This is a genomic window from Acidovorax sp. BL-A-41-H1, from assembly GCF_051942715.1.
In genome coordinates this window covers 1,237,430-1,293,214 of the sequence record NZ_JBPVJQ010000006.1, presented here as the reverse complement: position 1 = coordinate 1,293,214, position 55,785 = coordinate 1,237,430, and the positions used below count along the sequence as shown (strand labels likewise).

Sequence of the window (55,785 nt, the reverse complement as noted above, 5' to 3'; positions counted from 1 at the left end):
GGCAACCATGCGCTGACGGGGTAGAAAAACTTCACCTGCTCGTACAGCTTGGACTCCACGCCGCTGGCGCTGGAGGTAAGGAAGTTCTGCACCGTGTTGGTCGCAAGCGCCTGGCCCAGTTCAGACAGCTGGATCGTCACAGGCTGGGCTTTCAGAAGCTGCGCAATGCGTGTGGTGGCCGGGTTGTAGGCGCGCATCTTGGTGCCTGCAAAGTCGGCTGGCGTGCTGACTGGCTTGAGCGAGTACAGCGACTGGCCTGGCCAGGGCACGGAAAAGAGCACCTTCACGCCCTGCGACGCCAGCAGTTTCTCCTGTGCGGGCTTGGCCGCCTGGTAGAGCTTTCGGGACTCTGCATAAGTGGTGGCCAGGAAGGGGATGGAATCCACCCCGAACAGTGCGTTTTCGTTGGTTGCACCGGAGACGATGAACTCTGCCGAAGGCACCTGCCCGGTCTGAACTGCCCGCTTGATCTCATTGGCCTTGTAGAGCGAGCCGGCCGGATGCAGAGTGATCTTGAGCTTGCCACCCGTGAGCTTGTCGACTTCGTCGGCAAACTGCTGCACATTTTGTGTCTGAAAGCTGTTGGCGCTGTAGCCCGTGGGCAAGTCCCACTTGACCTGGGCATGTGCCGCACACGCGACAAGTGCAGCCGTCAAGGAGAGGGCAAATTTCTTCATGATGAACTCCTGGTGAAAAGCCGCTTAAAAGCTGGCGAGCTGGTGGTTGAAGAGATCGGTGATCAACATGCAGCCCGGCGCGTGCGTGATGCAGAACGCAGGCTGTGCATTGAGGATGGCGGACTGCGGCGTGACGCCGCATGCCCAGAAGACAGGGATTTCATCGGGCAGCAGCTCCACCGCGTCGCCGTAGTCCGGCGCGGCAAGGTCTGCAATGCCTATGAGGGATGGGTCGCCAATGTGTACGGGCGCGCCATGCACATCCGGAAAGCGCGACGTGACCTGCACCGCGCGGATCACATCGGCAGCAAGCATGGGCCGCATCGATACGACCATGGCACCGCCGAAGGGCCCGGCTTTTTCGGTCTGGATGCTGGTGCGGTACATCGCCACGTTCTTGCCCTCATTGATGTGGCGCAGGCTGATGCCGGCCTCCTGCAAGGCGGCCTCGAACGAGAACGAGCAACCCAGGACAAACGTCACCAGGTCGGGCCGCCACAGGTCGCTCACGTCCGCAACTTCCTGCGCCAGTTCGCCATGGCGCCATACGCGGTACATGGGCAGGTCGCTGCGGATGTCGATGCCCATACCGAGCGATGGCAGCGCGGTCTGGCCGGGTTCGCTCACGGCGAGGACCGGGCAAGGCTTCGGGTTGCGCTGGCAGAACCGCAGGAAGTCACCGGCCAGCACTTCGGGCAGGATGACCACATTGCCCTGCACGCGGTTGCGCGCCAGACCGCTGGTGTGGGCTGTCCATTGGCCCTGGCGAATGACACCGCGCACATGCCGGGGGTCGTCCAGCGCCTGTGCTCCAAAGACCGTGACTGCGTTTTGCTGATTTGCCTGCACCGTGTTCTCCACTGTTCTGCGATGTCACTTGTGTGACGTTGGGGCGGATTGTGTTGGTGGGCAACAGCTTGTGGCAAATTCAAAAAATTTCGCTTATGTCATCGATTTTTTCGATGCACCACAGAGGGGAAAGCGAGACTTGCAGGCGCCACATTGGTGCTAGTGGTTAACCCTTAAATGCACCATTCGGGTTATCCCTGAGCAGCCACTCAAGGACTGGCGTGGTCCGAAGTGGCGCCCACTCCACATGTTTTGCAGTGCAACGCTTTGAAGGCTGCAATGAGAGCCAGCGGGGCGACGGACGTTGTTGCGGAATGCCCAGCGAAACAGGGCACTTTGGGCGTGACAGCCGCTATGCCGCGGGCGCAGCCTGCCTCACATCCTGCGCTTCCATGAACGCCATGGCCGACGCCACGAGCCCTTCCATCGCAGGGGATGACGGGTCTTCGCGGTAGCTCACATGGATGGGAAGCGGCCGCAGTGCGATATCGCTGTCCAGAGCGCGCAGGTGCGGAAACGCCAGCATCCGCTGCACTGCCAGCCGCGGCAGCGTGGCAATGCCGAACCCGCCCTGCACCAGCTGCACCATGGCCGAGATCGACGAGATCGTGTGAACGCAGCGCGGCTCAGCCTGGGCTTGCCGCAACGCATCCAGCAAGTACACATGCGGCTGCGACCCACGCTGGAAGGTGAGGATGTCTGCGCCCGCGAAGTCGGACGCCAGGTAGTGGCGCTTGCGGTGGATCTTGCGGTTGCCCACGAACACCATCTCCATCGTCGTCAGGGCTTGGTTGCGGATCCCATCACCTGAAGCCGGCAACGCCGCAAACACGGCATCCAGCGTGCCGCGCCGGATCTGGTCGATCAGCACCGGCGTGGATTCCACCGTCAGCTCCAGCTCCAGCAGCGGGTTGTCCTTGCGCAGCTGCTCCACCCAGGGGATCAGCCACGAGTGCAGCACCGACTCGATGGCTCCCAGGCGCATGGAGACCTCCACCGGCCCGCCCGAGCCCATCTCGGACTTGAGCTGGCGCTGCAGCTCCAGCATGCGCTTGGCGTAGGTAAGAAATCGCGTGCCGGCCACCGTGAGCCGAAAGTGCTTGTCGCGCCGGTCCAGCAACAGTACGCCCAGCTCATCTTCGAGCGCCGCAATGCGGCTGGACATGGCCGACTGCGTCAGGAACAGTTTTTCCGCAGCGCGGGTGACACTCTTGAGAGACGCCACCCAGTAGAAGGCCTCGACAAAACGCAAGTTCATGAGAATTCCTGGACGCGATAGGGGCAGCGATGCAGGCTGGCGACACCACCATCCCCGCGCCCGCATTTTGCCGCCCGGTGCGTGTGCGTCCAAGAACTCGCACCAGCCAGCGCGCACTGCCTGGCCGCGGCCAGTGAACGCTGGCCAAAGCAATTCGCGTGGCGACGCTCCCATTTGGCGATGTGCGACGAGCGTGGCGCACCCGCTCTTAGAATCGCACCACCACTGGAGCACCCCCCCGATGAGATACCTCCTGTGGCTGCTCAAGGCAGCCATTTTTTTTACCCTGTTCGCCTTTGCGCTGAACAACCAGCAAGATGCCACCGTGCACTTCTTTTTTGGCACGCAGTGGCGCGCACCGCTGGTGCTGGTGGTGCTGACCGCCTTTGCGGCAGGCGTCATCGTGGGCGTGCTGGGCATGGTGCCGCGCTGGTGGCGCCACCGCACCGCCGCGCGGCGTGCCGAGGCCGCAAGCCCGGCAGCCGCTACCCCGGCCAGCCCGGCTTCGACCGCAGCTTCTGGCACCTCCACCCCTCCTCCTCCTGACCTGCCCTCGATCCATGGAATTTGACCTGACCTGGATCCTGCTGGGGCTGCCGCTGGCGTTTGTGCTGGGCTGGGTTGCATCGCGGTTCGACCTGCGGCAACTGCGGGCCGAGAACCGCCGGGCGCCAAAGGCGTATTTCAAAGGCCTGAATTTTCTGCTCAATGAACAGCAGGACCAGGCGATTGACGCTTTCATCGAAGCGGTGCAAAACGACCCAGACACCTCGGAGCTGCACTTTGCGCTGGGCAACCTGTTTCGCCGCCGCGGCGAGTACGACCGCGCCGTGCGCGTACACGAGCACCTGCTATCGCGCGGCGACTTGAGCCGTGTGGACCGCGAGCGGGCCCAGCATGCGCTGGCACTGGACTTCCTCAAGGCCGGCCTGCTGGACCGCGCCGAAGATGCGCTGCAGCGGCTGGAGGGCACGCCGTTTGAGGCTCAGGCACGCATGGCGCTGCTGGCCATTTACGAGCGCTCGCGCGACTGGTCCCACGCGGCCACCATTGCCCACAAGATGCACATGGCCGACCAGGGCGACTTCAGCACGCGGCAGGCGCACTACCTGTGCGAGCAGGCCCAGGCCCTGACCACGCAGGGCGACCTGCCCGCCGCGCAGGACTTGCTGGAGCAGGCCATTGCCGCCGCACCGCAGGCGGCACGCGCCCGCATCGAGCTGGCCCGCCTGCAGCACCTGATGGGCAGGCCCGCAGCGGTGCTCGATACCCTGCAGGTGCTTGCAGAACAGAACCCGGCTGCGCTGCCGCTGGCGGCCCCTCTGCTGCTGGAAGCCGCCACAGCCACAGGCCGCGTGTCGCAGGCGCAGGCGCTGCTGTCGGCCCACTATGCGCAGGCGCCGTCGCTGGACGTGCTGGAAGCCCTCGTGTCCATCGACGCCAACGATGCCGCCACCCGGCCTGCGGCCCGGCAGCGTTACGTGCAGCACCTCGAAAAGGAGCGGTCGCTCGTTGCAGCCTCGAAATGGCTGGCTGGCGAGAAGCTGGAACACGAAGAGTTCCATCCCCAGATCCAGCGGGCGCTGGAGCATGCCGTCAAGCCCCTTACGCGCTACCGCTGCGCGGCCTGCGGCTTCGAGGCGCGCCAGCACTTCTGGCAATGCCCCGGCTGTCAGACCTGGGACAGCTACCCGGCCCGCCGCGTCGAGGAACTCTGACCCCGTAGGTCCAGCGCCCCATCCCTTCCCAACACCCCCCGGAGTCCGCCCCCATGCTCAAGCGTTTCTTGTTCGCCGTTCTCTGCCTGCTGTCTTTCGCGTCGTTCGCCGCCGTGGATGTGAACCAGGCCACCGCCGCCGATCTCGATGGCATCAAGGGCATTGGCCCCGGCTTGTCCGGCCGCATCCTCCAGGAGCGGGACGCGGCTCCGTTCAAGGACTGGGCTGATTTTGTGGGCCGCGTCAGTGGCGTGGGCGAAAAGACCGCGGCGCGGCTGTCCAGCGAAGGCCTGCGGGTGAACGGAAAGAAGTTCAGCGCAGCCGCGTTTGCCAGGGCCGAGGCGCGCCAGAAGAAGGCGGATGCCAAGGCAGAGGCCAAGGATGCCGGCAAGCCCGCAACAGCCAATCCTGCTGCAAACCCCGCCGCCACCGCCGCCCCCTCCACCGCGAGCCCTGGCGCTGCACCCGCAGCACAGCCACAGCCCAGCGCCAGCCAGGCCAGGTAACCCCGCCAGCCCGCGCCACCCACCGGCGCGTGCCTGCCCCCAGCCCTGTGCGTCGTCGAGCCTGGGCCGAGTGCAGGCGGTGCGCTCGCACCCCTCGTCGGTGCCTTGCTGCCCACACGCCAAACCGTTCGCCTCTCCTGCAGTGACACCGGCGGCCAAGCCTTTCGTCCCCACTGCCACCCAACGGCCGCACGGGTGCAAGGCCATTGGGAACGCCCCCTAGAATCGACCGGGCATGCCCCTGGTCACCCTCCTCCTCCTTCCCTTCATCGGCAGCCTGCTTGCAGCAGTGCTACCCGCCAATGCGCGCAACACCGAGTCGACGCTGGCAGGGCTGATCGCGGTGTTCTGCACCATCCAGACGGCCCTGTACTTTCCGGACATCGTGGACGGCGGCGTGCTGCGGGCAGAGATCGCCTGGATACCAGCACTGGGCCTGAACTTCGTGCTGCGCATGGACGGCTTTGCCTGGATGTTCTGCATGCTGGTGCTGGGCGTGGGCAGCCTGGTGGTGCTGTATGCGCGCTACTACATGTCGGCAGCCGACCCGGTGCCGCGGTTTTTTGCGTTCTTTCTGGCGTTCATGGGCGCCATGGTGGGCGTGGTGCTCTCGGGCAACATCATCCAGATCGCGTTCTTCTGGGAACTGACCAGCCTCTTTTCCTTCCTGCTGATCGGCTACTGGCACCACCGCAAGGATGCCCGGCGCGGCGCGCGCATGGCGCTCACCGTCACCGGCACGGGTGGCTTGTGCATGCTGGCAGGGATGCTGGTGCTGGGCCATATTGTGGGCAGCTACGACCTTGACCACGTGCTGGCCGCGGGCGACCGGATCAAGGCGCACCCGCTGTACCTGACGGCGCTGGTACTCATCCTGCTGGGTGCGCTGACCAAGAGCGCGCAGTTTCCGTTCCATTTCTGGCTGCCGCACGCCATGGCTGCGCCCACGCCGGTGTCGGCGTACCTGCACTCGGCCACCATGGTCAAGGCGGGCGTGTTTTTGCTGGCGCGCATGTGGCCTGCGCTGGCGGGCACCGAGCAGTGGTTCTGGCTGGTGGGTGGCGCGGGCCTGTGCACGCTGCTGGTGGGCGGCTACGCGGCCATGTTCCAGAACGACCTCAAGGGGCTGCTCGCGTACTCGACCATTTCGCACCTGGGGCTCATCACGCTTCTGCTGGGGCTTAACAGCCCGCTGGCCGCTGTGGCCGCCGTGTTCCACATCATGAACCACGCCACCTTCAAGGCGTCGCTGTTCATGGCGGTGGGCATCGTGGACCATGAAACCGGCACGCGCGACATACGCCGCCTGTCGGGGCTGCGGCGCATGATGCCTATCACGTCCACGCTGGCCATGGTAGCCAGTGCGGCCATGGCGGGCGTGCCGCTGCTCAACGGTTTCCTGTCGAAGGAAATGTTCTTTGCCGAGACCGTGTACGTGAACACCACACCCATGCTCGAATGGCTGCTGCCCGTGGCGGCTACGGTGGCGGGCATGTTCAGCGTGGCGTATTCGCTGCGGTTCACCGTGGATGTGTTCTGGGGCCCGCCGGCCGGCGACCTGCCCCGCACGCCGCACGAACCACCGCACTGGATGCGTGTGCCGGTCGAGCTGCTGGTGCTGGCCTGCCTGGTGGTGGGCACATTGCCGGCGTGGTCGGTGGGGGCATACCTGGCTGCTGCCGCGCGGCCGGTGGTGGGCGGCGAGCTGCCAGAGTACAGCCTGGCCGTGTGGCACGGGTTCAACACCCCGTTCGTGATGAGCCTGGTGGCCCTGGCGGGGGGCGTACTGCTGTATGCCGTGCTACGCCAGCAGCGGGCCCGCGGCCACCTGCTGGTGCCGCCCGCCATGCACCGCCTCGACGGGCAGCGCGTGTTTGAAGGCACGCTGGCGCTGGTGAGCCTGCTGGGGCGCAACGCGCGCCGCCTGATGGGCACCTGCCGGCTGCAGTGGCAGATGCTGTGGCTGGTGGGCGCAGCGCTGCTGGCAGCCACGGTGCCGCTGTGGGTGCGGGGCCTGCAGATTGGCGAGCGCGCACCGCTACCCGTGGCGCCGGCGTTTGCCGTCATGTGGGTCGTGGGCGCCATCTGCGCCGTGGCGGCGGCATGGCAGGCCAAGTACCACCGGCTGGCGGCGCTCACACTGCTGGGCGGCACGGGCCTGTGCATGTGCCTGACCTTTCTGTGGTTTTCGGCGCCCGACCTGGCGCTCACGCAGATCGTGGTCGAGGTGGTCACCACCATCCTCATCCTGCTGGGCTTGCGCTGGCTGCCCCGGCGCGACGAAAGCCTCAAGGTGCCCACGCTGGACGAAGCGCGCCGCACCCTGCTGCGCCGCTGGCGCGACCTGGCGCTGGCGCTGGCGGCCGGTGGCGGCATGGCCTGGCTGTCGTTGGCCATGATGAGCCGGCCTTTCCCGGACAGCACGTCCACCTTCTTCCTCGAACGCGCACTGGTCGAAGGCGGCGGCACCAACGTGGTCAACGTGATGCTGGTGGACTTCCGCGGGTTTGACACCTTTGGCGAGATCGTGGTGCTGGGCATCGTGGCGCTGACCGTGTACGCGCTGCTGCGGCGCTTCAGGCCCGCGCGCGAGGTAATGGACCTCCCGCCCCAGCAGCGCGCCGTGCCGGCCGATGTGGACACCGACCTGAGCAACCCGCGCCAGACCACCGACACCGCCATCGGCTACCTGATGGTGCCTGCCGTGCTGGTGCGGCTGATGCTGCCCTTTGCCACGCTGGTGGCCGTGTACCTGTTCATGCGCGGGCACAACGAGCCCGGTGGCGGCTTTGTGGCCGGGCTGGTGTTCTCGGTGGCGCTGCTGCTGCAGTACATCGTTTCGGGCACCTCGTGGGTCGAGGCCCACATGCCGCTGTACCCGCGCCGCTGGATCGGCCTGGGCCTGCTGATTGCGCTGGCGACCGGGTTGGGCGCCCTGTTCTGGGGCTACCCGTTTCTGACCAGCCACACGGCGCACCTGACACTGCCCGTGGTGGGCGAGATCCATGTGGCCAGCGCCCTGTTCTTTGACATTGGCGTGTTCACCCTGGTGGTGGGATCCACCATGCTCATCTTGACCGGCATTGCCCACCAGTCGGTGCGCAGCCACCGCTACAACAACGCACGCGCGGCCGAAGAGGTGCAACCCGCTGTCGCCACCGAAGGAGAAGGCCCATGGAACTGATACTGGCCCTGGCCATCGGGGTGCTGACCGGCTCAGGCGTGTGGCTGCTGCTGCGCCCCCGTACCTTCCAGGTCATCATGGGGCTGTCACTGCTGTCGTACGCGGTCAACCTTTTTATCTTCAGCATGGGACGGCTGGGCCTGGCGATCGACAAGGAGCCCGTGCTGCAGCCGGGCATCCCGCAGGACTTGGCCCACTACGCCGACCCCATGCCCCAGGCGCTCACACTCACGGCCATCGTGATCGGGTTTGCAATGACAGCGCTGTTCCTGGTCGTGCTGCTGGCATCGCGCGGCATGTCGGGCACCGACCATGTGGACGGAGCGACCGCCAAGGATGTGCAGGAGATGCCTTGACTAGAGAACACACCCCTGTGGCGCTTCGCGCCTTCCCCCCGCTCTCGCAGCGCTGTGCGCTGCGGGCAGGGGGACGCACCCCTTGCTGCGGGACGGCCCTTGCTGGGCTGCCCTGGCTTGGGGCGCGCCAGTTTCATGCGCTGCGCCCTGGACTTCTGGAGCGCTGCTCGCTGGAGGCAGAGGGAAGCAGCTCGCGTTGCGAGGCCGTCCTTGCCTGGCTGCGCTCGCCAGATCGTGCCTTTTGCATGGGCCGCGCGAGGCAATGGTCATGACAACCACGGCATACCTTCTGGAGCGGCTCATGCCGCACCTCATCCTGGCGCCCATTGCGCTGCCGCTGGTCACGGCCGGGCTGATGCTGCTGTTGCGCGAGGAGCGCCAGCGCACCAAGGTGGCGATGAACATCGCCTCGACGCTGCTGGGGCTGGTGGTCGCGGTGCTGCTGCTGTTGCAGGCCAAGCAGCCGGGCGGGCAGGCCAGCATGGGCGTGTACCTGCCGGGCAACTGGCCCGCACCGTTTGGCATCGTGCTGGCCATCGACCGGCTCTCGGCCATGATGCTGGTGCTGACCAGCACGGTGGCGCTGGCCAGTGTGCTGTTTGCCGTGGCGCGCTGGCACCGGGCGGGCGTGCATTTTCATCCGCTGTTCCAGTTCCAGCTGATGGGGCTGGCCGGGGCCTTCCTCACGGCCGACCTGTTCAACCTGTTCGTGTTTTTCGAGATCATGCTGGCAGCGTCGTACGGGCTGCTGCTGCATGGCTCGGGGCGACCGCGGGTGTCTGCCGGGCTGCACTACATCGCCATCAACCTTGCTGCGTCGTCGCTGTTCCTGATCGGCGTGTCGATGCTCTACGGCATCACCGGTACGCTGAACATGGCCGACCTGGCGCAGAGCATTGCCGGCGTGGCCCCGGCCGACCGCGGGCTGCTGCATACCGCGGCAGCCATCCTGGCGCTGGCGTTTCTCATCAAGGCGGCCGTGTGGCCGCTGAACTTCTGGCTGGTGCCCGCGTACAGCGCCGCCACGGCACCGGTGGGCGCGCTGTTTGCATTGATGACCAAGGTGGGCGTGTACAGCGTGCTGCGGCTGTGGACGCTGCTGTTCGGCGCCGAGGCGGGCGAATCTGCCCTTTTCGGCAGCCACTGGCTGGTGGGCGGCGGCATGGTGACGCTGGTGTTTGGCGCCGTTGGCATGCTGGCATCGCAGCGGCTGGGGCACCTCGCGGGGTATGCCGCCATCCTGTCGTCGGGCACGTTGCTGGCGGCCATGGGGTTTGGCCACAGCGGACTCACGGCGGGGATGCTGTACTACCTGCTCGGCTCTACCATGGCCATCAGCGCGCTGTTCCTGCTCAGCGATTTGATTGACCGCTGGCGCAACGACGGCTCCAACCTGGCCCCGTACGAGCAGACGGACGATGCGCCGTTTCTTTCGGCCGACCTGCAGCCCACCCAGGCCATCAACCTGGACGACAAGGAGCAGGCGCTGATCGGCAAGGTGATCCCGGCGGCCACGGCGTTTCTGGGCTTGGCCTTCATGGGCTGCACGCTGGTCATTGCCGGGCTGCCGCCGCTGCCGGGCTTTGTGGGCAAGTTCGCCATGGTGCATGCGCTGCTCAACCCGCTGGGCCTGGGGGCCTCGCAAGGCCTGCAGCCCGGCCCGGCCGGGTGGACGCTGATTGCGCTGCTGGTGGGCTCGGGCCTGCTGGCGCTGCTGGCGCTCACGCGGGTGGGCATCCGCCACTTCTGGGCAGCGCAGGGCCGATCGGCGCCGCAGCTGCTGGTACTCGAGGGACTGCCCATTGCGCTGTTGCTGACCGCCTGCGGCGTGCTGGTATGGCAGGCCGGCGCCGTGATGCGCTACACCCAGGCCACGGCCGATGCGCTGCACACGCCCTCGATCTACGTGCAGTCGGTGATGACGGCGCGCCCGGTACCCAACCCGGTGCCCAACCCGATGCCCAACCCCGCTCTACAGCCCGACAAGCCAGACGCCGGAGGCACGCGATGAGCGCGCAGCGCAAAGCCACCGCACCGCGCCGCAGCCTGCTGCGCCGGCTCGTGCCAGCGCCGCTACTGTCGCTCGCGCTGCTGGGCCTGTGGCTGCTGCTCAACCGCAGCCTGAGCGCCGGGCACATCGTGCTGGGCAGCGTGCTGGCCCTGGCGGTGCCGCTGGTCACGGCCGGGCTGCGGCCGCTGCCGGTGCGCATCCGCAAGCCGGGCGCCATGCTTCGCCTGGCCATTACTGTCATGGCCGACACGGTGCAGTCCAACCTGGCGGTGGCGCGCCTGCTGCTCATGCCGGGCAGCCGTCAGCATCCACCGGGTTTCGTTCATATTCCACTCGACATGCGCGACCCCAACGCCCTGGCCGTGCTGGCCATGATTGTCTGCATCACCCCCGGCACTGCGTGGGCAGAGCTGTCGCTGGACCGCAGCATGCTCTTGCTGCATGTGCTGGAGGTGGACGACCCCGAGGCCATAGCGGCCGACATCAAGCGCCGCTACGAGGCGCCGCTGATCGAAATCTTTGAATCGGCTGCCGCCCGCGATGCGCGTGATGCCCGCGATGCCTGAGCCGGAGGACTGAACCATGACCCCGATCCTCGACTGGGCCCTGCCCGCTGCCCTCTTCCTGTTGGCCCTGGCCATGGTCTGTGCGCTGGTGCGGGTGCTGCGCGGGCCCACGGCGCAAGACCGGGTGCTCGCGCTCGACTGCATGTACCTGTGCGGCATGCTCGTCATGCTGGTGCTGGGGCTGCTGTATGGCAGCAAGAACTACTTCGAGGCGGCGCTGCTGCTGGCGCTGTTCAGCTTCGTAGGCTCAATGGCCATGGCCAAATTTTTGCTGCGTGGTGAGGTGATCGAATGACCCCCGTGCTGCCGCTGTGGCTGGAGATTATCGTGGCGGCCCTGGTACTGGGTGGTGCGCTCCTGGCACTGCTGGGCGCCGTGGGGTTGTTGCGCCTGCGCACCTTTTTCGAACGTGTACACGCGCCCTCGGTCATTGCAACCCTCGGTTGCTGGCTGATCGTGCACGCCACGGTGCTGTACTTTTCGGTGGCCGACCAGGGGCTGGCGCTGCACGCCCTGCTGATCGCCGTGTTCGTGGCCATCACGGTGCCGGTGATGTCGATCTTCCTGATGCGGGCCGGGCTGTTTCGCGCACGCCTGGCTGGCGAGGCGGTACCGCCGAGCCTGAGCCAGCCACGCAGCGGCCCCGCCGCCAAAGACTCCTGATTTGATAGCAGCAGGTGCATATAAAACCTCGACTCCCGGCCAATTTGGCTTGAATTTTGCCAAAAACGGCCTTTCGGAGGCCTTGCGTGCGCTCGCCCACAGGCAGGTGCCGTCGTGGTGCCGGTCAGGGGCCGCGCAGCAAGGGCTTTCTTGCACCTTCACCCCCACGCCCGTCCTGACTACTGCGAAGGCGCTCGAAACCCGCCGCCCCCGGGCGTGTGGATTTCAAACACGTCGCCCGGCTGCATCTCGGCCTGGCCAATGTGGTCCAGCAGTTCCACCCGTCCATCGCTGCGCACCACCCGGTTGATGCCCACGGCACCCGGCTGGCCACCCGCCATGCCAAAGGCCCCATGGTGGCGGCCGTTGGACAGGATGCTGGCGGTCATCGGCTCCAGAAAGCGCACACGGCGCACACCGCCGTCGCCGCCCCTGTACTGCCCCGCGCCACCCGATCCCTTGCGGATCTCGTAGCCCTCCAGCCGCACCGGAAAGCGGAACTCCAGCACCTCGGGGTCCGTCAGCCGCGAGTTGGTCATGTGGCACTGCACGACGCTGGTACCAGCGAACCCGCCCGCCAACTGCCCATTGGCATCCCACACACCGCCCGCACCACTGCCGCCCGAGATGGTCTCGTAGTACTGGTAACGCGTGCTGCCAAACGTGAAGTTGTTCATGGTGCACTGCCCCGCCGCCATCAGGCCTAAAGCACCGTACAGCGCATTGGTGATGCAGGTAGACGTTTCCACATTGCCCGCCACCACCGAGGCCGGCGGGTTGGGGTTGAGCATGCTGCCGGGCGGGATGATGACGTTGATGGGTTTCAGGCAGCCCGCATTAAGCGGAATATCGTCATCCACCAGCGTGCGGAACACATACAGCACCGCCGCCATGCACACCGCCGTGGGCGCGTTGAAGTTGTTGGTCTGCTGCGGGCTGGTGCCGGTGAAGTCGATGGTGGCGCTGCGGTTGGCCGCATCCACCTTCACGCTCACGCTGATCTGCGCGCCGTTATCGAGCGGCAGGGTGAACGTACCGTCCTTCAGGCGCGTGATGACGCGGCGCACGGACTCTTCGGCGTTGTCCTGCACATGGCGCATGTAGGCCTGCACCACATCGAGGCCAAACTCGGCCACCATGCGGCGCAGCTCCTGCTGGCCCTTCTCATTCGCCGCGATCTGCGCACGCAAATCCGCCATGTTCTGCTGCGGGTTGCGGCTGGGGTATTCGCCGCTTTCCAGCAACGCAATCATCTCTGCCTCGCGCAGTACCCCGCGCTCCACCAGCTTCACGTTGTTGATCTGCACGCCCTCTTCCTCGATGCGCGTGGAGAACGGTGGCATGGAACCCGGCGTGGTGCCGCCCACATCGGCGTGGTGGCCACGGCTGCCCACGTAGAAGGTGGGCTCGGCCTGGTCGTCGGCCAGGTACACAGGCGTGATGACGGTGATGTCTGGCAGGTGCGTGCCGCCGTTGTACGGGTCGTTGAGCACATACACATCGCCCGGCTGCATCTTGCCCCGGTTCTCGCGGATCACCGTCTTGATGCTCTCGCCCATGGAGCCCAGGTGCACGGGCATGTGGGGCGCGTTGGCAATCAGGTTGCCCGCGGTGTCAAACAGCGCGCAGCTGAAGTCCAGGCGCTCCTTGATATTCACCGAGTACGCTGTGTTCTGCAGCTGCAGGCCCATCTGCTCGGCGATGTTCATGAACAGGTTGTTGAACACTTCCAGCAGCACCGGGTCTACCGTGGTGCCCACGGCATGCTGCACCGCGCGGGGTACACGGCGGTTGAGCAGCAGGTGGTCCAGGTCGGTCAGTGCGGCCTCCCAGCCGGGCTCCACTATGGTTGTCGCGTTCTTCTCGGCAATGATGGCCGGGCCGGGGATCACGTCGCCGGGGCGCAAATCTTCGCGCACCACCAGCGCGGCGTCGTGCCAGGCCGCGATCCCATCCACGCCACCGGTGTACATGCGTACCGTGCTCCGGCGCGGTACCTCGCGCGCGGGGTGCAGCGCGTGGCGGGGCTCCACGGGCGCATCGCCGGGCACTACAGCTTCGACCGACACTGCCTCCACCACCAGGCCCTTGCCCTGCATCAAAAAGGCAAAGCGCTGGCGGTAGGCCTGTTCAAACGCGGCCGTGATCTCGGCCACCGAGCCCAGCGGCACGATGAGTGCCGAATCGCTGCCCTCATACCGCACATGCACCCGCCGGTGCACCACGGCCGTGCCGCTGCCCGACTGCTGGCGCTCCAGCTCGGTGCGTGCGGTGGTGGCCAGCTGCTCCAGCGTGGCTTCGATGCCCGCCAGCGCCTCGGGCCCCAGCTTCGTTTCCACCGCCTGCTCGCGGATCACGTTCTGGTCAGCCAGGCCCATCCCGTAGGCGCTGAGCACCCCAGCCAGCGGGTGCACAAACACGCGCGTCATGCCCAGCGCATCTGCCACCAGGCATGCGTGCTGGCCGCCCGCGCCGCCAAAGCATTGCAGCGTGTAGCGCGTTACGTCATACCCGCGCGCCACGCTGATCTTCTTGATGGCGTTGGCCATCTGCTGCACAGCAATCTGGATGAAGCCATGGGCGACGTCCTCGGCCTTGCGGCCTGTCTGGGTAGCGAGGTCGCCAAACTTCTGCGCCACCGCATCGCCATCCAGTGCCTCGTTGGCGGCATGCCCAAACACCTGGGGGAAATGCGCGGGCTGGATCTTGCCCACCATCACGTTCGCGTCCGTCACGGCCAGCGGGCCGCCGCGGCGGTAGCTGGCCGGGCCGGGGTTGGCGCCCGCGCTCTCGGGGCCCACGCGGAAACGCGCGCCATCAAAACCCAGTATGGAGCCGCCACCGGCCGCCACGGTGTGGATGCTCATCATCGGCGCGCGCATGCGCACACCCGCCACCTGGGTCTCGAACTCGCGCTCAAACTCGCCGGCGTAGTGGCTCACATCGGTGCTGGTGCCGCCCATGTCAAAGCCGATGACCTTGTCGTGCCCCGCCAGGCCTGCTGTGCGCGCCATGCCGACGATGCCACCCGCGGGGCCGCTCAGAATCGCGTCCTTGCCCTGGAACACCTGCGCATCGGTGAGGCCGCCCGACGACTGCATGAAGAACAGCTTCACACCCGGCATCTCGCTCGCCACCTGGTCCACATAGCGGCGCAGGATGGGCGACAGGTACGCATCCACCACCGTGGTGTCACCCCGGCTCACCAGCTTCATCATGGGGCTGGTGGCGTGCGATGCGCTCACCTGCGTGAAGCCAATCTGCCGCGCAATGCGGGCGGCAGCCTCTTCATGGGTGGTGTAGCGGTAGCCGTGCATGAACACGATGGCCGCGCTGCGCAGGCCCGCGTCATACGCGGCCCACAGGCGCTCCTTCAGGTGCTCTTCGTCCAGCGGCTCAATCACGTCGCCGTGTGCGCCCACGCGTTCCTGTGCCTCCACCACCCGCTCATACAGCAGCTCGGGCAGCACGATGTGGCGGTCAAACAGGCGCGGGCGGTTCTGGTACGCGATGCGCAGCGCATCCCTGAAGCCCTTGGTAGTGATGAGCAGCGTGGGCTCGCCCTTGCGCTCCAGCAGCGCATTGGTGGCCACGGTGGTGCCCATCTTCACGCACTCCACCAGTTCAGGCGTCACAGGCTCGCCGGGCTTGAGGCCCAGCAGGTGGCGGATGCCCGCCACGGCAGCGTCCTTGTACTGCTCGGGGTTCTCCGACAGCAGCTTGTGCGTGACCAGACTGCCGTCCGGGCGTTTGCCCACCACATCCGTGAAAGTGCCTCCACGGTCAATCCAGAACTGCCAGCGCAGTGCATGGGTCTCAGTCATCGTTTGCTCTTTATTTGATAGCATCGAGTGCAATTGGAACGTGCGCTACAGGCTGCTTTCCCATCAAACCTGTGCATATGAAGGCGTTAGGCAGTGCCGCTGCTACAGCGACGCCGCCGAGCGCGCCGCCTGGTCGTACATGCCCGACAGTACACGCAGCAATCGCGCCAGCTCGCCGATGTCCTTGTTCAGCGCGTCGTCGGCCTTTAGCGCATCGATCAGGCAGCTCTCGCGGATTTCGCGGTAGCGCTGCACGTAGCTGCGGCCCAGGTCGGTGGCCGAATAGGTGACTTCCTTGCCGTTCTTGCTGGAAGCCACCACGCCCAGGTTCTGCAGCTTCTTGAGCGAGTAGTTCACCAGGTGCGTATCTTCCACGTTCATGATGAAGCAGATGTCGGCCAGGCGCTTGTCGCGAGCGCGGTGCGTGACGTGGTGCAGCACCAGCACATCCAGCGGCATAAGGTCCTTGAGCCCGGCGGCGGCCATGCAGTGCACCACCCAGCGGTGGAACGCGTTGCCCGCCACGATAAGGCCGAACTCGAACTCGCTCATTTCGGCGCTGCGGGCCGAGACCAGATGGGCAGAAGACACGATGGATACGGCGTCGGCAGATTTCTTGGCAGCAGGCTTCATCGCGATCCTGAAGAGGGGCCCTGGCACGGGATGTGCATATTGGCGCGTTGTAGGCATGTTGATAATAAATCGTCGGTAATTTGTCGACGTTCAGGCAAACACCTATGCCGCCCCAGGTTGGCCTCCGATACATTGCGTGCACACCTTTTTACTCAACCACCGTGGAGTTCCCCATGAAGCGTCGCATCTTCCCCCTCACTGCGCTGGGCGTGGCATTGACTTTGGGCCTGTCGGCCGGCACGGCTTTTGCCCAGACCAAGTGGGACCTGGCCGCGGCCTACCCCGCCACCAACTTCCACACGGAAAACATGGTGCAGCTGGCCAGTGATGTGGACAAGGCGACTGCAGGCAAGCTCAAGATCACGGTGCACGCCAACGCGGCGCTCTTCAAGGCGCCCGAGATCAAGCGCGCCGTGCAGGGCGGCCAGGCGCAGATGGGCGAGATCCTGCTGGCCAACTTCCAGAACGAGTGGCAGCTGTTTGGCGTGGACGGGCTCCCCTTCCTGGCTGACAGCTACGACGCCTCAAAGAAGCTCTATGCCGCGCAAAAGCCCTTCCTGGAAAAGAAGCTGGCCGAGCAGGGCATGGTCCTGCTGTACTCGGTGGCCTGGCCCCCACAGGGCATCTATACCAAAAAGCCACTGGCTTCGGCCGCTGACCTCAAGGGTATCAAGTGGCGCGCCTACAGCCCTGCCACCGCCCGCATCGCCGAGCTGGTGGGCGCACAGCCCGTCACCGTACAGGCCGCAGAGTTCTCGCAGGCGCTAGCCACGGGCGTGGTCGAGTCCACGATGACCTCGGGCGCCACGGGTGTGGACAGCAAACTGTTCGAGCACCTGAAGTTCTACTACGACACCCAGGCCTGGCTGCCCAAGAATGCTGTGCTGGTGAACAAGAAGGCGTTTGATGCGCTGGACAAGGCCAGCCAGGATGCCCTGCTCAAGGCCGGTGCCGACGCCGAAGCCCGCGGCTGGGCCAACAGCGCCAAGGTCAACACCGACACCATCGCCAAGCTCAAGGCCAACGGCATGGACGTGGTCGCACCGCCCGCAGCGCTCAAGGCCGACATGGCCAAGGTGGGTGACACCATGCTCAAGGAATGGCTGGACAAGGCCGGCCCCGAGGGCAAGGCCCTGATCGACGCCTACCGCAAGTAAGCATCGTCCATGCGTCGCCTGCTAGATTTTGTGTACGACAGCGCCGCCGCATTGGCGGCCCTTTTCATGGTCGGACTGCTGGGGATGGTGCTGCTGTCCATCGTCAGCCGACAGTTCCACTTTCATGTGCCCGGCACGGATGCCTATGCGGGCTACCTGATGGCGGCAGCAGGCTTCCTGGCGCTGGCGCACACCCTGAAGCGCGGCGAGCACATCCGCGTGACGCTGCTGCTGAGCGTGCTCAAAGGCGGGGCGCGCAAGGTGTTCGAGCTGTGGTCCCTGGCCATTGCAACCTTGCTGGCGGTGCTGTTTGCTTTCTATAGCTGCAAGCTGGCATGGCAGTCGCACGAGTTTCACGATATTTCCACCAGCAGCGACGCTACCCCGCTGTGGATACCGCAGATTGCCATGGCCCTGGGCACCGTGATCCTCGCCATCGCCTTTGTGGACGAGCTGGTGCTGGAACTGCTGAACAAGCGCCAGGACGCCCACCACAGCGAGGCACTGCGCAATGAATGACCTGACACAACCTGGGCTCTCCCATGAGTGACTTAGCCATTACCGGCCTGCTGGTGCTGTCGCTGTTCCTGATCCTGGGCAGCGGCGTCTGGATCGGGCTTACGTTGTCGGGCGTGGCCTGGATCGGGATGCAGCTTTTTTCGGCCCGCCCCGCCGGCGACGCGATGGCCGTGACCATCTGGGGCTCGGCCTCCAGCTGGACGCTTACGGCCCTGCCCCTGTTCATCTGGATGGGCGAGATCCTGTTTCGCACCCGCCTGTCGCAGGACATGTTCAAGGGCCTGGCGCCATGGGTGCAGGCGCTGCCCGGCCGCTTGCTGCACACCAACGTGATCGGCTGCACCATCTTCGCGGCCGTATCGGGCTCGAGCGCAGCCACCTGCGCCACCATCGGCAAGATGACGCTGCCCGAACTGACGCGGCGCGGCTACCCTGAGAGCATGGTGGTGGGCACCCTGGCCGGGGCCAGCACGCTGGGGCTGCTGATCCCGCCGTCGATCATCATGATCGTGTACGGCGTCACCGCTGAAGTGTCCATTTCGCAGCTTTTCATTGCTGGCGTCATGCCCGGCATTTTGCTGGGCGTGCTGTTCTCGGGCTACATCGTGCTGTGGGCGCTGCGCAACCCATCGCAGGTGCCCGCGGCTGACGAGCGCATGACATTCATGCAGAAGCTCTCGGCGTCGCGCAGCCTGATCCCCGTGGTGCTGCTCATCACGGCCGTGCTGGGCTCCATCTACACCGGCTTTGCCACCGCCACCGAGGCCGCGGCGGTAGGCGTGGTGGGCTCGCTGGTGCTGTCGGTCGTGCAAGGCTCGATGAGCTGGGAGACCTTCAAGGCATCGCTCATGGGCGCCACGCGCCTGTACTGCATGATCGCGCTGATCCTGGCTGGCGCGGCCTTCCTCACGTTGGCGATGGGCTACATCGGCCTGCCGCGTCATCTGGCTGAATGGATCGGCTCGCTGGGCCTGAACAAGGCGCAACTGATTGCAGCACTGGCCGTGTTCTTCATCATCCTGGGGTGTTTCCTGGACGGTATCTCGATGGTGGTGCTGACCATGGGCGTGATCATGCCCACGGTGCAGGCTGCAGGCATCGACCCCATCTGGTTTGGCATCTTCGTCGTGCTGGTCGTCGAGATGGCGCAGATCACGCCGCCCGTGGGCTTCAACCTGTTTGTGCTTCAGGGCATGACGGGCAAGCAGCTGCCCTGGATCGCCAAGGTCTCCATGCCCATGTTCTTCCTGATGTGCGGCGCCGTGGCGCTCATCTACCTCTTCCCGGGCATCGTCACCTGGCTGCCGCAGCAGATGGCGGGGCGCTGATCACCTCGGCCGGGCGGGGACAGGCCGCGCCGGGTTTTTTCTCGGCGACAATCGCCTGATGCTGAACGTGCTTGCCATCTGCATCGGGGCGTCAGCCGGCGCGTTGATGCGCTGGCGCCTGGGCCTGTGGCTCAACACCGGTGGCATCCTGCCCTGGGGCACGCTGGCGGCCAACCTGCTCGGGGGGTACCTGGTGGGCGTATGCATTGCCGTGTTTCAGGCCCTGCCTCAGCTCGACCCGGTGTGGCGCCTGGCGCTCGTGACCGGGCTGCTGGGCGGGCTTACCACGTTCTCCAGCTTTTCAGCAGAGGTCTCACAGATGCTGCTGGCCCAGCGCTATGCGCTGGCCCTGGGCAATGCGGCGCTGCACGTGGCCGGGTCGCTGGTGCTGACCGTGCTGGGCATCCATTCGGTCGCTTGGCTTGCAGCGCTGCGTGCTTGACTTGCCGAGCCTCGCACCCATCTTCTGCCCTGCAGCAGTGCTCACCCAGCCCGATCCTGGCGCATGAGGCAGCCCCTGCGGCCGCCACCGTGCACCACCCTGTTCATTCAACCTTTTACCCGCTCTGCTCACCGGCTCCCATGGAATCCAACACGCAACTGAACGACAGCCGCCTGGCCAACGCCTGGGCCGAACTGCAAAACCACGCGGCCGAGGGCAACCCGCTGCATGAAGACGCCTACCGCCTGGCGTTTGCCGACCCTGAATTTCTGCTGCGCCGTGAGACACGCGGCATCCGCTTTCAGCTGGAGCTGCTCAAGCCCGACCTGGGGCAGGCTGCGCAAGGCATTGAAAACACCATCGTGGTGTACGGCAGCGCCCGCTTTGTGGCGCCCGACGAGGCCGAAGCCCAGCTGGCCGACGCCGAGGCCAGCGGCGACGAAGTGCGCCTGCAACGCGCCCGCCTGGCCGTGCGCAACGCGCGCTACTACGATCTGGCCCGCCAGTTCGCCCGCCTGGTGGCCCAGCACAGCGAGCGCCAGCCTGCGGCCGACCGCATCTACATCTGCACCGGCGGCGGCCCCGGCATCATGGAGGCTGCCAACCGCGGCGCGCACGACGTGGGCGCGCTCAACGTGGGCCTGAACATCGCCCTGCCCCACGAGCAAAGCGGCAACCGCTTCATCTCGCCCACGCTGAGCTACAAGTTCCACTACTTCGCGCTGCGCAAGATGCACTTCATGATGCGCGCCAAGGCCCTGGTGGCGTTCCCCGGCGGCTTTGGCACGCTGGACGAGCTGTTTGAAGTGCTGACGCTGGTGCAGACCAAGAAGGCCAAGCCCGTGCCCATCGTGCTGTTTGGCACCGACTACTGGAAGCGCCTGATCAACTTCGAGGTGCTGGTGGAAGAAGGCACGATTTCGGCGCAGGACCTTGCGCTCTTTCACTTCACCGACGACCCGCAGGAAGCCTGGGAGCTGATCCGCTCGTTCTACCAGCTCTGATCGGCCAAGGACCCGCGCGGCCAGCGGTTAGCCAACCGGCTTGGCCGCCCCTGGTGCGCCGCTTGCAGCCGTGGCGTTGCGGCCGCGCGTCAGGTGGCGTCGCGCTCGTCCATGCGCCACGCCATGCGCGCGCCAGCCCCCACGGCGGCGCCCACCACCCAGAACACGCCGCCCACGCCAATCACCACGCCTGCCGTGCCAAACAGCATGGGCATGACCACGCTGGAGGCATTGATGGCCATGAGCCGCAGCCCCAGCGCCTCACCGTGGCGGCTGACCGGCGTGATCTGGTGCAGCAGGCTCATCACCATGGGCTGCACCGAGCCCAGCGCCAGGCCCAGCAGCACCGAGCACAGACCCATGGCCAAGGCGCTGCCCAGCAGCGGGTACACGCCAAACAGCACCGCGGTGATGACCATGGCACCGGCCACCACCACGCGCTCGCGCAGGCGTTCGGCCACCAGGGGCATCAGCACGCGGATGGCCGCGGCCGCAACGGCAAACGCACCCAGGATGGACCCGATGACCGATGCGGACAGCCCCCGTTCGTGCCCCAGCAGCGGCACCACAAAGGTGTGCACATCCCAGCATGAGGCGAGCGCCCAGTTCACCAGGATGAGGCGGCGAAACGGCGGGTCGTTGAGGAGATCCCACGCACGCTGCGGCGGGCCGCCAGCAGGCGCAATCACCGATGGCAGCTCCACCGTGTCACGCACCCAGAACCACGTCAGCAGCGACAGGATGGCCATCAGCGCAAAAGCCGCGCGGTAGCCCTCGGTGCTACCCGCAGCGCTGCCAGCGTGGTCGATCATCAACCCGGCGCAAAACGGGCCGATGAAGTTGGACACCGCCGGCCCGATGGCCAGCCAGCTGAACACCTGCCGCAGCTGGGTGGAGTCGTGCGCTGCGCGGCCCACATGGCGCTGCAAGGCAATGGTGGCCGCGCCGGTGGCGCCCCCCGTCAACAGCGCGGCCAGGCACAGCACAGGGAAGATGGGGAAGGCCAGCGCCAGCGCAGCGCCCGCCGCCGCGGCCGCCACGGCATAGCCTACGGGGCGCTTGAGGCCGTGCCGGTCTGCAAACCGGCCGGCCGGCAAGGCCAGAAACACCTGCGTGAGCGCAAACAGCGCCAGCAGCACGCCCACGGCGGCCGGGCTGTAGCCCTCGCGCAGCGCAAGCAGCGGCGACGCCATGCGCATGCCCGCCATGCAGGCGTGCACGCAGATCTGGCCGGCAATCAGGCGGGCCAGCGCGCGGTTCACGGAAGGTCGTCCTCGGGGTCCAGGCCGGGCAGCGTGGCAGATCCACCGCCAGGCAGCGGCACCGTGGCACCCGGCGCGGGCAGGTCCTGCACATCGCGCAGCTTGCGCTGGATGGCGCGGGTGCGCACGCCCACCTCGTCAAACTTCTTGGCGGCAGCGTCGATGGATTTCTTGGTGGCCTCCACCACATCGCCAAACTTGGCGAATTCGGTCTTCACCATGCCCAGCAGGCTCCACACCTCGGACGAGCGCTTTTCAATCGCCAGCGTCTTGAACCCCATCTGCAGGCTGTTGAGCATGGCTGCCAGGTTGGCCGGGCCGGTGATCATCACGCGGCAGTCGTTTTGCACGGCCTCCACCAAGCCGGGGCGGCGCATCACCTCGGCAAACAGGCCTTCGGTGGGCAGGTACAGCACGGCGAAGTCGGTGGTGTGCGGGGGCGACACGTACTTCGCAAAGATTTTTTTCGCCTCAAGCCGGATCGACGTTTCAAAAGCGTTGCCCGCCGACAGCATGGCCGCCTTGTCGGCCGCGTCCTGCGCGTCCATGAGGCGCTGGTATTGCTCCACGGGATACTTGGAGTCAATCGGCAGCCAGACGGGGTGCTCGTCGTTTCGGCCAGGCAGGCGGATGGCAAATTCCACCAGCTCGTCGCTGCCCGGCACGGTCTTGACGTTGCGCGCAAACTGGTCGGGCGTGAGCACGTTGTCGATGATGGCGCCCAGCTGCATTTCGCCCCAGGTGCCGCGCGATTTCACGTTGGTCATCACGCGCTTGAGGTCGCCCACGCTGCCCGCAAGGGTCTGCATCTCGCCCAGGCCCTTGTGCACCTGTTCGAGCCGGTCGCTGACCTGCTTGAAGGACTCGCCCAGGCGCTGCTCCAGCGTGGCGTGGAGCTTTTCGTCCACGGTGCGGCGCATTTCTTCGAGCTTGGTGGCGTTGTCAGCCTGGATGGCGGCCAGCCGCTCGTTGAGCGCGTTGCGCAGCTGCTCAGCGTTGTGCTGGCTGCCCTGCACCAGCCCCGTCAGCTGCTGCGATACGGCATCCTGCAGCACCGAGAACTGGTTCTTGATCTGGAAGCCGTTGGCTTCGAGCTGGTCCTTGAGCGCGGTGGACATCGCGCCCAGCTGGGCCTGGATGTCGCCCTTGAGCGAATCGAGCGTGCCGCGCGTGGCGGCCTGCAGCGCCTCAAAACGCTCCTGGATGCGCTTTTCAAACAGCGCCGTGCTCTCGGCCATGGCCTCGCGCGACTTGACGCTCTCGGCCGCGAGAGCGCCCGTGGTGGTGGTGAGCTCGGTACGAAAGCCCACGAGCGTCGCCGACAGCTCGGCGCGCGCCGCGGCTGCATCGGCCTGCCCTTGCGCCAGGTGCGCCAGCAGCGCCTTGCTGCTCTCTTCCAGTCGGCCTGCCACGGCCTGCTGCAGCGCGTCAAAGCGCTGGGCCAGGGCGGCATCCTGCGCCGCCTGGCGTTGCGCCAGCGCGGTGTCGAAGGCCGTCAGGCGCTGTTCCAGCTTGCCCTCGAACACGCCGAACGCCGCCAGCAGCTCAGCCCGGCCGTTGCGGGACTCGGCCACGGCCTGGGCCAGCCGTTCGTCCACCGCGTGGCGCAACCCCTCCAGCGTGGTCTGTGTGGTCTGCGTGAAGCCGCGCAGCTGCTGACCCATGCCGTCCAGCGCGCCATCGTTCTTGGCCACCGCCAGCTGGGTGGACTGGGCCGTGTGCTCCAGCGCCTGCAGGCGGGCCAGCCACTCGGGCGGCAGGTCTACCCGCGGTCGGCGCAGCACCAGCAGGGCCACAAGGATCAGGATGACGGCCAGAAAGGCCAGCAGAACAAGGGTTTCAGTAGTCAAAACAGTTAGCTATACTTTTAATAGCAACCAGTGCAATCAACGCGTGCACCGGAGGCCGAAAACACTCAATTTTCTTCAAAAACGGCCCTGGGAGCCCTCTTCACGCGCGAGTGCGCCCTCGGGTCCGTGCGCACTGCCCCCAAAAGCAGATGCTCACCACAACTAGAGCCATGGCTGCGCTCGGTGCCGTGCACCATGCGACTCCTACCGGCCCGCAGCGCACCCCGCGACTCGATTGCGCGCCGAAGGTCCTTAGCGGATCCCGCTGGCAGGCTGGTTGACCGGCGTGAGCGGGCCCCGGCCATCGAAGAACGCGACGAGGTTATCAGCTGCCAGATTGGCCATGGCGCGCCGGGTAGGCACGGTGGCGCTGGCGATATGGGGCGTGAGCACCACATTGGGTACGGTCAGCAGATCAGGGTGCACGGCGGGCTCGCCCTCGAACACATCAAGACCTGCAGCAGCAATGCGCCGCTCGCGCAGGGCCACGGCCAGCGCAGCGTCGTCCACAATGCCACCGCGCGCAATGTTGACCAGCGTGGCCGTGGGCTTCATCAGCGCCAGTTCGGCCGCGCCAATGGTGTGGTGCGCGGCGGGGGTGTAGGGCAGCACCAGCACCACATGGTCTGCCGTGCACAGGAGCTCTTCCTTGCCGACGTAGGTGGCCTTGCATTCGGCCTCCAGCGCGGGCGTGAGGCGCGAGCGGTTGTGATAGATCACGTTCATGCCAAAGCCATGCGCTCCGCGGCGGGCAATGCCCTGCCCGATGCGGCCCATGCCGATGATGCCCAGCGTGCTGCCATGGATGTCGCTGCCGGCAAACATGTCGTAGCTCCACTTTGTCCAGAGGCCGGCGCGCAGGTAATGCTCGCTCTCGGCCATGCGGCGCGCCGTGGCCATCAGCAGCGCAAAGCCGAAGTCGGCGGTGGTCTCGGTCAGCACGTCGGGGGTGTTGGTGCCCTGCACGCCCGCGGCCGTCATCGCATCCACGTCAAAGTTGTTGTAGCCCACGGCCATGTTGGCCACGATGCGCAGGCGCGGCGCAGCAGAGAGCACCGCAGCATCGATGCGCTGGCTGCCGGTGGTAAAGGCGCCGTCCTTGTTGGCCAAGCGTTTTGCCAGTTCGTCGGCGCTCCAGATCACGTCTTCCGGGTTGTCCTCCACATCGAAATGCGCGCGCAGCCGTTCCACGATGTCAGGAAAGATCGCGCGGGCGACCAGGATGCGGGGTTTGGTGCTCATGGTGTGTCTCCGGAATGTTTTACGAATCAGATGCAATGCACGGGTACAGCGCCAGGGCACGCCGGGCAAGGGCTGCCGTTGAGCGATGGCGCTGCGCCCTGGGGGCAGGTCAGTACCTGAACCAGATGAAGCTCATCACGATGAAGAGAGGCACCAGTATCCCGCCCGACCACAGCATGTAGCCGAAAAAGCTGGGCATCTTCACACCGCGGTCTTCGGCGATGGCCTTCACCATCAGATTGGGCGCGTTGCCAATATAGGTATTGGCGCCCATGAAGACCGCGCCTGCCGAGATGGCGGCCAGCGTGGGGGCCAGCGTGGTCATCAGCACAGCGGGGTCGCCGCCGGCGGTGTTGAAGAACACCAGGTACGTGGGCGCGTTGTCGAGGAACGAGCTGAGCACACCCGTGGCCCAGAAATACATCAGTGGGTCGGGCGAGCCGTCGGCACGCGTCACAGCCGAGACCACGGCGCCAAAGGGGCCGTTGAGACCTGCCTTGAGCATGGCGATGACGGGGATGATGGTCAGGAAAATGCCTGCAAAGAGCTTGGCGACCTCCTGCATGGGCGCCCAGCCGAACTGGTTGTCCTCGTGCACCTTTTTGGGAGTGAGCCACAGGGAGACAAACGTCACGATGATCAGGCCCACGTCGCGCACGATGCCGGGCAGGCCGACCTCGGTGCCCGCCACGTCAAACACCACGCCTGGCTTCCACATGCCGCTGAGCAGCACCAGTGCGACCACCACACCCAGCAGGGCGAAGTTGACCTTGCCATCAAACCCGATGGCGCGGCTGTCAGGCGTGGGGTCGGTGCGCAGCACTTCGCCGCTGCGGCGGTAGTACCACGAGTCCAGCACGTAAAAAATGGCCAGCAGGGAGCCGATCAGGAACAGTGTCTCGGGGAAGATGTAGCGCACTGTCCAAAAGAAATCAACGCCCTTGAGGAAGCCCAGGAACAGCGGCGGATCACCCAGCGGGGTGAGAGAGCCGCCAGCGTTGGACACGATGAAGATGAAGAACACCACCACATGCGCGACATGCGTGCGGTTGTCGTTGGCCCGGATCAGCGGGCGGATCAGCAGCATCGATGCCCCGGTGGTGCCCATGAAGCTGGCCAGGACCGCACCGATGGCCAGGATGGACGTGTTGAGCCCCGGGCTGCCATGCAGGTTGCCGCGAATGAAAATGCCGCCAGCCACGGTGAACAGCGCGGTGAGCAAGATCACAAACGGAATGTATTCGGCCACCAGGGCATGCACCAGGCTGGCACCTGCCACCCCGGGCCCGAAGGTGATGGCAAACGGCACCAGAAATGCCAGCGCCCAGGCTGCCGCGACCTTGCCGAAGTGGTGGTGCCAGAAAATGGGCGTGAGCAGCGGCATGAGCGCGATCGACAGCAGGATGCCCGCAAACGGCACTCCCCACAGCACTGACAGCGCGCTGCCGTCGATATCTGCTGCCACGGCCAGGCCGGGCAGCACCCCCAGGAGACCGGCCAGGGCCAGTCGGTGCACATTCTTCATTTTTTCGTCTCCTTGATTTTTGTCGATTCTTTGGTCGAGCCGCCGAGGGGGCGCGGGTGCTCAGGGCGCAGCCGGTATGTCGAATACCTGGCGCAGGTAGGCCAGGTACTTTTCGTCATCGCACATGCCTTTGCCCGGGGTGTCCGAGAGCTTGGCCACCGGCTGGCCGTTGCAGCGCGTCATCTTGATGACCACCTGCAAGGGCTCATGCGCAGGCGGGCTACCGAGGTCGTTGGTCAGGTTGGTGCCAATGCCGAAGGCCAGCTGGCAGCGGCCGCGGAACTGCTGGTACAGCTCGATGGTGCGCGGTACCGTGAGCGCGTCGCTGAAGATAAGGGTCTTGGTCAGCGGGTCGACGCGGTTCTTGCGGTAGTGCTCCAGCAGGCGTTCGCCCCAGGCAAAAGGGTCGCCGCTGTCATGGCGAGCACCGTCGAACAGCTTGCAGAAATACAGGTCGAAGTCACGCAGGAAGGCGCTCATGCCATAGACATCCGACAGCGCAATTCCCAGGTCGCCCCGGTATTCCTTGGCCCAGATCTCGAAACCGAAAACCTGGCTGTCACGCAGCCGCGGGCCCAGCGCCTGGCAGGCCTGCAGGTATTCGTGCGCCATGGTGCCCAGCGGGGTCACCCCCAGTTTCATGGCGTACAGCACGTTGCTGGTGCCGGCAAACTGCCCCGGCCCTGCAGGTGCCCCCGGCCTGCGGTCGCCGGTGCCCAGCCGGGCTACCAGCACGCGCAGCACCTCCTCGTGCCAGGCGCGACTGAACCGGCGCCGGGTCCCGTAGTCGGCGATCTTGAGCTCGCCCAGCCCATCGGCCTGCAACTGAGCAATCTTGGTGTCGAGCCTGCGCCGGCCTTCGGGAAAGTCGGGAACCTTCTGCGTGTTGCGAAAGTACACCTCGTTCACGATGGCCAGCACCGGTATCTCGAACAGGATGGTGTGCAGCCAAGGCCCCTGGATCGAGATATCAATCTCGCCGCTGGGCAGCGGGGTGACGGTGATGTACTTCTCGTTGAGCTTGAACAGCCCGAGGAAGTCCACAAAGTCGCTCTTGATGAAGCGCAGCGACCGCAGATAGGCCAGCTCGGCGTCCTGAAAGTGGAGGCTGCACAGCGAGCGGATCTCATCGCGGATCTCGGACACGAACGGCGCCAGTTGCACACCGGGGTTGCGGCACTTGAATCGGTACTCCACCTGCGCACCCGGGAACTGGTGCAGCACGACCTGCATCATGGTGAACTTGTACAGGTCAGTGTCGAGCAGGCTGGTGATGATCATGGACTGGGCGGCTGGCGTTCCGCGGGCCGTTCGGCGAAGCGTGAAAGTGTAGACGAGCCCTGTGCCCGGGACATACCCCGGAGAACCCCCGGCCGGCTGCCGGAAGGGGCGCAAAAAACAGCACAGCTCGGCGGAGAACGCGTCCTGGTGCGGCTTTGGCCAGACGTTGACGGATCACTGACAACCGGCGCGCCGCAAATGCCTCGCGGTGCGGGTGCGCAACTGCCGCAGCAAACGGCAGCGCGGACGATCAGGGCATGACCAATGCCTGCAGCACCTCGCGCAGCGCCGCAGGCACCGGCACGGGGCGCCGCGTGGCGCGGTCTACATAAACATGGATGAAGTGGCCAGCCGCCGCGGAAAGCGGCTCGCCCTGCGCAAACAGCCCCACTTCGTAACGCACGCTGGAACCACCCAGCCGCGCCACGCGGATCCCGGCCTCCACCGTCTGCGGGAAAGCCAGCGGGGCAAAGTAGTTGCACTGCGTTTCGATGACCAGGCCGATGGTCTCGCCCGCATGGATGTCGAGAACGCCCTGGTCGATCAGGTGCGCGTTGACCGCGGTATCGAACCAGCTGTAGTAGACGACGTTGTTGACATGGCCGTAAACGTCGTTGTCGGCCCAGCGCGTGGTGATGGGGCGGAAGACCGCGTAAGCGTCACGCGGCTGGGGGGCCGGGCGCGCGGCCGCGGGCGTTGAAGTGCTGGCAGAAGTCATGGCCGCCCATTCTGCCAGCGCCGGTAGTACTGCATGGCCACCTGCCAGGTCGTCGTCTGCGCGCGCAGCGTGTCCTCCAGATCGCGGCCGTAGCCGCCTGCCATGGCCAGCACCAGCGGCACGCGCCGGTGCCAGGCCCAGTCGAACACGCGGCGGTCCCGCGCCTCCAGGCCGTCGTGCGTCAGCGCAAGGCGGCCCAGCCGGTCGCCCTCGTGCGGATCGGCGCCTGCGAGATAGAACACCAGCTGCGGTGCAAACCGCTGCTCTAATGTGCCCAGCGCCTGCTCCAGCGCGAGCAGGTATTCGTCATCGCCGCAGCCATCAGGCAGCTCCACGTCCAGATCGCTGGGCTCCTTGCGGAACGGGAAGTTACGAGCCCCGTGCAGCGACAGCGTGAACACCGAGTCGTCGCCGTGGAAGATATGGGCGGTACCGTTGCCCTGGTGTACGTCGAGGTCGATCACGGCGACCTGCAGTGGCTGTGCGCCCGCACCGCGGCGCGGCTGCTCGGCCTGCATCAGCCGCGCAGCCACGGCCACGTCATTGAACACGCAAAAGCCGCCGCCCTTGTGGGCGTACGAGTGGTGGGTACCCCCCGCCAGATTGCCCGCAATGCCATCGCGCAAGGCAGCCCGACTAGCATGGACGGTCGCGCCGACCGACCGCCGCGCGCGTTCTGCCATGGCGGGAGACCATGGGAAACCAATCTCGCGTTGGGCGGCGGCGGGCAATGTGCCGTGCTCGATGTGGTCGATGTAGGCCGGGTTGTGCACCAGTGCCAGCTCAGCATCGGATGCCGGAGGAGCTACCTGCATGGCCACACCGGGCAGGTGCGCCGCCAGCCGGTCGCGCAACATACGGTACTTGGCCATGGGAAAACGGTGGCCCTCGGGAAGTGGCAGGACAAACTGGTCAGCGTAGTAGGCATGCATGGCCGCTCGATTCTGCCGGGGCCCCTTTAACTGAGGGGAGCGCTCTAATTTGCTGCAGCGCAACATAAAAGGGTTGCAATACGCCGCGAGCTCCGTAGAATCGCACCTATGCTGCACTGCAACATGACTGCAAGGTCGAGGCAAGCGCAGTTGTCTGTAACCACCCCGGGCCCCGTGCCCTGCATTTCTGGAGATATCACATGACGCTGACCGCTGAACAGATCCTGGCCTCGCACAAAGCCAACATCGAAACCCTTTTTGGTCTGACCACCAAGGCCTTCGAAGGCGTGGAAAAGCTGGTTGAACTCAACGTGACCGCATCGCGCGCTGCGCTGTCGGAAGCCGCTACCCACACCCAGGCTGTCCTGGGCGTGAAGGACGCACAAGAACTGCTGGCCCTGCAAGCCGGCCTGTTCCAGCCTCTGGCTGAAAAGACTGCTGCCTACAGCCGTCACCTGTATGACATCGCTTCGGGCACTGGCGCCGAGTTCGGCAAGGCATTCGAGTCGCAGACTACCGATGCTCAGCGCGCATTCACCAACCTGGTGGACAGCGCCGCCAAGAACGCCCCCGCCGGTTCCGAAACCGCCGTGGCCGTGATGAAGAGCGCCGTGTCGGCTGCCAATAACGCTTTCGAATCGGTCCAGAAGGCTGTCAAGCAAGCGTCTGACGTGGCTGAAGCCAACTTCAACGCAGTGGCCAGCACCGCTGCCAATGCAGCCAAGACCGCTGCTCCACGCAAGCGCTGATTTGCTGGGACGGGCCCGCGGTCTGGAGCGCACACTCTAGACCGTCTTCAGGGATTACCCTCATAATGGCTCGACTGCTGCGACGACGTTGCAGCAACCAGTTGTCTCCTTGGATCCTCTCGAAACCCCCGTTTCAGGGATCCTTTCAAAGCCCGGCTCTCGCCGGGCTTTTTTTTGGCTGCTCGGTGGATACCGTGGCATCCATGGGTCGGCCGCCAAGAGCAACTGGCGAGGTCGCGATCCCCCTCCCGCGGGTTGCGCAATGTCAACAATCCCCTCACAACATGGGGTTGGACCAACGAATCGTATTACGAATAATTCGTGTTTGCCTTATTATTAGAGGATCCCAACCGAAAGTCGTATCCATGTCGAACACCGTGAAAGCCTTGTTGACCGCTTGTGCCCTGGCCGCTTCTGCCGGCGCTGTTTCTGCGCAGGAGCAGGTCGTCAACCTCTACTCGGCCCGTCACTATTCCACCGATGAAGCCCTCTACACCGGCTTCACCAAAGCCACGGGCATCAAGATCAACCGCGTGGACGCAGACGACGCAGGCATCCTCGCCCGACTCAAGGCGGAAGGCAGCGCCTCTCCGGCCGATGTGATCCTGCTGGTGGATGCCGCACGCCTCTACAAGGGTGAGGTAGACGGTTTGTTCCAGCCTGTGCAGTCAAAGGTGTTGAATGACGCCATCCCTGCGCACCTGCGCAGCACACCCGGGGCCGACGGAGGTGTCGCATGGTTCGGGCTGTCGACCCGCGCACGCGTCATCGTGTACGACAAGGTCAAGGTCCAAAAAGCCGACGTTGACACCTACGAGGAACTTGGCGACCCCAAGAACAAGGGCAAGATTTGCATCCGTTCCGGCTCGCACCCCTACAACCTGAGCCTGTTCGGTGCGGTGACAGAGCACATGGGCGAGCAAAAGGCCGAGGCGTGGCTCAAGGGACTGGTGGCCAACCTGGCCCGCGCGCCCAAGGGCGGAGACACCGATCAGATCAAGGGCGTTGCCGCTGGCGAGTGCGAAATCGCCGTGACCAACACGTACTACCTTGCGCGCCTGATGCGCTCGACCAAGCCCGAGGACGTGGCCATCGTCAACAAAATCGGCGTCGTCTTCCCCAACCAGGATTCGTGGGGCACGCATGTGAACATTGCAGGCGGTGCCGTGGCACGCCATGCCAAGAATCCAGCGAACGCGATCAAGTTCCTGGAATACCTCGCCAGCCCTGAAGCACAGAATTACTTCGCAAATGGCAACAACGAGTGGCCTTCGGCCAAGGGCGTCAACATCGACAACCCGGCGCTCAGGGCCATGACCGGCGGCAAGCCCTTCAAGAGCGAGACCATCCCGATCAGTGCCGTGGGGGCCAACACCACCAAGGTACAGCAGATGTTGGATCGCGTCGGCTTCCAGTGAGCTGATTTCAACCTCTGGCCTGTATGCAGCGGCCACAGCAAGCCCGGCAAGCCCGGGCTTTTTTGCGTCCATCGCGGGCCTATTCAGTACGCCATAATTGACGTTTACGTCAACGTCATTCAAAGGAGAAACTCATGGACATCAACGGCAAGGTATTCATCGTTACCGGCGGCGCATCGGGTCTGGGTGAAGGCACGGCACGCATGCTTGCCGCGCAGGGAGGCACTGTGGTCATTGCCGACATGCAGGCAGAAAAGGGCGAGGCTGTGGCCCGCGAGATCGGTGGCGCCTTTGTGGCGTGCGATGTCAGCAAGGAAGACGATGGCCGGGCAGCCGTGGAGAAAGCCGTGTCCCTGGGCAAGCTGATGGGATTGGTGAACTGTGCCGGCATTGCGCCCGCCGAAAAAACAGTGGGCAAAAACGGTGCGCATGCCCTTGGCCTTTTCAGCAAGACCATCACCGTGAACCTCATTGGCAGTTTCAACATGATCCGGCTGGCTGCAGAGGCGATGTCGAAAAACGAGCCCGAGGCCACCGGCGAGCGCGGCGTGCTGATCTCGACCGCCAGCGTGGCAGCTTATGACGGACAGATCGGGCAGGCTGCATATGCCGCCTCGAAAGGCGGTGTGGTGGGGATGACGCTTCCCATCGCACGCGACCTGGCGCGCAACGGGATTCGCAACATGACCATCGCTCCCGGCATCTTCGGCACGCCGATGCTGTTTGGCATGCCCCAAGAAGTGCAGGACGCACTGGCAGCGGGTGTTCCGTTTCCCAGCCGGCTTGGCACACCGCTGGACTACGCCAAGCTGGTGAAGCACATTTTCGAGAACGACATGCTCAACGGGGAAGTCATTCGGCTCGATGGCGCAATTCGCCTCGCCCCCCGCTAAGGCACTACTAAAAAGATAGCTGCTAGTGCTTATTCAACAAGCGCTAGCGGCCATTTGGAGCAAAAAAATGGGGCAAGTATGCCCGGTGTGCCCGCCAGGAAACGCGCAGGCGATGCTGCTTGCGGACAGGCCACCCACTCTAACGATTCGCCAGGATCGGCAAAAAAAAACCGCTGCAGCCTTGCGACTGCAGCGGTTTGCATCTGGCGGAGTGGACGGGACTCGAACCCGCGACCCCCGGCGTGACAGGCCGGTATTCTAACCAACTGAACTACCACTCCTGGCAGGCAGCTTTTGCTTGTGTTTCTTGAACACAAGCCAAGCGCTACAACTTGGCGACCCCACGGGGATTCGAACCCCGGTACTCACCGTGAAAGGGTGATGTCCTAGGCCTCTAGACGATGGGGTCAAAACCTTGGAACTAACCGAACTGACTTCTCAAACTCTGTGGTGGAGGTAAACGGGATCGAACCGATGACCTCTTGCATGCCATGCAAGCGCTCTCCCAGCTGAGCTATACCCCCACGGCCTTTGGCTTACACCAAAGAAAAACCCTTGCACATCAAAGACCTGCAAGGGCTTTTGACTGGCGGAGTGGACGGGACTCGAACCCGCGACCCCCGGCGTGACAGGCCGGTATTCTAACCAACTGAACTACCACTCCTGGCAGGCAGCTTTTGCTTGTGTTTCTTGAACACAAGCCAAGCGCTACAACTTGGCGACCCCACGGGGATTCGAACCCCGGTACTCACCGTGAAAGGGTGATGTCCTAGGCCTCTAGACGATGGGGTCAAAACCTTGGAACTAACCGAACTGACTTCTCAAACTCTGTGGTGGAGGTAAACGGGATCGAACCGATGACCTCTTGCATGCCATGCAAGCGCTCTCCCAGCTGAGCTATACCCCCACTGAATGACGCCGTTCACACTGTGTTTGTCGTCACTACCTGAGCCTTGAATTATAGACAGATTTTTAGCGGTTTCGCAAACGCGCTACAACTTTTTCGCGACCCACCAGCTCCAGCACGGCATCCACCGACGGGGTGTGGGCGGTACCTGCTGTGAGGACCCGCGCGGGCATGGCCAACTGGGGCATCTTGAGGCCCTGTGCGGTTAGCACCTGCTTGAACGCGGCACTGATCGAGACCTTGTCCCAGGCACACGCCGACAGGGCATCGGCCAGCGCGTCCAGCGCTGGTGCAATGGCCGCAGTGACATGCTGGGCGCGTTCGGCTGGGTCCGCACTGACGTCGCCATAGAAAACATGGGCCCAGTCGGCCAAGGCCACTGTTGTGTCGCAGCGGTCCTTGAACAGCGCGCAGATGCGAGCCAAGCGGCCATCGTCGATCTCGTGCTGCGACACACCGCGCTGCAGCAACCGTGGGGCCACCAGCGCCGCCAGGGCGTCGTCCGCCATTGCCTTCAGATGCTGCGCGTTGACCCAGCGCAGCTTCGCCTCGTCAAACTGCGCTGCGCTGCGCCCCAGGTGGTCCAGGTTGAACCACTGCAGGAACTGCTCGCGGCTGAAGATCTCGTCATCGCCGTGGCTCCAGCCCAGTCGGGCCAGGTAGTTCAGCATCGCGTCGGCCAGATACCCCTCGTCACGGTATTGCGTGACAGGCTTGGCGCCATTGCGCTTGCTCATCTTCTCGCCCTGCTCGTTCAGCACCGTGGGCAAGTGGGCATACACCGGCGGCTCCTTGCCAAGGGCACGGAAGATGTTGATCTGGCGCGGCGTGTTGTTCACATGGTCGTCGCCCCGGATCACATGGGTGATCGCCATGTCGATATCGTCCACCACCACGCAGAAGTTATAGGTGGGCGTACCGTCAGGCCGCGCAATGACGAGGTCGTCGAGCTCGTCATTGCTGATCTCGATGCGTCCCTTGACCTTGTCATCCCATGCCACGACGCCGCCTTGCGGATTCTTGAAGCGCAGCACGGGCTGTACACCCTCTGGCACGGCGGGGAGCTGCTTGCCAGCCTCGGGCCGCCAGGTTCCGTCATAGCGGGGTTTTTCTTTGGCAGCCATTTGCCGCTCGCGCAACGCATCCAGCTCGGCCACGCTGGTGTAGCAGGGATACACGTACCCAGCAGCCTGGAGTTCCGCCAGCACCTCCTTGTAACGGTCCATGCGCTGCATCTGGTAGAACGGGCCCTCATCGGGATCCATGCCCAGCCACGACATGCCTTCCAGGATCACGTCGACGGCAGCCTGGCTCGAACGCTCGAGATCAGTATCTTCAATGCGAAGGATGAAGTCGCCGCCGGTTGCCCTTGCGAAGGCCCAGGGGTAAAGCGCCGAACGGATATTGCCCAGATGGATGAAACCCGTGGGCGAAGGGGCAAAACGGGTGCGAACGCGACCCGTGTTGGATGAGGTTTGGTCAGTCATAAAAATCGCCATGCGCCTGTGCGCCAGCCCCTGATCGGGACGATTGAAAACAGTGATACCGGGACATCCTTGGAACTGCCCGGGGTGTGGCGCCGGTCCGCGCTCTTCGCGGCCCGGCCAGCCAGATCAGGCCGTCTGTGCGTTGGGCAGCGCAAGGCGCGATGTGTCCTCTTCGCCCTCTTCCGCGCCGCCGCGCCCTTCGTTCAGGCTCGCAATGCCCTCAGCCGTGATGTCGCCGGTGACATACACACCGTCGAAACACGACGCATCAAAACCGGCAATCGCAGCATTGAGCGAGCCCACAGCCCTCTTCATGCCATCGACGTCCTGATAGATGAGTGCGTCACAGCCAATGGCCTGTCGGATCTCTTCGACCGTGCGGCCATGGGCTACCAGCTCACTGCTGGTGGGCATGTCGATGCCATACACGTTCGGGTAGCGCACCGGCGGGGCTGCGCTGGCAAGGTACACCTTGCGGGCGCCGGCATCTCGCGCCATCTGCACGATTTCGCGGCTGGTCGTGCCGCGCACGATGGAGTCATCGACCAGCAGCACGTTGCGGCCCTTGAATTCGCTGCCAATGACGTTGAGCTTCTGGCGCACCGATTTCTTGCGAACGCCCTGCCCCGGCATGATGAAGGTGCGGCCCACGTAGCGGTTTTTGACAAAGCCCTCGCGGTACGGAATGCCCAGCAGATGGGCCAGCTGCGTTGCGCTGGGGCGGCTGGATTCCGGAATCGGAATGATGACGTCGATCTCGTTTGGTGGCACCGTCGAGACCACGCGCTTGGCCAGGGCTTCACCCAAGTTGAGCCGGGCCTGGTACACCGAGATGCCATCCAGCACTGAATCAGGACGCGCCAGGTATACAAACTCGAAAATGCAGGGGTTGAGTTGCGGGTTGGCAGCACATTGCCGCGCGTGCACCTGGCCATCCAGCGTGATGAAAATGGCCTCGCCCGGGTCGATGTTGCGCTCGAACACATGGGATGTGCCCTCCAGCGCGACAGATTCGCTACCCACCATCACCGTGCCATCCTGGCTGCGGCCCATGGCCAGGGGACGGATTCCGTGCGGGTCACGGAAGGCCAAAAGCCCATGGCCTGCGATCAGCGCGATCACTGCGTAGGAACCTTTGATCCTTCGGTGAACCGCTTCGACCGCCTTGAAAACATCCTCGGGCTGGAGCGCCACGCCACGTGTCGAGCGCTCCAGTTCATGCGCAAACACATTGAGCAGGACTTCCGAGTCGCTGTCCGTGTTGGTGTGCCGATGGTCTGTCTGGAACAGTTCAGTACGCAAATCCCGCGCGTTGGTCAGGTTGCCGTTGTGCACCAGCACAATGCCGAAGGGTGCATTGACGTAGAACGGCTGCGCTTCCTCTTCGCTGAACGCATTACCAGCCGTGGGATACCGCACCTGACCCAGGCCGACATTGCCAGGCAGCGCTCGCATGTTGCGCGTGCGGAACACATCGCGCACCATGCCCTTGGCCTTGTGCATGAAGAACTTGCGGCCTTGCTGGGTCACGATCCCGGCTGCATCCTGGCCGCGGTGCTGCAGCAGCAGCAATGCGTCATAAATCAGCTGATTGACAGGCGCTGGACTGACGACGCCGACGATTCCACACATAGTTCGATTCCATCCGTTTGCGGGAAAAGCCCCGCGGCAACCCTGCAAAAGTGGCTCTTGGCCGCGATCACAAGGGATTCTTCAAGCAGGCAGATGCCTTGCAAATTCTTTGGGCAACAAGGGGCCAAGCCCCCGCAGCGCGTCAGCCAGAAGCGGCGCGGCCTGGGACTCCTGCCACCACACCGCTTCGCCGATAGGAGTCAGACCCGCGACCACCGTAGCCACCAGCAACAGCACGAGCCCCCGTAACAGTCCAAACGCAGCGCCGAGCATGCGGTCCGCGGGCCGGAGGCCAATGGCTTCGATCAGCTTCTTGGCGACCCACGCCAGCACTCCGCAAGCAAAGACGGTGGCCACAAACACCAGTACAAAGCCCGCTGCATACCGGAGCGTGTCACTGGACTCGCCCATCGGGAGCATCGCCGCCATGTCCGCGGCAAACCACTGGGCCACAAAGAAAGCCGTCACCCAGCCCAGCACTGACAACACCTCGTAGACCAAGCCGCGCCACGCGCCGATGCACATCGATGCGAGGAGCACACCTGCAAATATCCAGTCCAGCGCGGCCATATCACCCGGTAATGGAGCCACCCCGGCGCCTCAGAGCGTCAACACCGAGGCGGGTAAATCCAGCGCCTTCACGCGGACCGCAGCCTTGTCGGCCTCGGCGCGGTTGCCAAACGGCCCTACCCGCACGCGGGTCCGCTTGCCGTCCTTGGTGTCTACCACCTGGGCATAAGTCTTGAGCCCGGCACGTTCGACCTTGGCCCGCACCTCGCGGGCCTTGTCTGCGTCTGCAAAAGCACCCACCTGAACGATGAACCGGGCTTCCTCGGCCGCCGCAGGGGTGTCCGTTGCGCGCCCCTCCAGCAGCGCACGCGCCCTGCTGGCGTCATCGGGTCTTGCTGCAGGCTTTGGCTCTGCGGGCGCAGCAGGTTTCGGTTCAGGCTTTGGCTCGGGTTTGGTTTCAGGCTTGGGAGTAGCAGGCAACGGAGCGGGCCTGGATGCAGGCACGCGCGCTGCAGGCGCTACCAGTTCCTCGCCATCCGAAAGTCCTGCCCCAATGGCTCCCTTGTGCGGCGGCGCAGTTGCAATACGGCCCGGAGCTGTCACCGAAGCTGCGCCTGAGTCCGTCACCGCAGCAACTGCCGGTTTTGCAGCCGTCGCCGACGGCGGTGGCAATACGGCCGGGCCAGGCACCACTAGCGGGGCAACCTTGTTGCGGTCGGGAATCTCGATCGGGATGTCTACCGGGATCGGGCGCGGCTGGGTATCGAACAGAAGGGGGAACCCCACTACACCGATCAGCACCAGCACAGCTGCGCCAATCAGCCGGTGCCGCGCACGGCGCCGCATGGCTTCAACGGTTTCTGCCTGGGGGGATGTACGTGGGCGCTTCACCGGCTTGTCGGTCTGCTTTTGCTCACCCTGACCGGGCCACCGAAACTTGAAAAATGCCATGGAGTGATAACTCGTGCGGACCTTAAGCGCCCAGATGTTTGGCCTGCAAGCGAGGCGTTCCATTCACCAGAACGCCGCCTACCGTGTAGAACGAGCCAAAGACCACGATTCTATCAGCGGGGTCCGCCGCGGCGACCGCTGCCTGGAGCGCCGCCATGGGGTCTGCGTGCAAGGAAGATGTCACCTCCCGGCGGCCGCCAGCCACCATCTGCACCGCATTCCACTTTTGCTGCAGCCCTGCTGCAGATTCCGCACGCGCCGTCGGCAGGTTCGTGAAATACCAGCGGTCGATCAGGGGGCCCACCTTGGCGAGCATGGGGGCCAGATCCTTGTCGGCCATCGCACCAAACACGGCGTGCGTCGTCGGAAAAAACCCCATGGCATCCAGGTTGGCCGTCAGCGCCGCCACAGAATGAGGGTTGTGCGCCACGTCCAGCACCAGCGTCGGCTGACCCGGAACAATCTGGAACCTGCCGGGCAGCTCGACCATGGCCATGCCGTTTCGCACGGCCTGCGCCGTCACTGGAAGGCGATCACGAATGGCCTCGAAGGCCGCGAGCACGCCGGAGGCATTGATCAGCTGGTTAGCGCCGCGCAACGACGGGTACGCCAGACCGGCATATCGTCTGCCCCGCCCGGCCCAGCTCCATTGCTGCTTGTCGCCCGAGAAGTTGAAGTCATGGCCAAAGCGCCAGACCTCCGCACCGATTTCCGTGGCGTGATCGATGACACTTTGCGGGGCCATCGGGTCGCCGACGATGGCTGGCCGACCTGAGCGCATGATGCCCGCCTTCTCCCGGCCAATGCTTTCGCGGTCAGGCCCCAGGAACTCGGCATGGTCGATGTCGATGCTCGTGATGATGGCGCAGTCGGTGTCGATGATGTTCGTTGCATCCAAACGCCCGCCAAGGCCTACTTCCAGGATGGCGACATCGAGCTTGGCGTGGCTCATGAGGCGAAGGATGGCCAGCGTGCTGAACTCGAAGTACGTCAACGAAACTTCGTGGCCATTTTGCACCCTTGCGCTTTCCACGGCTTCAAAGTGCGCTATCAACTCTGTAGCGTTGACGATTTCACCGTGCACACGGCATCGCTCCTCGAAATGCACCAGGTGGGGTGACGTGTACACGCCCGTGCGGTAGCCAGCCTGCAGGGCCACGGCCTCGAGCATGGCGCAGGTCGAACCTTTTCCGTTGGTGCCTGCCACCGTGATCACTGGGCACTCAAAGCGCAGGTCAAGCCTGCGCGCCACTTCACGCACACGGTCAAGACCCATGTCGATGCCCACAGGGTGCAGTTGTTCGCAGTGGCGGAGCCAGCCTTCGAGGGTAGTCGGTTTGATTTGCATACAGCCGCTGATTGTCGCCCAGCGCACAGTTCGAGCATGATGGCAGCCATGACATCCACCCAGATCACCCTCTTCGGAATTCCCAACTGCGATACGGTGAAAAAAGCCCGGGCATGGTTCACCGCCCACGCGCTTTCCCACGAGTTTCATGATTTCAAGAAACAAGGCGTGCCACCTGAGGCGATGGACCGCTGGACCGCAGCGGTCAGCTGGCAAAAACTGGTGAACCGCAATGGCACCACCTGGCGCAAGCTCGACGCGCCGACCCAGAGCGCCGTCGTCGACGCTTCGACCGCCAGCGCGTTGATGACCGCTCAGCCCAGTCTCATCAAGCGGCCCGTGGTCGAATTGCGGCGTGGGGGTCACCGTTTGATCACGGTCGGCTACACCCCGGAGCAGTGGGAAGCGTGGGCACTGGGCAGCGTCTCCCCGTGACAGCCGTCAAACCGGACAGATCGCACGAATCTTTACGCAGATTTACGGGCAAACCGCACCGCTTTGACCGCCCGGGCCTAAACTTTTCCTCGGTTTGGCGCGTTATGTACCCACCGAAAGGATTTCTTCCATGAAAACAACCATCGCTTTTGCGTCCTTGGTGGCCGTCGCCGGTTTTGCCAACGCCCAAGAACAGGGCCGCGTTCTGTCGGCCACGCCCATCGTCCAGCAAGTGGCCACCCCGCAGCAGGTGTGCGGTAACGAGACGGTTTACAACGGCAACCGGACCACGGGTGCCGGAGCTGTAGTGGGCGCCATTGCAGGGGGCGCTGCTGGCAATGCCATCGGCAAGGGCAGCGGACGAGCCGCAGCCACGGCGATCGGGCTGATCGGCGGTGCCGTGCTGGGCAACCAGATCGAAGGCGGCCAGCCGCAGTACCAGAACGTGCAGCGCTGCACGACCGAGACCTATTACGAAAACCGCACCGTAGGCTACGACGTGGTGTACGAATACGCAGGGCGCCAGTACAGCACCCGCACCCAGAACGATCCTGGCGGCTGGATCCCGCTGACGGTTCAGCCCGCGGGCCAGACTTACACCACACGGCCGGACCCCTACGCCCCCAACGGGGTTTACAGCCAGCCGGGGGTGGTCACCTCCACTTATCCCCGCGGCCCGGTTTATCAGCAACCGACTTACATCACGCCCCCCGTCACCGTGATCGAGTACGGATACGACGGCCGCTACCCTCCTCATCGCAACCCCTACTGGCGATAGCTGGGGCGGGGCGGCAGGCACTCGCTGATCGCCGAAATGTGCGAACTGATTGAAAGGAGCCATGCTGGCTCCTTTTTTTTGCAATGGCACACACCGTACATCTTCTGCACGGTGCCGCAAGCACCTTTCCGCCCTACCCTAAAATCAGTGGTTTCTCCCATTTCAGGCACCGCATTCATGACCACCGAAAAGATCGACGGCGTGTCCGTCACGACCCAGGCCAACGTTTACTTTGACGGAAAGTGCGTCAGCCACGGCATTACCTTTGCCGACGGCACCAAGAAGTCGGTAGGCGTTGTGCTGCCCGCCACGTTGACCTTCAACACCGGCGCTCCCGAAATCATGGAATGCGTGGGCGGTTCGTGTGAGTACAAGCTCGACGGGACCGACCAGTGGATCAAGTCGTCTGCAGGCGAGAAATTCAGTGTGCCCGGCAACTCCAAATTCGACATCCGCGTCACTGAGCCATATCACTACATCTGCCATTTCGGCTGAGCCCTCTGTTTTCCTACTTACAGCCCACTGCATATGGCAACCATCCTTCAACACCTCCCTATCGGCCAAAAGGTCGGCATCGCTTTCTCGGGTGGCCTGGACACCAGCGCTGCACTCCACTGGATGAAGCTCAAGGGCGCAGTGCCTTACGCGTACACGGCCAACCTGGGCCAGCCTGATGAGCCGGACTACGACGCCATTCCACGCAAGGCGATGGAATACGGCGCCGAACAGGCCCGGCTGATCGACTGCCGGGTGCAACTGGCCCATGAAGGCATCGCAGCCCTGCAAGCCGGCGCCTTCCACATCTCTACGGGCGGCCTGACCTACTTCAATACCACTCCGCTGGGACGTGCCGTGACCGGCACCATGCTGGTAGCAGCCATGAAGGAGGACGACGTCAACATCTGGGGCGACGGATCGACCTTCAAGGGTAACGACATCGAACGCTTTTACCGGTATGGGCTGCTGACCAACCCATCCCTGCGCATCTACAAGCCCTGGCTGGACCAGCTGTTCATCGACGAACTGGGTGGCCGCGCAGAAATGTCGGCCTTCATGACCAAGGCGGGGTTTGGCTACAAGATGAGCGCAGAGAAGGCCTACAGCACCGACAGCAACATGCTGGGCGCCACGCACGAAGCCAAGGATCTCGAATTCCTGTCCAGTGGCATCCGCATCGTCAACCCGATCATGGGCGTTGCCTTCTGGAAGGATGACGTCGAAGTCAAGCGCGAAGAGGTTTCGGTCCGCTTCGAGGAAGGCCAACCCGTGGCACTGAACGGCATCGAGTTCGCCGACCCGGTGGAGCTGATCCTCGAAGCCAACCGCATTGGCGGCCGTCACGGCCTGGGCATGAGCGACCAGATCGAGAACCGCATCATCGAAGCCAAAAGCCGCGGCATCTATGAAGCCCCAGGGCTGGCGCTTTTGCACATTGCGTACGAGCGTCTGGTGACCGGCATCCACAACGAAGACACCATTGAGCAGTACCGCATGAACGGGCTGAAGCTCGGCCGACTGCTCTACCAGGGCCGCTGGTTCGATCCGCAGGCCATCATGCTGCGCGAAACCGCACAACGCTGGGTGGCACGCGCCGTGACCGGAACGGTCACCCTGGAGCTGCGCCGTGGCAACGACTACTCACTGCTCAACACCGAAAGTCCGAACCTGACCTATGCGCCAGAGCGCCTGTCGATGGAGAAGGTGGAAGACGCGCCTTTCTCTCCGCTGGACCGAATCGGCCAGCTGACGATGCGCAACCTGGATATCTCCGACACGCGCGGCAAGCTCGGGGTTTATGCCCGCGCCGGGCTGCTTTTGCCCGACTCGCAAAACGATCTGCTTCGCGTGACCGCAGGCCACCAATAAGGTCTGTTGCAAAAAAGAGAAAAGGCCGTACGATGTAACGGCCTTTTTTTACATCACTTAAATCATTTTTAGCATAAAATATGACACTTCAATACCCCTACGGAGAAGCGTCATGTCCAGTCTCGTCCAGTTGATCACGCGCCGCGGTGTGCAGATCGTCAGTGGTTTCTTGCTGTCCGCAGCAGCGTTTGCCTTGCCCATGCCAACCGGACCGGTCGTTCTGACTATCAGTGGAAACGTGGGGGAAGCCAACCAGGGCAAGACGGCAACATTTGACATGGCGATGATCGAGGCACTGCCTCAGCGTACCTTTGTCACGACAACACCTTGGGACAAGCAACCCACCAAATTCACCGGGCCGTTGCTGCGCGATGTGCTGGCCGCCGCCAAGGCAAAGGGAAAGACCCTGACTGCACTGGCATTGAACGACTACAAGACCACCATTCCGATGGATGATGCGCAAGCTTTTGACGTGATCGTGGCCCACCGGATCAATGACCAGCCCATCTCTGTGCGCACCAAAGGACCGCTTTTCATCATCTATCCCTTTGACACCAAGTCCGAACTCAAGACCGCGACATACTTCGGTCGGTCGGCCTGGCAACTGAAGTCCCTGACGGTGGACTGATTCTTTTGATGCCCGAGCGTCTCGTCAGTCAGCGCCACCTTCTGTGGCTGGCGCTTGGGACAGCCATGATGGCGGCCGCCATGGCCGTCCTTTTGCTGCTGCAGTTCACCCAGCAGCAGGCCATACGCAAGAGTGCGGACCTCCGCAGCGACTCGATCACGGCGCTGGCGTTCCAGCTGGAGCGCGAATTTCTGCGGTTGCGCCATGTGCTGGAGGTCAACGCGCGCAGCACGGGCCCTGTCGACGAGCAGACGCTGCTGCTGCGCAGCGATATCTTTGCAAGCCGGTTTCAGCTGATGCATGACACGCCCAGCGCGTCTGCCGTGCAGGAACAGATCGAATACACGCGGATCATGCCGCGGCTGCAAGCACTTGTTGCCCGCATCGATGCCGTCTTGCAGCCTCCGGCAAAGCCCACGCGCAAGGAACTGGCACAACTGGTGGACGAGCTCAACAGCATCGGCCCCGAAGTGCAGGAACTGACGATGGTCGCCACGCGCCACACGGCGCGCCTGCTGGAGGAGCAGGAGTCGACCATGCTCGAGCAAAGCAGCCAGATCATGGCGCTGATCCTGGGCCAGCTGGTCTTCCTCCTGATCGCTGCCGTAGCCCTCGCAATGCGACAGCGCCGTCAGGAAAAGGAACGCGCAGCACTGGAGCTGCTTACCCAGAACCTCCGGGCGGCCAATCTCGCTGCGGAAGCTGCCAACCGCGGCAAGAGCCAGTTCCTGGCCAACATGAGCCACGAGTTGCGCACGCCCTTCAACGGCGTGCTGGGCATGCTCACGATGCTGGAACGAAGCCCGCTCTCGTCCAGTCAGCACGAATTCGTGCTGACCGCCCGCAACTCCGCGGACCACCTCCTCACGTTGCTCAACGACATTCTCGATGTCTCGGCGATGGAGACGGGCAAGATGAGCATTCATCCTGTGCTGGTCGAACTGGAGCCGCTCCTTACGGATATCGAGCGCCTCATGCGCCCCCTGGCGGAGCAGAAAGGGTTGCAGTTCGAGATCGCTCGCGCGTCGGATCTGCCGCCCTGGGTCTCCGCGGACGGCACCCGTCTCAAGCAAATTGTCCTGAACCTGGTCACCAATGCCATCAAGTTCAGTGATGCGGGCCGTGTGAGCGTCTCCATCGAGCGCTACGCAGCTGCACAGAAGATCCAGCCCGGCAACATCTATCCACTGCAGATCACCGTGGCAGACCAGGGCATCGGCATGGATGCGCCCACGCTGGCGAGACTGTTCGAACGATTCACGCAGGGCGACGCGAGCACATCGCGCCGGTTTGGCGGCACCGGACTCGGGCTTGAGATCTCCAGAAATCTGGCGCGGCGGATGGGGGGCGACATTTCCGTGACCAGCGAGCCCGGACACGGCAGCACCTTCACCGTGCAATTGCCACTGGTCACGGCTGAGGCGCCGGAACAGCGCGTACCAGTGGTACAGGAGGCGGCTGCGGTGACCCGCCCGGCAGACGTACAAGGTCTTCGCATCCTCGTTGCCGATGACCAGGCAGTGAATCGCAAGTACATGGGTGCCTTGCTACAGGACATGGGCCACACCACCGCGTTTGCGGAAAATGGCGAGCAGGCTTTCGCCGCCGCAACCGCCGAAACCTATGACCTGGTATTGATGGATCTGCACATGCCGGTGATGGATGGGTTTGAGGCGACACGCCGCATACGCTCAAACCCAGGCAGCGCGTCGTTGCCGGTCATTGCACTTACCGCAGACGTCTTTGCAGAAACACGTCTCAAGGCTGCCGAGGCAGGCATGACTGCATTCATCAGCAAGCCTGTCAACGCAGGCGTCCTGCAGGCAACCATGACAGACCTGTTTGGCATGCGTGGGGCGCCTGCCCAGGCTGGCACGCGCACGGAGCCCGAGCCGCCCTTCGCCGTGAATGGGCTGCCGCAGCCCGGCGCATCAGCGCCTGCGCCACGGAAACCCCGGAGGCGCTTCAGGCCCGGGGACCTGGAAACCCACATGGACATGAAGATGGTGGGCGAGGTCTGTATCGGCGTATCGGCGCAAGGGTACCGTTCGTTACTGGGCAGCTTCTTCCAGGATGAGTCCGGCGCCATGGATGCCCTGCTCGGGGCCATGCGCACACCCGGGTCGGCAGATCTGTCGACCACTGCCCACGCTTTCAAAGGCGCGGCGGCCAACCTGGGCTTTCACCGGCTGGCAGCCATCGCGCTTCGGCTGGAGAAGGCCCAACCGGGGTCAGACGCCGGCCTTCCTTCGCCCGACGAGCTGTTGGAGGCCTGGGCGATGGCGCACGCGCTGTGCGTCCGGATGGGCTTCACGGACATCGAAGCGCTGCCTGAAAGGCACATCCCTGCGCCCAACGAAAAGGCGGGTTGACGCCCTGCGGACAGGTACCGGCCTGGAAGGCTCCTCACCCTTCACTCGCGGTCCTCTGTTGCCATGGCCAAGCAAAGACCGCACAGCGCCGTGCGCAACGGCTCAGACCACCACAGGTTCAGGCTCCAGCCGGATGCCGAAACGCTCGTACACGCTGGTCTGGATCGCCTTGGCGAGCGTCATGACCTCGCCACCCGTCACGCTGTGATCGCCATGGCCACGGTTCACAAGCACCAGTGCCTGCCTTTCGTACACACCCGCCTTGCCAATGGTTTTCCCCTTCCACCCGCACGCGTCGATCAGCCAGCCTGCGGCGAGTTTGATGGAACCGTCCGGCATGGGGTAGTGCACGATCCGGGGCTCGCGGGCAATGATGTCAGCACACTGCTCGGGCGTGACGGTCGGATTCTTGAAGAAGCTGCCAGCGTTACCCACCACCGCGGGATCTGGCAGCTTGGAGCGGCGGATCTCGCAAACCCAGTCGCAAATCTGCCGGGCATCGGGCTGCTCAATTCCAGCCTCGAGGCGCCGCCGCTCAAGGTCCAGATAGCCCAGTACGGGCTTCCACGGCTTTGGCAACCTGAAGCGCACATGCGTAATCACAGCCCGTCCTCCCAGCCCCATGCTGCGCGGCAAGCCCGCTCCGTCCTCCGGTTGCGCGGCAGGCGCATGCTTGAACACGGAATCGCGATAGCCGAACCCGCACTGGGCCGCATCGAGCGTGAACGTCTGGCCAGTCCAGAGGTCGACCGCGTCCAGCGATTCGAAGCGGTCCTGCAGCTCGACGCCATAGGCGCCGATGTTCTGCACCGGCGACGCGCCCGCCGTCCCCGGAATGAGCGCAAGGTTCTCCAGCCCGGGGAAACCGTGCGACAGCGTCCAGAGCACACAGTCGTGCCACGCTTCGCCCGCGCCGGCCTCGACGATCCATGCTTTTGCCGTTTCTTCGACCAGACGAAGGCCTTTGATCTCGATCTTGAGCACTACCGGCTTTACATCCCCCGTCAAGACGATGTTGCTGCCGCCACCGAGCACAAACTTGGGAAGCGGTGCCAGCGCGCGGTCATTGACCACTGCGAGCAAGTCCGACACCGAACGAATTCGCACGAGCTGCTGGGCGCGGGCTGCAATGCCGAAGGTGTTCCACGGCTGCAGGGGGACGTTTTTCTCGACTACCATTAACGCGATTGTCGCACCCGCCCCCAGGCAGCGACACGCTACGCCCACCACACCCGAGTCCACAATACAGTTCACCATGCCATCTTTTGACACCGTCTGCGAAGCCAACCTCGTTGAAGTGAAGAACGCCGTCGAGAACACCACCAAGGAAATTGGCACCCGGTTCGACTTCAAGGGAACCTCTGCAAGCATCGAGATCAAGGACAAGGACATCACCCTGATCGGTGACGCCGAATTTCAGCTAACGCAGATTGAGGACGTCCTGCGCAACAAGCTCACCAAGCGCAACGTGGATGTCCGTTTTCTCGACATGGGCGACGTGCAAAAGATGGGTGGCGACAAGGTCAAACAGGTCATCAAGGTGCGAAACGGCATCGAGAGCGAGCTCGCCAAGAAGATCCAGAAGCTGCTCAAGGAGAGCAAGCTGAAGGTACAGGCCGCCATCCAGGAAGACAAGGTACGGGTGACTGGAGCCAAGCGCGACGACTTGCAGGCGGCTATGGCGCTGATCCGCAAGGACGTCACCGATGTGCCGCTGTCGTTCGACAATTTCCGTGACTGACGTGAACTGCGGCGCCGCTTCCGAGCTTCCATGCGCGAAATATCACTGCCCATGACAAGCCTGATCCCCGCCGGTAGACGTCTCGCTGCCGTTGCCGCGGTTTCTGCAGCAGCGGTGCTGGCAACGAGCCCTGTCCTGGCGCAATCCGTGGCTCTGGCGGGGGTGCTGGGCAACAAGGCGCTTCTGGTGGTCGATGCCTATCCGCCGCGCGCCCTGGGCGCGGGTGATGAGTTTGAGGGCGTCAAGGTCATTGCGGTGACACGTGACGAAACCACCATCGAGATCAAGGGCGCGCGCCGTAGCCTCCGGTTGGGCGAAGCCCCGGTGAGCGTCGGCAATCGGGGGGGCAGCGGACGCCGGATCGTTCTCAACGCCGATAGCAGGGGGCACTTCATCAACAGCGGTCTCATCAACGGCAAGGTCATGCAGTACATGGTGGACACCGGTGCATCCACCATCGCCATCGGCCGCCCTGATGCGGATCGCCTGGGGTTGGCGTACCAGAGCGCAGAGCCCGTGCGCATGAATACAGCCAATGGCGTCGCCCAGGGCTGGCGGCTCAAGCTTGATTCGGTACGGATTGGTGACGTGGAAGTGTTCGGCGTGGAAGCCATCGTCACTCCGCAGGCGATGCCCTACGTGCTACTGGGCAACAGCTTTCTCACCAGCTTTCAAATGACGCGTAATAACGAGCAGATGGTGCTGGAAAAGCGCAACTGATCACTGTTCAAAGAACGAACTGATGTCCGCGCACTCCAGCCCCGGCCACCAACGCCATGAGGACGAATACGAAGATCTGCTGGGTCTGTGGTCAGACCTGGAGTCGGCGCTTTCGGTCGTGCTGTCTCGGCCGCTGCGCGTGCAGGATTTCGCATCCAAGATCAGGCAGTTTGACAGCTGGTTGCAGGATCTCGTGGCGCACGATATCGACGCCGCGCTGTACCTGATGTTCCAGCTGGCGGGCACCTCGACCGTGGGGTACAGCACCTCGCACGCGCTGGTGTGCGGCACGCTATGCCACATCATGGCCCAGGAACTGGACCTTCCCCGTGGCGAACGGGACAGCCTTGTGCGAGCTGCGCTCACAATGAACATCGGAATGACGGCGCTGCAGGATGAACTGGCCGGCCAGCGTGAGCGGCCTACGCCGGCACAGCAAGAGGCCATCCGCAGCCACCCCGAAGAAAGCCAGGCCATGCTGGAGCGGCTGTTCGTGGCCGATGCGCTCTGGCTTGAAGTGGTCGGGCAGCACCACGCGAATGTGGCAGACAGGGTGCCCCTGGCCGCTCAGGAGCCGGTGGACCGCCTCAGCCGCATCCTGAGCACCATCGACCGCTACGCAGCCATGATCAGCCCGCGCAAATCACGTGCGGGCCGGAGCGCCACCGATTCCGTGCGCGCGATCGTCGGGCAGGAAATCGATCAGCGCGATGAGGTCAGCTACACGCTCGTCCGCTCGGTGGGGCTTTGCCCGCCCGGCACGTTTGTGAAACTCGACAACGGCGACACAGCCATCGTCCTGCGCCGCAGCGACAAGGCCAATCTGCCGCTGGTAGCCAGCCTGCTCGACCAGAGTGGGAACCATCACGCGGAGCCCAGTCTGTACCAGACCGCCAATGGCAAGCCGAGAATCCAGTCAGCCCTGGCACGCGCGGCTGTCAGCGTGGACCTGAACCACCGCACCATGGTACGGCTGGGGCTGTACGCAGCCCAGCACAGCACCAGGCTGCGCGATCTGGTCACCCGACCCGGAAGCCTTTAGGGTCCTCCAGGTCGCACGGCTGCCCCTGTGGCGGCCATGCAGCGAAGCCGATTACTTCAGTGGCGGCTTACCCGCCCCGCCCGCTGCAGCCTTGCCTGATTTGCCCGCACCCAGGCGCGACTCCTTGCCCTGGATGAGGCGCTGGATGTTCTCCTTGTGGCGCCACGCCAGCAGCATCCCCATGACCACAATCGCGCCCGCGATGGTGCCCTCGGCGTACCAGACGACGCCATCGACCAGGAGGTAGTACACCGGCGCAAAGGCCGCGGCCACCAGCGATGCGAGCGACGAGTAGCGGAAGAAGAACGCGATGATGAGCCAGGTCACCGCGGTAGCCAGCCCCAGCCACACGCTGATACCGACGAGCACACCCAGGGCCGTGGCCACGCCCTTGCCACCCTCGAAGCGAAAGAACACCGGCCACAAATGGCCCAGGAATGCCGCCAGCCCTACCAGCGCGACCGTCCCGTCATCCAGGCCATAGGGTTCGCCGTACCACATGACCAGCGCCACCGGCAGCCAGCCCTTCACGGCGTCCAGCAACAGGGTGATGATGGCAGCCGCCTTGCTTCCGGACCGCAGCACATTGGTAGCGCCAGGGTTCTTGCTGCCGTAGGTGCGCGGGTCGCTCAGGCCCATCACGCGGGTCACGATCACGGCGAAGGAAAGCGAGCCCAGCAGATAAGCGGCCAGCGCGGCCAGGATGGGGTAGGTGGCAGTCAAGACGGGTCCTCGGAGTCGTGCGTGTAACCGGTTATTCTGCCAGCGCGCAACGCACGGGCGTAGCCGCCAGCAACTGCACGCAGACCTGTGGGTCCAGTTGCACCAGAAACCCCCGCCGCCCGCCATTGATGGCAATGCGGGGCAGTCCGAGAATGGTTTCCTCGATGTACACGGGCATGCTGCGCCGCGTGCCGAACGGGGACGTGCCCCCCACCAGATACCCGCTGTGGCGGTTGGCCACCTCAGGTGTGCAAGGCTCTACCGACTTCGCACCGATCTGGCGCGCCAGGTTCTTGGTGGACACCTTGCGGTTGCCATGCATCAGCACCAGCAACGGCTTGGCGTCCTGGTCCTGCATGACAAGCGTCTTCACCACGGTGAACGGGTCGAGCCCCAGTACCTCGGCGCTGTGCATGGCGCCGCCGTGCTCAAGGTACTCATAGGGATGTTCGGTAAACGCCACCTTGTTTGCCTTGAGCAACTGGGTAGCCTGGGTTTCGGAGACGTGTTCTTTCTTGGCCATGGTGCGGTGCGGGCAGGGAAACGATGGTACCGGTATCCGAACAAGGAGGACGTGTGCAGCTGCGCAGCTGTCAAAACGCCGCGGCGGGCGCCGCCGCCTTGCGCCGCCGCCCCACCTTGCGCTTGCCGTACTGCTCGATGGCCACCACCAGCGCCTGCGTGAACTGCTGCACCATGGCCGACTGCACACGGCCTTCGGTGGCCAGCACCTGCAGGCGCCGCTGTTGCAACTGCGCGTCATCGAAGGGGCGGGCCGCAAGCATGCCTGCCTCCACCCAGCGCGCGGCCGTCAGGTAGCTGGCCAGCACTACATCCTGCCCACTGAGCAAGGGCAGCAATGCAGACGAAAAATTGCTCTCGACGGCAGGCACATAGCGCAGGCCTTGCACGGCGCAGCTCAGGTCAAACAGCTGCCGGCCCGTGGTGTTGCCCGCACCCAGCAGTAGCGGGTAGCGCACTACATCGGCCACGCACACGCTGCGCTGGCGTGCCAGCGGATGGTGCGTGGGCATGATGGCGTAGATGGGAGCAATGGCCGAGTGCAGCACCTGCAACCCCTTCTCGGGCGCCACGCTGTACTTCAGCGCGAGGTCAGCCTCGCCCCGCAGCACCAGTGCTGAAACCTCCTGCGGCACTGCCACCTGAAGCTGCAGCTGCACCTGTGGATGCGCCTGCCTGAACGCCGCCATCACGGTCGGCATGAACCCGGCCGCAAACCCCTCGGTACAGGCCAGCCGCACACGCACCGCACCCTGGGCAGACAGATCCTGCAATTGAGCGACCAGGTCCATCGCTTGCGCATCGTGTGCGCTGGCATGCGCCAGCAGCCGGGTGCCCGCTTCGGTCAAGGCCATGCCGCGCGCCTGGCGCTCGAACAGCACCACACCCAGGCTGTCCTCCAGCTTGCCCAGCTGGCGGCTCACGGCCGAGGCTGCCACATGCAGGCGCTGCGCGGCCTGGTTGACCGAGCCGCTGCGAGCCACCTCCAGAAAGTAGCGCAAGGGCAGGCTGAGTAATGAAACCGGCATGGCTTTTTAAATCACAAACAGGCAACGCTCAGTTGCCAAATCTCTATTCCAGGCAATGGTAAACCAGCATCCATCTGGCATGGCTTGAGGCTCCAATTACCCATGCCCTTGCGCGCGTCGCACCGCATATGCCATGCGACCTCGCGCTGCCCGGGCCTGATCCACGGAGTCTTTATGAAACGTCTTGTTCGAGCTTCTTTCCTCAGCGCAAGCCTGGTGGCCCTGATGGGCCATGCCAGCCTGGCCCAAGCCCAGACGCCGCTCCCAGCCGACGCCTGGCCGCAACGCCCCATCCGCATGGTGGTTCCGTTTCCGCCGGGTGGGGGCACCGATGCGGTAGCCCGCGCGCTGGGGCAAAAGCTCTCCTCCCGCCTGGGTACACCGGTTGTCATCGACAACAAGCCCGGCGCCGCCACCATCATCGGCACCGAAGCCGTGGTGCGTGCCGAACCCGACGGCTACACGCTGCTGGTCTCAGGCTCCACCAGCTACACGGTCAACCCTGCCTTGCGCAGCAAACTGCCCTACGACCCCGCCCGTGACCTGGTCGCGGTGGCTACGGTCGCGCGGGCGCCCCTGGTGCTGGTCGTCAGCGCCAGCTCGCCGTACAAGGACCTCAACGCGCTGATTGCCGCGGCCAAGGCAGCACCCAAAAGCATCCACTACGCCACCTTCGGGTCCGGCTCGGGTCCGCATCTGGCGGGCACACTGCTGGAGCAGGCCGCAGGCATCAGGCTGCAGGACGTTCCCTACCGCGGCAGCAGCCAGTCGCTGATGGCCCTGATCGGCGGCGAGATCCAGCTGGGCATCGACACCGTGGCTGCGGCCGCCCCGCAGATCAAGGCGGGCAAGCTGCGTGCACTGGCCATTGCCGGCAAGTCGCGATCCAGCATGCTGCCGGGTGTTCCCACCGTGGAAGAGCTCAAGCTGCCCGACGCGGTCTTCGATGCGTGGTACGCCATTGCTGCCCCCGCCAGAACGCCCCAAACCGTCATCCGGAAACTGGTGGCCGAAGTGGAAGCCGTAACCCGCGACAGCGGCTTGCAAGAGCAGATGCGCGCACAAGGCATGGAGCCCGTGCACCTCGGGCCCGCAGCCACCCGCGCCGTGATCGACGACGAGATCGGGCGCTACCGCGCCCTCGCCCACCGCGCACAGATCGTGGTGGAGTGAAGCAAGCAACCGCACATCAGAGGACCCGCACCATGACCCGAGAGCAACTCATCGCCAGCGTTCACCGCTACTTTGACGATGGCCGCTTTGCAACCGACCTGCGGCGCCGCGTGGCCTGGCGCACCGAAAGCGACACCGGCAAGCTGCCGCCCGAACTGCGCACCTACCTCACCGACGAAATGGTGCCGTGGCTCACGCCCCTGGGCTTCACATGCCAGGTGCTGGACAACCCCTCACCGCAGGGTGGCCCCTTGCTGGTGGCCCGCCGGGTGGAAGACCCTGCCCTGCCCACCGTGCTCACCTACGGCCACGGCGACGTGGTCAACGGGCAGGACAGCCAGTGGCGCGAGGGCCTGTCCCCCTGGACGCTGACCATGGAAGGCGAACGCTGGTATGGCAGGGGCACGGCCGACAACAAGGGCCAGCACACCGTGAGCCTTGCCGCGCTGGCTCACACCATCGAGGCCCGCGGCGGGCAGCTTGGCTACAACGTGACCCTGCTGCTGGAGATGGGCGAAGAGGCGGGTTCGCCAGGTCTTGGCCCGTTCTGCGAACTGCACCGCGATGCGTTGAAGGCAGACCTGTTTCTGGCGAGCGACGGCCCCCGTGTGAATGCAGCCCGCCCCACCCTCTTCCTGGGGTCACGCGGCGCCATCAACTTTGCGCTCAGCGTGCGCAGCCGCGACAAGGCCTACCACTCGGGCAACTGGGGCGGCGTGCTGGCCAACCCTGCCACGGTGCTGACCCACGCGCTGGCCACGCTGGTGGACGCCAAAGGCCGCATGTTGGTCAAGGGCCTGCTGCCGCCCGCAGTACCCGACAAGCTGCGCACGGCACTCAGCGATGTCGTGATTGGCGCGGGCGCCGACGACCCGGCGCTCACGCCCGGCTGGGGCGAGCCAGGCCTTACGCCAGCTGAACAGCTGGTGGGGTGGAACACGCTGGAGGTACTGGCGCTGGGTGCAGGCAACGCCCAGCGGCCGATCAACGCCATACCTGCACAGGCCGTGGCGCACTGCCAGCTGCGATTTGTCGTGGGCACCGACTGGCAGAACGTGCAGGCTACGCTGCGCGAGCACCTGGACGCGCATGGATTCCAGGCGGTCGAGATCACCCTGGGCATGCAGTGCGGTGCGACGCGGCTGGATCTGCACAACCCGTGGGTGGACTGGGCGCTGGCCTCGCTGCAAACCAGTGCCGGCCAGCCGGCCACGCTGCTCCCCAACCTGGCGGGCTCGCTACCCAACGACATCTTTGCCGACCAGCTGGGCCTGCCCACCCTGTGGGTCCCCCACTCGTACCCGGCCTGCGCCCAGCACGCGCCCAACGAGCACCTGCTGGCCCCGGTGGCGCGCGAAGGTTTGGCGGTGATGGCCGGGCTGTTCTGGGACCTGGGCGAGCCACAGGGCACACCGTGGCGGGAAGGCGCCTTGGCAGCACAAACTGCAGCAGATGCCTGAACGGTAAGCAACAACCGCCAAAACTGGCGCGGCCCAAGCGAGAGACACCCAGCAAAGGCCGCAGCGCAGCGATGGTGTCGCCCCCTCGGGAGGGAAGGCGCCCCAGGCGACTCAGGGCGGAGCCATTACAGCGCCGGGTCGCGCAGCTCCCAGCGGATCGCGTCGATTTCCTTGAGCATTTCAGGCGTCAGCGTGGTGCCCCAGGCGGCCAGGTCTTCGTCCAGCTGCGCCATCGATGTCACGCCGATGATGGTGCTGGCCACCTGCCACTTGGTGTAGCAGAACGCCAGCGCCATTTGCGTAGGCGTCATGCCGTTTTCGCGGGCCAGTGCATTGTAGCGGCGCGAAGCCTCCAGCGCCTCGGGGCGGCCCCAGCGCTGCTTGCGCACTGATTCGTACGTGGAAATGCGCGCGCCCTTGGGGGCACCGTCGCCCGTGATGCCGCTGTTGTCGTACTTGCCCGTCAGCAGGCCAAAGCCCAGGGGCGAGTACGCCAGCAGCGACACGTCCAGCCGGTGGCAGGTTTCGTCCATGCCGTTTTCCCAGGTGCGGTTGATGAGGCAGTAAGGGTTTTGCACCGTGGCCACGCGCGGCAGGCCATGCTGTTCGGCCAGGCGCACGAACTCGTGCACGCCGTATGGCGTTTCGTTGGACAGGCCTATGTACCGCACCTTGCCCGCCTTCACCAGGCCTGCCAGCGCCTCCAGCTGCTCGCGGATCGGTGTGGCGGACGTTTCCTTTTCGGGGTTGTAGTACATGGTGCCGAAGGCGGGCACATGGCGCTCGGGCCAGTGGATCTGGTAGAGGTCGATCACCTCGGTTTGAAGCCGGCGCAGGCTGGCCTCGCACGACGCCACGATATCCGCCGCCGACATGCCGGTGCCATTGCGCACCCAGGGCATGCCGCGCGATGGGCCGGCCACCTTGGTGGCCACCACCAGCTTCTGGCGTGCCCCGGGGTTCTTGGCAAACCAGTTGCCGATGATGGTCTCGGTGGAGCCACAGGTCTCTGCCTTGGCAGGCACCGAGTACATCTCTGCCGTGTCGATGAAGTTCACGCCTTGGGCCAGCGAATGGCTCAGGATGGCATGCGAGTCGGCTTCATTGACCTGTTCGCCAAAAGTCATCGTGCCCAGGCAGATGGGCGTGACATGCAGGTCGCTCTGACCGAGACGGACTGTGTTCATTCGTGAGGGCTCCGAAAGGATGGAAAACGGGGGAAGGAACCCAGGTAATCAGGCAGGCCTGGGCTCGTGAACAGGCGCCGCGCCGCAGTGGTGAGGCCGCCGCGCAGAGGCAGCCGGGGATGGTACAAGCGAATGCCAAATCGCGTGCGGCCCGTTCCGGCTTGAAGTCGAACGTGCAGTCGCCGTGCCGATGCAATGCACTGCCGGCGGTGGCTACGGCCCGCCAGCCGGGGCCGGTGATGCAAAGCGAATACGGACTACAGGACACCGCGCAGGGGCACAAAACAATGACGGCTACCTACCGCCATTAACAGCACACCATGCCTGAAGGCCCGTCCATCCTCATCCTGCGCGAACAGGCCGCGGCCTTTGCAGGCCAGACCGTGCGCCGGGTCGAGGGCAACACCTCCGTCGACAAGGAACGCCTGCTGGGCCAGCCCATCGTGAGCGTGCGCAGCTGGGGCAAACACTTTTTGCTGGAGCTGCCGGATTTCAGCCTGCGCATCCACTTTCTGCTGTTTGGCAGCTATCGCATCAACGAACGCAAGGATGCACCGGTGCGGCTGGGCCTGGGCTTCGACGCGGGCGAGCTGAACTTCTACAGCTGCTCGGTGAAGTTCATCGAAGGCCCGCTGGATGACGCGTACGACTGGAAGGCCGATGTGCTGTCGGACGCATGGGACCCTGCCCTGGCGCTCAAGCGCCTGCGC

The 55,785-nt window shown here is 64.5% G+C and carries 51 protein-coding genes and 6 tRNA genes (2 of these 57 only partly in view); 29 read left to right on the top strand and 28 right to left on the bottom strand.

The window, feature by feature from the left end; genetic code table 11:
• The 3 genes from ACTPOI_RS19180 to ACTPOI_RS19170 form a co-directional block, all read right to left on the bottom strand.
• Positions 1-677, bottom strand: partial view of a TRAP transporter substrate-binding protein gene (locus ACTPOI_RS19180; RefSeq protein ID WP_440111640.1) — the 5' portion only. Its footprint begins 289 nt before the window's first position; the window shows 677 of its 966 coding nt (coding positions 1-677); its start codon is at positions 675-677; the stop codon falls past the left edge of the window.
• Positions 678-701: 24 nt separating this feature from the next.
• Positions 702-1,478, bottom strand: a complete 777-nt coding sequence (locus ACTPOI_RS19175) for a putative hydro-lyase (protein ID WP_440112695.1) — start codon at positions 1,476-1,478, stop codon at positions 702-704.
• 400 nt (positions 1,479-1,878) lie between these two features.
• Positions 1,879-2,784: a LysR family transcriptional regulator gene (locus ACTPOI_RS19170; protein WP_440111638.1), complete on the bottom strand. Its 906-nt coding sequence runs from the start codon at positions 2,782-2,784 to the stop codon at positions 1,879-1,881.
• 241 nt (positions 2,785-3,025) lie between these two features.
• On the opposite strand from ACTPOI_RS19170, the gene ACTPOI_RS19165 reads away from it, so the two are divergent.
• The 9 genes from ACTPOI_RS19165 (at position 3,026) to ACTPOI_RS19125 (ending at position 11,788) form a co-directional block, all read left to right on the top strand.
• The gene (locus ACTPOI_RS19165) at positions 3,026-3,355 is read left to right on the top strand and encodes a LapA family protein (protein WP_440111636.1); all 330 of its coding nucleotides are present in this window, start codon (positions 3,026-3,028) and stop codon (positions 3,353-3,355) included.
• Positions 3,345-4,502 (top strand): lipopolysaccharide assembly protein LapB, encoded by a 1,158-nt coding sequence (gene lapB / locus ACTPOI_RS19160; RefSeq protein ID WP_440111634.1) that lies wholly within the window; start codon positions 3,345-3,347, stop codon positions 4,500-4,502. Before ACTPOI_RS19165 ends, lapB begins: the two co-directional genes overlap by 11 nt.
• Positions 4,503-4,555: 53 nt before the next feature.
• Positions 4,556-5,008 (top strand): ComEA family DNA-binding protein, encoded by a 453-nt coding sequence (locus ACTPOI_RS19155; RefSeq protein ID WP_440111632.1) that lies wholly within the window; start codon positions 4,556-4,558, stop codon positions 5,006-5,008.
• A 235-nt stretch (positions 5,009-5,243) separates the two neighbouring features.
• Positions 5,244-8,192, top strand: coding sequence for a monovalent cation/H+ antiporter subunit A (locus tag ACTPOI_RS19150; RefSeq protein ID WP_440111630.1), 2,949 nt, complete (start codon positions 5,244-5,246; stop codon positions 8,190-8,192).
• Positions 8,183-8,548 carry a Na+/H+ antiporter subunit C gene (locus tag ACTPOI_RS19145; RefSeq protein WP_440111628.1) on the top strand — a complete coding sequence of 122 codons (366 nt, stop codon included), beginning with the start codon at positions 8,183-8,185 and terminating at the stop codon, positions 8,546-8,548. Before ACTPOI_RS19150 ends, ACTPOI_RS19145 begins: the two co-directional genes overlap by 10 nt.
• A gap of 268 nt (positions 8,549-8,816) precedes the next feature.
• The gene (locus ACTPOI_RS19140) at positions 8,817-10,559 is read left to right on the top strand and encodes a monovalent cation/H+ antiporter subunit D (protein ID WP_440111626.1); all 1,743 of its coding nucleotides are present in this window, start codon (positions 8,817-8,819) and stop codon (positions 10,557-10,559) included.
• Positions 10,556-11,125: a Na+/H+ antiporter subunit E gene (locus ACTPOI_RS19135; protein ID WP_440111624.1), complete on the top strand. Its 570-nt coding sequence runs from the start codon at positions 10,556-10,558 to the stop codon at positions 11,123-11,125. The genes ACTPOI_RS19140 and ACTPOI_RS19135 overlap by 4 nt, the downstream gene beginning before the upstream one ends.
• 16 nt (positions 11,126-11,141) lie before the next feature.
• Positions 11,142-11,420: a K+/H+ antiporter subunit F gene (locus ACTPOI_RS19130; protein ID WP_440111622.1), complete on the top strand. Its 279-nt coding sequence runs from the start codon at positions 11,142-11,144 to the stop codon at positions 11,418-11,420.
• Positions 11,417-11,788 carry a monovalent cation/H(+) antiporter subunit G gene (locus ACTPOI_RS19125; RefSeq protein ID WP_440111618.1) on the top strand — a complete coding sequence of 124 codons (372 nt, stop codon included), beginning with the start codon at positions 11,417-11,419 and terminating at the stop codon, positions 11,786-11,788. Before ACTPOI_RS19130 ends, ACTPOI_RS19125 begins: the two co-directional genes overlap by 4 nt.
• 179 nt (positions 11,789-11,967) lie before the next feature.
• Here ACTPOI_RS19125 and ACTPOI_RS19120 read toward each other — a convergent pair whose 3' ends face one another.
• Both ACTPOI_RS19120 and ACTPOI_RS19115 read right to left on the bottom strand, forming a co-directional pair.
• Positions 11,968-15,612, bottom strand: coding sequence for a hydantoinase B/oxoprolinase family protein (locus tag ACTPOI_RS19120; protein WP_440111616.1), 3,645 nt, complete (start codon positions 15,610-15,612; stop codon positions 11,968-11,970).
• Between the two features lie 102 nt (positions 15,613-15,714).
• On the bottom strand, positions 15,715-16,245 hold the full coding sequence (locus ACTPOI_RS19115; protein ID WP_069106072.1) for a winged helix DNA-binding protein: 531 nt from the start codon (positions 16,243-16,245) through the stop codon (positions 15,715-15,717).
• A gap of 173 nt (positions 16,246-16,418) precedes the next feature.
• Between ACTPOI_RS19115 and ACTPOI_RS19110 the strand changes: the two genes are divergently transcribed.
• The 5 genes from ACTPOI_RS19110 to ACTPOI_RS19090 all read left to right on the top strand — a co-directional run bounded on the left by ACTPOI_RS19110 (position 16,419) and on the right by ACTPOI_RS19090 (position 20,695).
• The gene (locus tag ACTPOI_RS19110; protein ID WP_440111614.1) at positions 16,419-17,402 is read left to right on the top strand and encodes a TRAP transporter substrate-binding protein; all 984 of its coding nucleotides are present in this window, start codon (positions 16,419-16,421) and stop codon (positions 17,400-17,402) included.
• A 9-nt stretch (positions 17,403-17,411) separates the two neighbouring features.
• Complete coding sequence (locus ACTPOI_RS19105) at positions 17,412-17,921, top strand: TRAP transporter small permease (RefSeq protein WP_440111612.1); 510 nt, start codon at positions 17,412-17,414, stop codon at positions 17,919-17,921.
• A gap of 23 nt (positions 17,922-17,944) precedes the next feature.
• The gene (locus ACTPOI_RS19100) at positions 17,945-19,249 is read left to right on the top strand and encodes a TRAP transporter large permease (RefSeq protein WP_440111610.1); all 1,305 of its coding nucleotides are present in this window, start codon (positions 17,945-17,947) and stop codon (positions 19,247-19,249) included.
• A 58-nt stretch (positions 19,250-19,307) separates the two neighbouring features.
• Positions 19,308-19,691, top strand: coding sequence for a fluoride efflux transporter CrcB (crcB, locus tag ACTPOI_RS19095; protein WP_440111608.1), 384 nt, complete (start codon positions 19,308-19,310; stop codon positions 19,689-19,691).
• A gap of 140 nt (positions 19,692-19,831) precedes the next feature.
• Positions 19,832-20,695 carry a TIGR00730 family Rossman fold protein gene (locus tag ACTPOI_RS19090; RefSeq protein WP_440111606.1) on the top strand — a complete coding sequence of 288 codons (864 nt, stop codon included), beginning with the start codon at positions 19,832-19,834 and terminating at the stop codon, positions 20,693-20,695.
• An 89-nt stretch (positions 20,696-20,784) separates the two neighbouring features.
• Here ACTPOI_RS19090 and ACTPOI_RS19085 read toward each other — a convergent pair whose 3' ends face one another.
• From ACTPOI_RS19085 to ACTPOI_RS19055, 7 genes are all read right to left on the bottom strand, one after another.
• Entirely contained in the window at positions 20,785-21,957 is a 1,173-nt protein-coding gene (locus tag ACTPOI_RS19085; protein WP_440111604.1) for an MFS transporter, read from the bottom strand.
• On the bottom strand, positions 21,954-23,807 hold the full coding sequence (gene rmuC / locus ACTPOI_RS19080) for a DNA recombination protein RmuC (RefSeq protein WP_440111602.1): 1,854 nt from the start codon (positions 23,805-23,807) through the stop codon (positions 21,954-21,956). Before rmuC ends, ACTPOI_RS19085 begins: the two co-directional genes overlap by 4 nt.
• A 252-nt stretch (positions 23,808-24,059) precedes the next feature.
• Positions 24,060-25,049 carry a 2-hydroxyacid dehydrogenase gene (locus ACTPOI_RS19075; protein WP_440111600.1) on the bottom strand — a complete coding sequence of 330 codons (990 nt, stop codon included), beginning with the start codon at positions 25,047-25,049 and terminating at the stop codon, positions 24,060-24,062.
• 109 nt (positions 25,050-25,158) lie between these two features.
• Positions 25,159-26,574: a sodium:proton antiporter gene (locus tag ACTPOI_RS19070; protein ID WP_440111598.1), complete on the bottom strand. Its 1,416-nt coding sequence runs from the start codon at positions 26,572-26,574 to the stop codon at positions 25,159-25,161.
• Positions 26,575-26,634: 60 nt separating this feature from the next.
• Positions 26,635-27,855, bottom strand: a complete 1,221-nt coding sequence (gene pncB, locus ACTPOI_RS19065; protein WP_440111596.1) for a nicotinate phosphoribosyltransferase — start codon at positions 27,853-27,855, stop codon at positions 26,635-26,637.
• A gap of 250 nt (positions 27,856-28,105) precedes the next feature.
• Entirely contained in the window at positions 28,106-28,573 is a 468-nt protein-coding gene (locus ACTPOI_RS19060; protein ID WP_440111594.1) for an acyl-CoA thioesterase, read from the bottom strand.
• Positions 28,570-29,505: a histone deacetylase family protein gene (locus tag ACTPOI_RS19055; protein ID WP_440111592.1), complete on the bottom strand. Its 936-nt coding sequence runs from the start codon at positions 29,503-29,505 to the stop codon at positions 28,570-28,572. The genes ACTPOI_RS19060 and ACTPOI_RS19055 overlap by 4 nt, the downstream gene beginning before the upstream one ends.
• Before the next feature lie 200 nt (positions 29,506-29,705).
• Between ACTPOI_RS19055 and ACTPOI_RS19050 the strand changes: the two genes are divergently transcribed.
• The 3 genes from ACTPOI_RS19050 to ACTPOI_RS19040 all read left to right on the top strand — a co-directional run bounded on the left by ACTPOI_RS19050 (position 29,706) and on the right by ACTPOI_RS19040 (position 32,565).
• The gene (locus ACTPOI_RS19050) at positions 29,706-30,254 is read left to right on the top strand and encodes a phasin family protein (protein WP_440111590.1); all 549 of its coding nucleotides are present in this window, start codon (positions 29,706-29,708) and stop codon (positions 30,252-30,254) included.
• 365 nt (positions 30,255-30,619) lie between these two features.
• Complete coding sequence (locus ACTPOI_RS19045) at positions 30,620-31,672, top strand: extracellular solute-binding protein (RefSeq protein WP_440111588.1); 1,053 nt, start codon at positions 30,620-30,622, stop codon at positions 31,670-31,672.
• A gap of 134 nt (positions 31,673-31,806) precedes the next feature.
• On the top strand, positions 31,807-32,565 hold the full coding sequence (locus tag ACTPOI_RS19040) for a 3-hydroxyacyl-CoA dehydrogenase (RefSeq protein ID WP_440111586.1): 759 nt from the start codon (positions 31,807-31,809) through the stop codon (positions 32,563-32,565).
• A gap of 204 nt (positions 32,566-32,769) precedes the next feature.
• Here the strand turns inward: ACTPOI_RS19040 and ACTPOI_RS19035 are convergent.
• From ACTPOI_RS19035 to folC, 11 genes are all read right to left on the bottom strand, one after another.
• A tRNA-Asp gene (locus tag ACTPOI_RS19035) sits at positions 32,770-32,846 on the bottom strand.
• Between the two features lie 52 nt (positions 32,847-32,898).
• Positions 32,899-32,974, bottom strand: a tRNA-Glu gene (locus tag ACTPOI_RS19030).
• Between the two features lie 39 nt (positions 32,975-33,013).
• Positions 33,014-33,089: transfer RNA gene (locus ACTPOI_RS19025), tRNA-Ala, on the bottom strand.
• Positions 33,090-33,152: 63 nt separating this feature from the next.
• Positions 33,153-33,229, bottom strand: a tRNA-Asp gene (locus ACTPOI_RS19020).
• 52 nt (positions 33,230-33,281) lie between these two features.
• Positions 33,282-33,357 (bottom strand) — tRNA-Glu (locus ACTPOI_RS19015).
• 39 nt (positions 33,358-33,396) lie between these two features.
• Positions 33,397-33,472: transfer RNA gene (locus ACTPOI_RS19010), tRNA-Ala, on the bottom strand.
• Positions 33,473-33,537: 65 nt separating this feature from the next.
• Positions 33,538-34,959: a glutamate--tRNA ligase gene (gene gltX, locus ACTPOI_RS19005; protein ID WP_440111584.1), complete on the bottom strand. Its 1,422-nt coding sequence runs from the start codon at positions 34,957-34,959 to the stop codon at positions 33,538-33,540.
• A 126-nt stretch (positions 34,960-35,085) separates the two neighbouring features.
• Entirely contained in the window at positions 35,086-36,591 is a 1,506-nt protein-coding gene (gene purF / locus ACTPOI_RS19000; protein WP_440111582.1) for an amidophosphoribosyltransferase, read from the bottom strand.
• Positions 36,592-36,672: 81 nt separating this feature from the next.
• Positions 36,673-37,161 (bottom strand): CvpA family protein, encoded by a 489-nt coding sequence (locus ACTPOI_RS18995; protein ID WP_440112693.1) that lies wholly within the window; start codon positions 37,159-37,161, stop codon positions 36,673-36,675.
• A gap of 30 nt (positions 37,162-37,191) precedes the next feature.
• Positions 37,192-38,052 carry an SPOR domain-containing protein gene (locus ACTPOI_RS18990; RefSeq protein WP_440111580.1) on the bottom strand — a complete coding sequence of 287 codons (861 nt, stop codon included), beginning with the start codon at positions 38,050-38,052 and terminating at the stop codon, positions 37,192-37,194.
• 22 nt (positions 38,053-38,074) lie between these two features.
• On the bottom strand, positions 38,075-39,400 hold the full coding sequence (gene folC / locus ACTPOI_RS18985) for a bifunctional tetrahydrofolate synthase/dihydrofolate synthase (RefSeq protein ID WP_440111578.1): 1,326 nt from the start codon (positions 39,398-39,400) through the stop codon (positions 38,075-38,077).
• 48 nt (positions 39,401-39,448) lie between these two features.
• Here folC and ACTPOI_RS18980 point away from each other — a divergent pair, with 48 nt between their 5' ends.
• From ACTPOI_RS18980 to ACTPOI_RS18955, 6 genes are all read left to right on the top strand, one after another.
• Positions 39,449-39,835: an arsenate reductase gene (locus ACTPOI_RS18980; protein WP_440111576.1), complete on the top strand. Its 387-nt coding sequence runs from the start codon at positions 39,449-39,451 to the stop codon at positions 39,833-39,835.
• 130 nt (positions 39,836-39,965) lie between these two features.
• Positions 39,966-40,613, top strand: a complete 648-nt coding sequence (locus tag ACTPOI_RS18975) for a glycine zipper 2TM domain-containing protein (protein ID WP_440111574.1) — start codon at positions 39,966-39,968, stop codon at positions 40,611-40,613.
• 177 nt (positions 40,614-40,790) lie between these two features.
• The gene (locus ACTPOI_RS18970; protein WP_440111572.1) at positions 40,791-41,108 is read left to right on the top strand and encodes a pyrimidine/purine nucleoside phosphorylase; all 318 of its coding nucleotides are present in this window, start codon (positions 40,791-40,793) and stop codon (positions 41,106-41,108) included.
• A 33-nt stretch (positions 41,109-41,141) separates the two neighbouring features.
• A complete protein-coding gene (gene argG, locus ACTPOI_RS18965; RefSeq protein WP_440111570.1) occupies positions 41,142-42,479 on the top strand; it encodes an argininosuccinate synthase in 1,338 nt (445 codons plus the stop codon).
• A gap of 112 nt (positions 42,480-42,591) precedes the next feature.
• Complete coding sequence (locus ACTPOI_RS18960) at positions 42,592-43,107, top strand: molybdopterin-dependent oxidoreductase (protein ID WP_440111568.1); 516 nt, start codon at positions 42,592-42,594, stop codon at positions 43,105-43,107.
• Positions 43,108-43,115: 8 nt separating this feature from the next.
• Positions 43,116-45,479 (top strand): ATP-binding protein, encoded by a 2,364-nt coding sequence (locus ACTPOI_RS18955; protein WP_440111566.1) that lies wholly within the window; start codon positions 43,116-43,118, stop codon positions 45,477-45,479.
• 102 nt (positions 45,480-45,581) lie between these two features.
• On the opposite strand, the gene murB is transcribed toward ACTPOI_RS18955, so the two are convergent.
• Positions 45,582-46,658 carry a UDP-N-acetylmuramate dehydrogenase gene (murB, locus tag ACTPOI_RS18950; protein ID WP_440111564.1) on the bottom strand — a complete coding sequence of 359 codons (1,077 nt, stop codon included), beginning with the start codon at positions 46,656-46,658 and terminating at the stop codon, positions 45,582-45,584.
• 76 nt (positions 46,659-46,734) lie between these two features.
• On the opposite strand from murB, the gene ACTPOI_RS18945 reads away from it, so the two are divergent.
• From ACTPOI_RS18945 to ACTPOI_RS18935, 3 genes are read left to right on the top strand one after another with little or no spacing between them, the layout of a single operon-like run.
• Positions 46,735-47,220: a YajQ family cyclic di-GMP-binding protein gene (locus tag ACTPOI_RS18945; protein WP_440111562.1), complete on the top strand. Its 486-nt coding sequence runs from the start codon at positions 46,735-46,737 to the stop codon at positions 47,218-47,220.
• Positions 47,221-47,250: 30 nt separating this feature from the next.
• A complete protein-coding gene (locus tag ACTPOI_RS18940; RefSeq protein WP_440111560.1) occupies positions 47,251-47,940 on the top strand; it encodes a retropepsin-like aspartic protease family protein in 690 nt (229 codons plus the stop codon).
• Positions 47,941-47,962: 22 nt separating this feature from the next.
• The gene (locus ACTPOI_RS18935) at positions 47,963-48,982 is read left to right on the top strand and encodes an HD-GYP domain-containing protein (protein WP_440111558.1); all 1,020 of its coding nucleotides are present in this window, start codon (positions 47,963-47,965) and stop codon (positions 48,980-48,982) included.
• A 51-nt stretch (positions 48,983-49,033) separates the two neighbouring features.
• On the opposite strand, the gene plsY is transcribed toward ACTPOI_RS18935, so the two are convergent.
• From plsY to ACTPOI_RS18920, 3 genes are all read right to left on the bottom strand, one after another.
• Positions 49,034-49,705: a glycerol-3-phosphate 1-O-acyltransferase PlsY gene (gene plsY, locus ACTPOI_RS18930; protein WP_440111556.1), complete on the bottom strand. Its 672-nt coding sequence runs from the start codon at positions 49,703-49,705 to the stop codon at positions 49,034-49,036.
• 31 nt (positions 49,706-49,736) lie between these two features.
• On the bottom strand, positions 49,737-50,228 hold the full coding sequence (locus ACTPOI_RS18925) for an aminoacyl-tRNA deacylase (RefSeq protein ID WP_440111554.1): 492 nt from the start codon (positions 50,226-50,228) through the stop codon (positions 49,737-49,739).
• Positions 50,229-50,298: 70 nt separating this feature from the next.
• Positions 50,299-51,255: a LysR family transcriptional regulator gene (locus ACTPOI_RS18920; RefSeq protein ID WP_440111552.1), complete on the bottom strand. Its 957-nt coding sequence runs from the start codon at positions 51,253-51,255 to the stop codon at positions 50,299-50,301.
• Between the two features lie 174 nt (positions 51,256-51,429).
• Between ACTPOI_RS18920 and ACTPOI_RS18915 the strand changes: the two genes are divergently transcribed.
• Positions 51,430-52,428: a Bug family tripartite tricarboxylate transporter substrate binding protein gene (locus ACTPOI_RS18915; RefSeq protein WP_440111550.1), complete on the top strand. Its 999-nt coding sequence runs from the start codon at positions 51,430-51,432 to the stop codon at positions 52,426-52,428.
• Between the two features lie 32 nt (positions 52,429-52,460).
• Positions 52,461-53,888 (top strand): M20 family metallopeptidase, encoded by a 1,428-nt coding sequence (locus tag ACTPOI_RS18910; protein ID WP_440111548.1) that lies wholly within the window; start codon positions 52,461-52,463, stop codon positions 53,886-53,888.
• A 125-nt stretch (positions 53,889-54,013) separates the two neighbouring features.
• Here the strand turns inward: ACTPOI_RS18910 and ACTPOI_RS18905 are convergent, their stop codons facing one another.
• Positions 54,014-55,075: an aldo/keto reductase gene (locus ACTPOI_RS18905; RefSeq protein WP_440111546.1), complete on the bottom strand. Its 1,062-nt coding sequence runs from the start codon at positions 55,073-55,075 to the stop codon at positions 54,014-54,016.
• A gap of 320 nt (positions 55,076-55,395) precedes the next feature.
• Between ACTPOI_RS18905 and ACTPOI_RS18900 the strand changes: the two genes are divergently transcribed.
• On the top strand, positions 55,396-55,785 hold the 5' end (the start) of the coding sequence (locus ACTPOI_RS18900) for a DNA-formamidopyrimidine glycosylase family protein (protein ID WP_440111544.1). It continues 459 nt past the right edge of the window; the window shows 390 of its 849 coding nt (coding positions 1-390); it begins with the start codon at positions 55,396-55,398; its stop codon lies off the right edge, out of view.

Excerpts from the sequence above, each read along its gene's own strand:
- ACTPOI_RS19170 (WP_440111638.1), bottom strand. The coding sequence starts at position 2,784 with ATGAACTTGCGTTTTGTCGAGGCCTTCTACTGGGTGGCGTCTCTCAAG.
- ACTPOI_RS19165 (WP_440111636.1), top strand. The coding sequence starts at position 3,026 with ATGAGATACCTCCTGTGGCTGCTCAAGGCAGCCATTTTTTTTACCCTG.
- lapB (WP_440111634.1), top strand. The coding sequence starts at position 3,345 with ATGGAATTTGACCTGACCTGGATCCTGCTGGGGCTGCCGCTGGCGTTT.
- ACTPOI_RS19155 (WP_440111632.1), top strand. The coding sequence starts at position 4,556 with ATGCTCAAGCGTTTCTTGTTCGCCGTTCTCTGCCTGCTGTCTTTCGCG.
- ACTPOI_RS19150 (WP_440111630.1), top strand. The coding sequence starts at position 5,244 with ATGCCCCTGGTCACCCTCCTCCTCCTTCCCTTCATCGGCAGCCTGCTT.
- ACTPOI_RS19145 (WP_440111628.1), top strand. The coding sequence starts at position 8,183 with ATGGAACTGATACTGGCCCTGGCCATCGGGGTGCTGACCGGCTCAGGC.
- ACTPOI_RS19140 (WP_440111626.1), top strand. The coding sequence starts at position 8,817 with ATGACAACCACGGCATACCTTCTGGAGCGGCTCATGCCGCACCTCATC.
- ACTPOI_RS19135 (WP_440111624.1), top strand. The coding sequence starts at position 10,556 with ATGAGCGCGCAGCGCAAAGCCACCGCACCGCGCCGCAGCCTGCTGCGC.
- ACTPOI_RS19130 (WP_440111622.1), top strand. The coding sequence starts at position 11,142 with ATGACCCCGATCCTCGACTGGGCCCTGCCCGCTGCCCTCTTCCTGTTG.
- ACTPOI_RS19125 (WP_440111618.1), top strand. The coding sequence starts at position 11,417 with ATGACCCCCGTGCTGCCGCTGTGGCTGGAGATTATCGTGGCGGCCCTG.
- ACTPOI_RS19120 (WP_440111616.1), bottom strand. The coding sequence starts at position 15,612 with ATGACTGAGACCCATGCACTGCGCTGGCAGTTCTGGATTGACCGTGGA.
- ACTPOI_RS19115 (WP_069106072.1), bottom strand. The coding sequence starts at position 16,245 with ATGAAGCCTGCTGCCAAGAAATCTGCCGACGCCGTATCCATCGTGTCT.
- ACTPOI_RS19110 (WP_440111614.1), top strand. The coding sequence starts at position 16,419 with ATGAAGCGTCGCATCTTCCCCCTCACTGCGCTGGGCGTGGCATTGACT.
- ACTPOI_RS19105 (WP_440111612.1), top strand. The coding sequence starts at position 17,412 with ATGCGTCGCCTGCTAGATTTTGTGTACGACAGCGCCGCCGCATTGGCG.
- ACTPOI_RS19100 (WP_440111610.1), top strand. The coding sequence starts at position 17,945 with ATGAGTGACTTAGCCATTACCGGCCTGCTGGTGCTGTCGCTGTTCCTG.
- crcB (WP_440111608.1), top strand. The coding sequence starts at position 19,308 with ATGCTGAACGTGCTTGCCATCTGCATCGGGGCGTCAGCCGGCGCGTTG.
- ACTPOI_RS19090 (WP_440111606.1), top strand. The coding sequence starts at position 19,832 with ATGGAATCCAACACGCAACTGAACGACAGCCGCCTGGCCAACGCCTGG.
- ACTPOI_RS19075 (WP_440111600.1), bottom strand. The coding sequence starts at position 25,049 with ATGAGCACCAAACCCCGCATCCTGGTCGCCCGCGCGATCTTTCCTGAC.
- ACTPOI_RS19070 (WP_440111598.1), bottom strand. The coding sequence starts at position 26,574 with ATGAAGAATGTGCACCGACTGGCCCTGGCCGGTCTCCTGGGGGTGCTG.
- pncB (WP_440111596.1), bottom strand. The coding sequence starts at position 27,855 with ATGATCATCACCAGCCTGCTCGACACTGACCTGTACAAGTTCACCATG.
- ACTPOI_RS19060 (WP_440111594.1), bottom strand. The coding sequence starts at position 28,573 with ATGACTTCTGCCAGCACTTCAACGCCCGCGGCCGCGCGCCCGGCCCCC.
- ACTPOI_RS19055 (WP_440111592.1), bottom strand. The coding sequence starts at position 29,505 with ATGCATGCCTACTACGCTGACCAGTTTGTCCTGCCACTTCCCGAGGGC.
- ACTPOI_RS19050 (WP_440111590.1), top strand. The coding sequence starts at position 29,706 with ATGACGCTGACCGCTGAACAGATCCTGGCCTCGCACAAAGCCAACATC.
- ACTPOI_RS19045 (WP_440111588.1), top strand. The coding sequence starts at position 30,620 with ATGTCGAACACCGTGAAAGCCTTGTTGACCGCTTGTGCCCTGGCCGCT.
- ACTPOI_RS19040 (WP_440111586.1), top strand. The coding sequence starts at position 31,807 with ATGGACATCAACGGCAAGGTATTCATCGTTACCGGCGGCGCATCGGGT.
- gltX (WP_440111584.1), bottom strand. The coding sequence starts at position 34,959 with ATGACTGACCAAACCTCATCCAACACGGGTCGCGTTCGCACCCGTTTT.
- purF (WP_440111582.1), bottom strand. The coding sequence starts at position 36,591 with ATGTGTGGAATCGTCGGCGTCGTCAGTCCAGCGCCTGTCAATCAGCTG.
- ACTPOI_RS18995 (WP_440112693.1), bottom strand. The coding sequence starts at position 37,161 with ATGGCCGCGCTGGACTGGATATTTGCAGGTGTGCTCCTCGCATCGATG.
- ACTPOI_RS18990 (WP_440111580.1), bottom strand. The coding sequence starts at position 38,052 with ATGGCATTTTTCAAGTTTCGGTGGCCCGGTCAGGGTGAGCAAAAGCAG.
- folC (WP_440111578.1), bottom strand. The coding sequence starts at position 39,400 with ATGCAAATCAAACCGACTACCCTCGAAGGCTGGCTCCGCCACTGCGAA.
- ACTPOI_RS18980 (WP_440111576.1), top strand. The coding sequence starts at position 39,449 with ATGACATCCACCCAGATCACCCTCTTCGGAATTCCCAACTGCGATACG.
- ACTPOI_RS18975 (WP_440111574.1), top strand. The coding sequence starts at position 39,966 with ATGAAAACAACCATCGCTTTTGCGTCCTTGGTGGCCGTCGCCGGTTTT.
- ACTPOI_RS18970 (WP_440111572.1), top strand. The coding sequence starts at position 40,791 with ATGACCACCGAAAAGATCGACGGCGTGTCCGTCACGACCCAGGCCAAC.
- argG (WP_440111570.1), top strand. The coding sequence starts at position 41,142 with ATGGCAACCATCCTTCAACACCTCCCTATCGGCCAAAAGGTCGGCATC.
- ACTPOI_RS18960 (WP_440111568.1), top strand. The coding sequence starts at position 42,592 with ATGTCCAGTCTCGTCCAGTTGATCACGCGCCGCGGTGTGCAGATCGTC.
- ACTPOI_RS18955 (WP_440111566.1), top strand. The coding sequence starts at position 43,116 with ATGCCCGAGCGTCTCGTCAGTCAGCGCCACCTTCTGTGGCTGGCGCTT.
- murB (WP_440111564.1), bottom strand. The coding sequence starts at position 46,658 with ATGGTAGTCGAGAAAAACGTCCCCCTGCAGCCGTGGAACACCTTCGGC.
- ACTPOI_RS18945 (WP_440111562.1), top strand. The coding sequence starts at position 46,735 with ATGCCATCTTTTGACACCGTCTGCGAAGCCAACCTCGTTGAAGTGAAG.
- ACTPOI_RS18940 (WP_440111560.1), top strand. The coding sequence starts at position 47,251 with ATGCGCGAAATATCACTGCCCATGACAAGCCTGATCCCCGCCGGTAGA.
- ACTPOI_RS18935 (WP_440111558.1), top strand. The coding sequence starts at position 47,963 with ATGTCCGCGCACTCCAGCCCCGGCCACCAACGCCATGAGGACGAATAC.
- ACTPOI_RS18925 (WP_440111554.1), bottom strand. The coding sequence starts at position 50,228 with ATGGCCAAGAAAGAACACGTCTCCGAAACCCAGGCTACCCAGTTGCTC.
- ACTPOI_RS18920 (WP_440111552.1), bottom strand. The coding sequence starts at position 51,255 with ATGCCGGTTTCATTACTCAGCCTGCCCTTGCGCTACTTTCTGGAGGTG.
- ACTPOI_RS18915 (WP_440111550.1), top strand. The coding sequence starts at position 51,430 with ATGAAACGTCTTGTTCGAGCTTCTTTCCTCAGCGCAAGCCTGGTGGCC.
- ACTPOI_RS18910 (WP_440111548.1), top strand. The coding sequence starts at position 52,461 with ATGACCCGAGAGCAACTCATCGCCAGCGTTCACCGCTACTTTGACGAT.
- ACTPOI_RS18905 (WP_440111546.1), bottom strand. The coding sequence starts at position 55,075 with ATGAACACAGTCCGTCTCGGTCAGAGCGACCTGCATGTCACGCCCATC.